Consider the following 46,643-nt stretch of genomic DNA (forward strand, 5'->3'; position numbering starts at 1 on the left):
CCCCCCCCCCCCCCCCCCCCCCCCCCCCCCCCCCCCCCCCCCCCCCCCCCCCCCCCCCCCCCCCCCCCCCCCCCCCCCCCCCCCCCCCCCCGCCGGGTGGGGTCAGCTGCCGCTCTTCGCCGGGTCCTTGAGCCCGATCGTTGCGTAGTCGAGCTGGCCGCCGAAGGACGTGTGGCCGAAGGCGCCGGCGATGTTGGTGCCGACCAGCAGCGGCATGCGCTCGATGACGGCGGGCGCCGTCGGGGCCTTGGCCAGGATCTCCCCGTCCAGCTGCCGCCACGCCGCGTTGGCCTGCGCGGCGTCGGTCATGCCCGCGATCTCGTCCATCCGCTTCATCGTCGCCTCGTCGCGGAAGAGCGAGTGGTTCCCGGAGTTCCCCTTCTCCTTGATGTAGCGGCCGTCGAAGAGGAAGGGCAGGAAGGTGGAGCCGGAGGGGTAGTCGGGGCACCATCCGGTGTAGACGAGGTCGGTGCGGCTCTTGGTGTCACCGATGGTGTCGTAGAAGGCCGACGGATCGACGGCGTCGATCGTGACCTTGATCCCCGCCCGGCCCAGGGACTGCTGGACCGCCTCGGCAACCCCCTTGTCCCCGTTGGAGACGGTGAGGGTGGTCGGGAAGCCGTCCGGCCTGCCCGCCTCCTTCAGGAGTCGCTTCGCCTTCTCCACGTCACCCGTGGCCGGGACCCCCAGCGTGTCCGGCTGTGTGCCGCCGAAGAGCGAGCCGGGCATGAGCGCGGTGGCGGTGTCGTTGAGGGCCGGGCCGCCCGAGGCGGTCAGCACCGCTTCGCGGTCCAGGGCGTACTGCACGGCCTGCCGGACCTTGACGTCGTCGAAGGGGGCGCGGCCGGTGTGCATCTGCACCATCTCGGTGCAGTTGGTGGACTCGGCCAGCAGCCGCGCCCTGACGTCGGCCCTGGTGAGCACCTTGGGGGTGCTCTCGGGTCGCAGCTTGCCCCAGGAGACCGCGGAGGCGTCCAAGGCCTCCGAGGCGACGAGCCGGTCGTCGATCTGGTTGGCCCTCAGTCCCATCACCACGACCAGCTTGTCCGGGTACGCCTTGCGCACGGTGTCCGTCGCCGGGTCCCAGTGGGGGTTGCGGACCAGCACCAGCCGCTTGTCCCGGTCGTACGACTCGATCTTGTAGGGGCCCGAGGAGAACGGGCGGCTGTCGTACTGGGGGCCCTTGTCCCGGGCCGGGGGCACCGGGGCGAAAGTGGGCAGGACGGTGGCGTTGGGGAACTCCGCGAAGGGCTTGCGGAGTTCGAACACGATCGTGTGGTCGTCGGGGGTCCTGACGGAGTCGAGGTGCTGCCCCTGGCCGGGGCCCCGGTAGCCCTCGGCGCCGGCCAGGTAGCGGGCGGCGTAGTCCGGGCCGCCGGGCAGGTCGGGGGAGAAGGACCGCTCCACGTTGTACTTGACGTCCTGTGCGGTGATCGGGGTGCCGTCCTCGTACGTCAGGCCCCTCTTGAGCTTGAAGGTCCAGGTCCTGGCGCCGTTGGAGGAGACGCCGAGGTCCTCGGCGAGGTCGGGGACCAGCTCTCCGCCCTTCGCGCCCGGTTCCGCCTTGTACGTCACCAGCGTGCGGTAGAGCAGCCGGGTGCCGAAGTCCATGTCGCCGATCACCCAGTTGCGGGCCGGGTCGAGGTGGGTGAAGTCCTGGTTGGACAGGACGGTCAGCGTGCCGCCCTTCTGCGGAGTGCCGCCGACCGCGGCCCCCGCGTTGGCGAGTGCGGGGTTCTTCGCGTCCTTGTCCTGCCGACTGCCGCCGGAATGGCCGCTGTTGGAACAGCCGGCCATGGCGAGCGTGACGGTCGCCGCCAGGGCGGTGGCGACGGCGTGGAGAGTGCGCTTGTCCATCAGTGGTCACTCCGTGAACAGTCGGGCAGCCTGAGGCTGAGGAGGCTGGAATGTGACCGATAACATAGTTATGTGAAATGGCACTCACAATTGTCGTGCCTCCATAACGCCGAGTTATGGGTAACCGGGGGCTCCGCAGCCGCCGTTGGCCACGCCATGCTGTTGCGCAATGTCACACGTCACTATGTGGCCCCTGATGCCAGGCGGCCGCGAAAGGGACCCATGAACCCCGCGTACGCGACCGTCGACCACGTCTTCACCGTCCCCCTGGACCACGCGGCCCCGCACGGTCCGACCATCCGGCTCTTCGCCCGGGAGGTCACGCAGGCGCACCAAGCACACGGGCGACTGCCCTGGCTGCTCTACCTGCAGGGCGGACCGGGCGGCAAGTCGCCCAGGCCGACCGCCGCTTCACCCGGCTGGCTGCCCCACGCCCTCAAGACCCACCGGGTCCTCCTCCTCGACCAACGCGGCACGGGCCGCTCCACCCCCCTCACCGCCCGGGCCGCCTCCCGCTTCGCCTCACCGGCCCGGCTGGCCGACCACCTCGGCCACTTCCGCGCCGACTCGATCGTCAACGACGCCGAACTGATCCGCCGGCAACTGTGCGGCGACGAGCCCTGGGAGACCCTCGGCCAGAGCTACGGCGGCTTCATCACCCTCACCTACCTCTCCCGTGCCCCCGAAGGCCTGCGGGCGTGCTACGTGACCGGAGGCCTGCCCGGCCTCACGGCCACCGCCGACGACGTCTACGCCCGCACCTACCCCCGGGTGCGGGACCGCGTCCACGACTTCTACGCCCGCTACCCCGACGACGCGGACCGGCTGCGCGAGCTCGCCCGCCTCCTGGCCGCCACCGATGTGCGCCTGCCCGACGGAGACCGGCTCACCCCCCACCGCCTGCGCACGCTCGGCCTCGCCCTCGGCATGGGCGACGGCTTCGAGCGGATCCACTGGCTCCTCGACGAATCCCTCGACGAGGAAGCGAAGCCGACCGACACCTTCCTGCACCAGGTGATGACACTGACCGGCTTCACCGACAACCCGCTCTTCGCCGTCATGCAGGAGACCCTGTACGGCCAGGGCGCCGGGCCGACGGGCTGGGCGGCGTCCAGGGCCTTGGCGGCCTTCCCCGAGTTCGCCGAGGACGCCGACCCCCTCCTGCTCACCGGAGAAATGATCTACCCCTGGATGTTCCGGGAGATCAAGGGCCTGCGCCCCTTCGCCGACGCCGCCGACCTGCTCGCCGAACGCTCCGACTGGCCGGCGCTGTACGACCCTCACCGCCTCGCCGCCAACCGGGTCCCGGTCGCCGCGCTCGTCTACCACGACGACATGTACGTGGACTCCGGCCTCTCCCTGCGCACTGCGCGCGAGGTCGGCGCCACCCGGGCGTGGGTCACCAACGAATGGGAGCACGACGGTGTCACCGCCTCCGGCGGCCGCGTGCTGTCCCGCCTGATGGACCTGGCATCGGGCCGCGCGTAGCACCCCCGCAGCAACCTCCAGCCCCGCCCCCGACGGGAGAGACATGACCACCCCGCCCCACCGCCTGAGGCCGCTCGCCGCGGCCGTCGCCCTCATCTCCAGCCTGTCCGCCCCCACCGCGTCCGCCGCCCCCGTCCCACCGCCCCCCGCCGCCGGCTGCGCCCTCCCCGGCCGGACCGGCTGGACGGACGAGGGCCACGACACCGACCGGACCCGGTTCCAGCCCGCCACCGGAACCCGCCGCGTCCTGACGCTCCACGTGGACTTCCCCGACGCCCCGGCCACCGACTCCACCGAGCCGTACGCCGCTCACCTCGCCCCGGCCGCCGACTGGTTGGGCCGCGCCGGCTACGGCCGTCTGCGCCTGGACAACACCCCACTGCACCGCTGGATCCGGATGCCGGCGGACTCCACCTCGTACGGCTTCGCGCGCGGACTCACCTTCGAGGCCCACGAGAGGTACCTCCGCGACGCGATCACGGCCGCCGACCCGTACGCGGACTTCTCCCGCTACGACATGGTCTACGTCGTCCCCACCAGGACGGCGACCGCCATCCCCTTCTCACCGACCTACCTCTACGACCCGGCCACCCCCGGCATCACCGCCGACGGCACCCGCCTGAAGTGGGCCGTCACCTTCGGACAGGACATGTGGCGCTGGGGCCACAAGGTCGCGGCCCACGAGACCGCCCATACCTTCGGGCTGCCCGACCTCTACGCCTTCACCGGCGCCACCCACCAGTACGCCGGCGGCTGGGACGTCATGGGCGACATCGCCGGCCACGCCCCGCAGTACCTCGGCTGGCACTCCTGGAAGCTCGGCTGGACCCGCGACGACCAGGTCGCCTGCCTGCCCTCGTCCGGCCGCCGGACCGTACGGCTGACCCCCGTGGAACGGCCCGGCGGAACGAAGATCGCCGTACTGCGCACCGGTGAGACGACGGCGTACGTCGCGGAGTCCCGCCGCGCCCAGGGCAACGACAAGGCCGCCTGCTCCGCCGGCGTCCTCATCTACAAGGTCGACTCCGCCGCCCCGACCGGCGAGGGCCCGGTCCGGATCACGAACGCGAACCCGACCACGCCCCCTCCTCCCGGATGCAGCCCGCTGGACCTGGCCGCGTACACACCGGGACAGAGCTTCACCGACCCCGCGACCGGCGTGCGCGTCGACGTCCTCACGGGCGGACGGACCGGAGACACGGTGCGGCTGACCGCGGCCGCCCCCGCCGCATGACGTCGCTGTCGTGAAGCCGATTCCCAGTGGAAGGCACTTTCTGCGTGGGCCGGGCCCGCCGATCTGGCCGGTTCAGGCGGTCGGGGCGGGCGGGGCGGGCGGCCAGTCCGGGGCGGGGTCCTCGGAGAGCAGCGGGCGCAGGGCGCCGACCGCCGCGCCGACGCAGGTGTCCCGCAACTCGGTGCGGGTGCAGGTCTCGCGCGTGAGCCAGTCCACGCACAGCACCTGGACGAACACGAGCCAGGCCTTCAGTGCCGCGGAGACCGCGGCGTGCGTGCGTGCGTCGTCGAGCGGGAGCACACCGAGCAGGCGTGAGCGCAGGGCGTCGAGTTCGTCCGTCATGATCGTCTGGATGACAGGGTCGCCCGCCAGCACCCGGTTCGCGGCCAGGACGGCGTGGCGGTTGGGGATGAAGTAGTCGAGGTGGGCGTCCAGGCCCTGGGTGAGCTGCTCGACGAGCGTGGCGCCGGGGTCGAACGTGGTCGCCTCCAGCAGCCGGTCGCTCGCCTGCTGGTAGACCGCCGCGAAGAGGGCGTGCTTGCTCGGGAAGTGCTGGTAGAGCAGGGCGCGGGACACGTCGGCCTGCCGGGCGACGTCCCCCGCCTGCTGGAGGGTACGCACCGCTGTTGCGGGTGCTACACCGTTGGGTACGCCCGTGCGGCGCAGCCCGTCGTACCAGCGCCAGGCCCACTCCTGGTCGGCGAGTAGGCAGCCTTCCAGGGACGAGGCGAGCGAGGACCACACCTGATCGCGCCGTGCCTGGGCTTCCGTCCGAGCGGCGCGGCGATCGGTGAGCGGCGGTCCGATTTCCTGGAGCACGTCCCTGAGACCGAGGTCGGCGGCCGAGGACCGCAGCCGGGTGTCGAGCCAGTCGAGCTGCACCGTCGCGGCGGCCCCCGTGATCGGCTTACCGAGCAGGAGTGACAGGTCGTTCCTCTCCTCTACTGCCAGTCCGGACAGCCGCACCGAGCCGGTGGCCTGGAGCCCGTTGCCCTCCAGGCGTTTGCGTGCAGATTCCCAGAGCCGGACGAGGCCCGGCCCGGCCAGCCAGTCACGTGTGGCGGCGGGGAGCCGGCTCATACGGACACCAGGCGCCGGTGTCGGCCGTTCCAGGTGTAGTGCAAGGCGGCGACCCCGCGTGCGTGCGGGTCGCGGAGGCACTCGTAGATGTGCAGGGAGGGCACCTCGGGCCAATTGCCCATGAGCCTCTCGCTGGTGAGGACGAAGTCGAGGTCGAGGTCGACCAGGATGCGGCCGAGCCGGCCATGGGTGGGTTCGTCGACCTTGGCGAAGGCGTCGTCCAGGAGGATCAGCCGGGGAGCGTGCGGTGCGGACTCGCCGAGGGTCGTGAAGTGGGCGGCGGCTGCGGCGAAGAGCACGAGATAGGAAAGCACGCGCTGTTCGCCCTGGCTGAGTCCGGTGCGTCCGGTGAGCTTGCGTTTGCGGCCGGGGACGGCGTCCTCGACCACGAAGGTGTGGAAGCGGAACCAGTCGCGGTAGTCCAGCGCGGTACGCAGATGGGCGGCGTACCCGGCTGACGGATCGGTCCGGCGGGCGTCCTCGATCCGCCGCTGCAACACCTCTCGCAGCAGCTCGCCCTGCTCACGGGTGCGCAGGATCGAAGGACTGCGCAGTAGCTCGACGGCTGCCCGCACGTCGGCGTCGACGTCCTCGTCCAGCTTCCACTGCAGCTCCACGCCGAGCCCGTGTGAGGTCCGCACGGTCTTGAGCGTGTCGTTCAGTGCGGAGACGAGGTTGGCGGCGGTGACGACCTGTGTTGACAAGTGGTCACCGAGTTCGCCGGTGAGGAAACGTTGGAAGACCTCACTCTCACGCTCGGTGAGGCGACCACGGGCTTCGGCGGCCCGAGCAGCGATGCGCTCTCCGACGACGGCGACGTCGTGCGGACCGTGGTCATCGACCGGGCGGCAGACCTTGATCCCGGCGAGTTCCTCGAGTTGCGCGTCGTACCCGCCGGCCAACTGGTCGCGCAGTGCCGTGTGCCCGTTGAGGAGGGTGCTGTCCGAAACTTCCTTCCTCGAACGGTCGAGACCGCCCCGCACCGCATCGGCCAGCTCGCGCAGGGACCGGATGCGGTCACGGACGTCCGCGCCGGGGTCGTCCAACAGCAGTGCGGGCAGGGAGGAACGGTCCAGCCCGGCGCCACGGATTACCTCCGGACGACCGACCGCACCGCGGAGGGTGCTTCCGGCGGTGATGACGGCCGTCTGCTGTTCCAGCAACTCTTCGAGACTTCGCTTCTCGTCCTCCTCCGCGCGGACCCTCCGGTCGCGGAGGCCGTGGTGTCCCCGTCGGGATCCCGGCAGCGCCTGGGCGGCGGCCGCGACGCGCTGCTTGGTCTCGTCTTCGCGGGCCAGGATCTCCTCTTCGGAGGAGCCGATGGCTTCTTCGCGAGTGCGGAGGTCCTGCTGGGCCGAGCGCAGTTCGCCGAGTCGGAGACCGTAGTCTTCCGCTGCCTCCAGGCGGTCGTGGTGGGCTCGTACGTACCTGGTGTGACCGGCCCGGTGCCTGTCCAGCCCGTCGGCCACGCCGCGGATGGCCCGGCACATGCGTCCGATCCCGTCGAGCAGGGTTGCGAGGGCGGTTCGTACGCGATCCAGGGCCTCGGAGTCGGTGGGGAGGCCGTGGGCTGTTGCGGTTCCCTCTGCTTTGCTACGGGCGGCCACGGCCTCCGCACGTGCCTCCTCGGCCAGGCGTGCCGCCTTCGTCGCCTTGGTGGTCAAGTTCCGCAGGTCTTTCTCCCCGGAGTCGAGCTCGTGCCAGGCGCGGGTGAGGGACTGCGGCCGGGGGAAGTCGCGTTCCGCCGATGCCAGGTCCCGGCGTATGGTGTCGAGCCCGTCGAGTTGTCCGCTGTAGTCGGACAGCCGCTTCTCCGCTTCCGCCCACCGAACTTCCAGTTCGGCGATCTTCCGGCGTCGTGTCTCGGCTCGTACGGCGGCGCCCACGTATTCGGCACCGTCCTTGGAATGCCGGCCGCGGAGGGGACCGAGGCGCCAGCTGCCGTCGTAGTACACCGCGCTGGTGGCGGCGAGTTCCTGAGCTGGGGCGAGGGCGACGGCGGACAGGAGGTGTTGGACCCGTTCGCGCGCGACGCCGCCCTCCGGTTGCGCGGCGGGGCGCAGCGCGGCGGCCAGGGTCGAGCCGTCCGGCGGTACGGTCCCAGGCTGGAACAGGACGTCTCGCGTCAGGGGATCGAGGAGCGTTCCGTCCGAGGTCACCCAAGCGTCCAGAACCCCGCTCGCTTCGAGCGCTGCCTCCAGGCCTGCCCGGTCGGCGGAGGACAGGTCGTCAGCGAAGTCCACCAGCCGGTAGAAGGGCGCTCCGGTACTTGGATCGCGCTCGGCGGTGCGGTGGTGCGGGGTTGGCGGCTCCGGATCGGTTCGCCGCTCCCACTCCTCCTTCTCCCTGGTCAGAAGGTCGCGTTCCTCGGTGAGCCCGGCGACGCGCAGCGCCAGGGCGTCCCGCTGTTGAGTCAGTTGCACACCGTACGGCTCCAGCAACGTCAGGGCGGTGCGCTTAGCCTGCCCGTCGATGTCGGGTGGCAGCACCCGCTCCGCGAAGGGGGCCTGCGACGAGGTCTCACAGGCGACCGTCGCACGGACAGGATTCAACGGAGGGCAGTCCGGGCCGGCCACGGACCGGGCGTGCTCCAGCCAAGCCTCCACCTGACGGAGGTAGCCCCCGCTCTCCTCGGCTACCTTCTCCCGATGGCCTTCGAGGCGGCCCGCAGCATCCTCCGCCTCCCCTTCGAGCCGTTCATGTTCGGCATCCGCAACAGCTGCCCGTGCCCGTGCCTCCACAACCTGTGCTACCAGGCCGACCACCTCTTGCACCGTCCGGGCTCGGTGCTTCACCACCGTGCCGGCGTCCTCCAGCTGTCCTTGCCAGGACCGCAGGGCGGATTCCGCTGCCGTGGCGTCCACGGCGATCACCTGTTGGTGCCGCACGATGTGGACTTCTGCGTCAGGCCCCGTGAGTTCCGCCGCCGAAGCTCCGGCCACAGCCGTTCGGGGCAGGCCGACGGTCTCGCCGAGATGCCCTGTGGGGAGTCCCGCCCTCTCGGGCTGCACCACGAGCTCGCGGTGATCCGTACCTAGTTCGCCAAGGCGTTCGCCCAGTTGTGCGATGCCCTCGGCCAGGCGGTCGGCCGCACCCTCTTCCGTGTCGTGCGCCTTGGCGAGCGCGGCGAAGGACGTTCCGGCCGCTGTGCCCAGGGCGCCGACCGTGGTCCGGCGCTCGGACAACTCTTCCGAGCTGCGGTATGCGCTACTCGCACGCAGGGCGTCGAGCTCGGTCCGGGCGGCTTGCTCCTCCTCGCGCAGCGCGCGCAGACGTGCTTCCGTACGTCGCGTCCTCGTCGGGTTCCCACAGCATCAGGGCCGTGAGGCCCGCCTCGGCGAAGCTCCGTCCCAGGGTGTGGAGCAGATCGTCTGGCGAGCGCCAGGAGTGCGGCTCGCCGTAGCGGCTGTTGGCCTCGGTCGGATTGAGGATGTGCCGCCAGCTGCCCTTCGCGGCAAGCTCCATCCAAGAAGTTGCGGCATGAGCCCCGTACCGGCGAAAGAGCGGCCTGCCGGAGAAGCAGCGTTCGAGGTCGCGTCCGCTCTCGGCTGCCGGCGCGGCAAGCTCGTCGGCGAAATGGGCACGCACCTCCTGCTCCGAGGTGCCGTCCCGGAGCATTCGGCACACACGCGTGACCAGGACACAGTCACGGAAGCGTGCGAGGTCATCGGCCGCGATCTCCTCCAGGAGACCCGGCTCGACATCCCAGGGCAGCGTGCCGAGGAGGTGCGTTCGGATGACGTGGTCGGCAGGCGAGTCAGCGGCCCAACTGAGGAGTTGCCGATGGCGGGACGTGTGCTGGGACACCACTTCTGCCCACATGGTTTCCCACGCCCTCTGCGCGGCGACGTAGGCCTCGTACGAAGAGCCGGCATCTTCCTGCTCGCCGCTCTTCTGCAGGCGGGGGAACACCGGCAGCAGATCGAGGGCGACGGCGAAGACATCCTCGTGCAGGTCGGGCTGCTGAAGACGACGTACAGGCGGGAGCTCTCGCACTACTTCCGCAGAGTTGCGCTTCAGGTGTCCGAATCAGCGGTCTCCGGTACGAGCACGGTGACGATCTTGGCCGCGATCCATCTGCCCGAGGCGATCTGCGTCTCCCCGACACTGACAGGGTGGAGCAGCATTTCCGTGGCCGCCAGTACGGACAGCACGGCGCTGCGGACGCCGAGGGCCGGCGCCAGGCGTCGGTAGAGATCCAGCAGTTTGGCCGCTTCCTTGGCCAGAATCCTTCCTTCGAACCAGTCCCCGTCGTTGCGTGCCTGCCTGAGGCCGTCGAGGACCTCTAGGACATCCTTGGGGTTCCAGCTGTCAGCCGTCGACAGCCACACAATCAGCTCCGCGAGCGGGTCATCGGCAGCCGCCCGAAGGGCGGGGGGTCCACGCCCTGGGCGGACACCTCACGACGGGGTTGCGGCAAGTTCGCTTCCAGCTCGACCAAGCTCGTCTCGACGGGATGCACGTCCAGTACGTTGTAGAAGAGCGTTCGGGTCATCGCCGCGAGGCCGAGCCCTTGGACCTCGCTGAAGGGCTTGATCTCCCAGCCCGGCTCGTCAACCGCCCGCTGGACATGTCCTTCGAACTGGTTGAGGGCGTGGGTGCTTAGGTTGGCCCGCGGTGCTTGCGGGTTTTTCTGCGCAGCTTCTGCCGCGCCACGAGTCACCCGCCAGACGAGGTTGTAGATCTCCCCCAGGGGACGGCACTCGGCTACTTTGCCCATCGCCGTCCTGAGTCGTGCCACGTGATTGTCCGGTACTGCCGGCAGTCGTACTTCCTCAAGCCGGTATTGGAAGTAGCGCAGCCCTTCGGCAACCAGCAGCTCGTGGGCAACTGCCAAAAGCTCGCCCTGCTCGTCCGCCGTCATGTCTCTGGGCACCAGCGCAGCGGCGAGATGCTCGTCGAGCCCCTCCACGGCCTTGCCCATGCTCGTTCCGATGGGCGCGAAGTAGTGAGCGACTGTGGGATAGAACTGGTGCGTCAGTTCGGGCCGTGGAATGGCGCCGAGGTCACCCCCGGCCTCACGAACGGCATCCTCGAAGGAAGCCGGCTCCCATACCACCGCACTTGCAGGGCTCGACGGATGGATGGCGATGAGGGATGCCCGCACCAACGACCCGAGGAGCTTGGAGATCTCTCCATTGTCCGGATGCAGTGGTACTGGCCAGGAGCCCACGCTCCTGAACGGATCCGATGCGGGCGCGTAACGCAGGAGCGCGAAAGCCCCGACCATCTCCCGGATGCCAGCCACCGGCAGCTCCTGCGAAATGGAAGGGAACGCGACGGGATACCCGGCGGCCATCTCGTCCAACTGCTGCTGATGCCACCGGGACCGAGCCTCAGCAATGACCCGCTGAGCCGCCTCTGCCTCCTTCTGCTCTTCCCGCTTTGCCTTGCGCGCTGGATTCAGCACCACCTTCACTGCCGCCAGCAAGGACTCCTTGCAGTCGACACAGACCTGCTGCTCGCCGTCGCGCAACCGCTGGAAAGCAGTACGCGAAGTAAGGCTCAGCTGCCCTCCACACTTCGCGCAGGCCACTCCCTCCACCACGGCCCGCACCCCGGCGGCGGCGACGGCATAGATCTGCCGGCCCCAACCAGATGTGTCGATCTGTGCCGTCTTCTCACACCACACCGCCGTCCCGAGCTCAGAGTGGAACCCGGCCAAGGCCCAGTAGCGCTCTCCAATGGAGACGAGCTCAGCGTCCGCACCCGCCACCGGCACCAAGGTGGGGATGAGGGCGGCATGCGCGTCGGTGGCCGAACGCACGTCGGGGGAATCAGTCACGACGCTCACCCTATGCAGCCGTGGGTCAGCCCGCCTCCGAATCAGCCGTCCGGGCCGGGCTCCGCTGACAGTTGTCAATCGATCGCAGGGGAGCCGGCACGCCGCAACGCATGCAGGTGCACTGCCTGTCGTGATGGGCCTGGCCCGCTCGGTGTTCGCCGGTGCCTGGCCAATCCAGGGTGTGAATGTGCTGGTTACAGCCAATCGCGCTTCTTGAAGATGACGTACAGGCTGACGCAGACCACTGCCATCAGCAGGATTGCGAAGGGGTAGCCGCCTGCCCACTTGAGCTCGGGCATGTCCTCGAAGTTCATGCCGTAGATCGTTCCCACCAATGTGGGGGCGAAGAGGATGGCGGCCCAGGAGGAGATCTTCTTGAAGTCGTCACCCTCAGGTCGCTGACCTGCGGAAACCGGCTGGATGGGTGCCCTGACCTGCGACGATCCCTCTTTCCGGCCCTTTCGGCGTGCTGCCCATCGATGCGGCCGATCCTCCCCAGCCGCTCCCCAACCGGGCTTCATTCTCCCCAGATTCTCCCCAGCCGAGGATGGTTCCGAGGGCGGAGTGCCGCTGGCCAGGGGGTGGACCGCGCTCCGGGATGGGGTAGGCCACGTAATGGAGGCCGGGGTGGGCGAATGACCGTCATGAGCCGCTGGAGATATCCATGGGTGCGCCGCAGGACACGGCCGATCCTGCTCTCGATGCACCCGCCGCGATTGAGATGCCCAGGGCAGGGCCGACACCTGTTGCCTCCCGAGCCTTGGGGCTGACACATGACAGGCAACGTCATGCCCGCTGGCCCGCCATGTAAGACCTCGGCAGGTGCCGATCGAAGAGCTTCTGTGTCATACCCGATGGTTCGGTATCCGCCCGCCTCGCCCATGTCACCCGGGGCATGCGCGGCCGCCTCTTTACTGGACTCACCGGCCCGAGGAAGGTGGACTTTGCTGCTCATCGCGCGACGAGCCCACGTTCCCCTGTTGCCGCTCTCGACCGTCTGCCGTCGGCAACGGGGTGGGCGACAGCGGCCTTTCTTGGAGACGGAGGGCTCCCAGCAGAGATGCGAGGCATCAGGGAGACGGCGGTGGAGCATCATTACGGTGCCGTCGGGATACACGGAGCCGGGCAGTCCCTCCGTGTGAAGGAGGAGGATTGTTTCCCACGGCGGATGGTTGCTGCTGGACGCCCTGGTACCGCTAGGCCACTCGTTGTCTAGCACGGCATTCATCGCCAACTCGAAGCCCTCGGACCGTGATGAGACCCTCGCAAGCTACGGCGGCTGAACTGTGCCCCGCGATGGCTCGAGATCCGCTAGGTTTGGTCCTTAAGGGGAGAGAGGCGACGGTGGAGCAACCAGGAGAACTTCCTTTGCTGCGGCAGTTTCGGGCCTGGCTGGGGGGTGAGTCCGACAGTCGGCGTGCCGACTTCTTCACCCATGGACTCATCGTCCTGGACTCGAATGCGCTGCTGAGTCTCTACGAGTACACCCCAAGGGCTCGGGATGAGGTCCTGGCGGCCTTGAAGCGTGTCAAGCCACGTTTGTGGTTGCCGCACCAGGTGGGCTTGGAGTTCGTACGAGGCCGTCACCGCGTCCTCGACAATCGAGCCAAGGCGCTCAAGGCGGCACCAGGCGCAGTGAATCAGAAGATCGGCGAAGCGCGGCAAGCTGTCCTCATGGCCAGGCGCCAGGTTCAGGATCTGCTGATGCGCTATGGCCGGGATCAGGCTGCGGCGGATGCTCTGGGTGCGGGTATTAGCGACAAGGCCATTGATGACCTCCTCGCGTCCTGGCGCGAGGAACTGCTTACCCACATCCAGGGCCTCAAGGCCCACGATCTGAAGCTGTCCACTCTCGGTGTAGATGACCCGGTTCTCCAGAGCGTTGCGGAACTCTTCGGTGACCGAATCGCGCCACACCCCGGGCCTGAGACCATTCGCCGACGGGTCGAGGAAGCGGCATCGTATAGATATCCGAATCATATACCGCCAGGTTTTTCAGACAGGGGCAAAGAGACTCCATTGCGATCGGCAGGCGACTACCTCCTCTGGGAGGAGGTGATCGAGCATGCTGCGACCGTCGGTACCCATTTTCAAGTCCTCTTCGTCTCGGCAGATACGAAGGACGACTGGTATGAGCCGGCAGAGCCTGGGCGGGGACCGCGTCCATGGCCTTTGCTTGCCGAAGAGCTGCACATGCGCAGCGGGGCTGAACTCCGAGTCGAGACCCCCCAGCAGTTTTTCGCGGGCATTGAGGATTTTCTGGGCGCTAACCTGGATGAAACTACCTTCCAGGAAATCAACAGAGTGGTTGAGGTGCCAACGCGGCTGCGGCTCCTGCAGGAGGCGATCGAGTACGGCCATACGGATCTCAGGGGATTTCTGGAAGCCACCGCCCATCCGCTTGGGGACATATATAGAACCGGCTCCTCCTGGACCCAGATTCTGGGTCGAGCTGGCCTCACTGAGGGACCGGTGTCCGAGGGTGAGGCGGCTCTACTCCGACGTGTTCCATCGTTCCTTCACGTGGATGATCCTGCACGTGTGGCCGCATACCGGACCCTGCTAGGCGATGACCTACCGCCGTACGCGCGACTCGAACCCGAAATGCAGGCGTACGCCCGGATGCTGCTCTTCAACCTATGGCCCTTGGCGAAGTTTGACACCTATCAAGAGGGACTCGACGCGCTGCGGCCCCTACAGGCAGTGCGCCACGAGCTTAGGGACATACTGGCCCTGGGCCGACCCTCGCGCATCGTTGGAGCACAGCTGCGCCTACCAGAAGCGGGGTCGCTGCCCCTGCATATCCATGCCTCGTACACGCGCGAGGAGATCCTTACCGGACTGGGTGAATCTGAGCTGAAGGGATACCTTCCTGGTCACTTCCGTGAGGGCGTCAAGCGGTGCGGGAACCTCAACGCGGACGCACTCCTGATCACCGTGGATAAGGACCCAGTCGACGCTTCCTTCCTTACTGACGAAGTTTGTTCCGCTGACAGATCGCGTGGCGACTTCGCTCTCAGTACGTCGTTGTTCCGCTGGGAGTCGCAGACGCAGACAACGGCAGAGTCGCCAGCCGGGACTCGCTATCGGTCCCCCGCCTCACACGTCCTGCTGTTTGTTCGAGGTCATCGGCGCTCGACCACCGGGGCTGCAGAACCCTGGGTGCTTCTTGGTCCGGCTGACTACGTCGAGCATCAAGGAGACCGGCCCATGAGCGTGTTGTGGAAACTGCATCACGAGCTGCCTGAAGATGTCTGGGCGTACGCGGCTCGCGAGTGAGTAGAAGAAGGCCATGAGCACCGAGCCGACACAAAGCTACTCGTACGCGGGGCAGCCGCTGGTGGGGCCGTCGTCCAGGGGAACGTCGGCTATGTAGCGTTCGGAGGCCGAGCGGGCACCTTTGGGCTCGGCGCGCCCGGTCGGCTTCGCAGGGCCCAGGGCGGAGGTGACTGCGATCTCGAGTCGCAGGCAGCATTCTGGCCTCACTGCGCTGCCCGGCACCACCACCGGACCGTGCATGGGACCGGTCCCCTGGAGATGTCCAGCTCGTCGGCACCGATCACGCCGCGCCCGCATGGATCGTGTCTCGCAGCAGGCAACACTGTCCCGTGATCAAGGAAGTGCGTCGCCAGGATCGTCGGGGCGGTGGCCGTGAACGCGGTACACGAGCTCGTCCGGGTGACGCATGACCCTGGCCAGCCGCCACGCTGCGTCGTATGGCCTGCGGCCGCGCTCCCGGGACCACAGGTAGAGGGCGAGCAGACTGGTGAGCGGGTCGAGCAGCCAGCGCAGTATGGAGGTCTTCACTGCTCGTCCTCCGTTGTGAAGGGGATGGTTGCGGGGGACGGCGCCACGGGCTCCAGGTCGTCGGACGGCGACGGCCAGGGGAACCCGTCGGCCCAACCCATCTGCTCGAAGAGCGTGCGGGCGGTGGCCATGAACCGCGCCTGCCGCCCGGGCGCGGAGTCCAACTGCTCCCAGACGTAGAGGAGGGTGTGCGCGAGCCGCTCGGCTTGCGTGCGCTCGGCGACCGACGTCCCCACCAAGGGCAGGATCGTGTTCTTGAACGACGTCCAGTCGAGGGCCGACAGGTCGTCCAGATGTCGCTCCAGCCACCACAGGCGGGCGGTGTCCCGGTCCGCGCACACGGTCCGAGCCAACTCCTGCCGGCACAACTGTTCCTGCGCGAGCCGGAGTTCCACGTCGCGCAGGGCGTTCTGGTGCCTCTGAGCCCGGTCGGCATCCTGCTGGGGAAGCAGCAGGGTGAGTCGTGCCCTAACCCAGATGTCGGGACGGCTGTCGGGGCTGTGCCACGGCGAGACCGCCAGGGTGAGCCTCTGCCGAGCGCACTCCAGCTCCTCGGGACTGTGCTTCCCGGCGATACTGCGGCCGAGTTCGTCCAAGGCCAGGCGGGCCGCCGCTCGCGCGGCGGTCCCGTGGTGGCTCCCGGCCGCCCGGGGAGGGGCCAGATAGGTGAGAGTGCCGTGCGCGAGAAAGCGGACGCCCGGTAGGCAGGTGGGCCAGTACGCAGTGAACCGGCCGACCCGCTGTCTCCACCAAGGACCGGGACGATCGGTCACGCCTCCGACGCCTTCCGGACGAGGCTGTAGTGCTGCATGGCAGAGCCGAGGATGTCCCGCCAGAACGGCCGGACCACCGCGCCCTCGGCCACCAGGAGCCGGTCGAGACGCAACCGCAGCCGCGGCGGGGCGAAGACCTCCGCGAGCAGGGCAATCACCGCGTCCCTGTGGTCGGAGTCGTGCTCGAACCGCTCCTGCCACCGAGTGAGCTGGCCGAGCACGGCGTCCACGGCTTCGTTGGTGGACAGCAGCGCCTGCCAGGCATGGACGAAGTGCTCCCTGCTGGACGCGTCGCGAGCCGAGGCGAGGACCAGGTCCGTACCCGCGTCACTGGAGACGAGTGCCATGAAGGACCCCAACGCTTGGCGGTGTGCCTTTTCGCCGGTCTCGGTCCCGTGCTTCCTCAGCCACTGCACGACGGTCTTGTCCACGAGGCCGGGGGCCTGGCGGAGGAGCTCCCGGAAGGCGTCGATCAGCTTCTCGGCGCCGAACTCCTTCCCGCCCGCCGCTTTGCCCAGGCGGGTCAGGGCGAGCGCCGGCTGCTCCGAGCCCCATGGCCCGCCACAGATGTCGACGACCAGATCGAGCTTCTCCGCATTGTTGGACTCCGCCCAGTTGAGGAGCCGGTCCCGTACGTAGCGGCCGAGTTCGGCGTCGGTCGCGGCCTTGGTGAGCGCCTCGACGGCCAAGATCCGCCGAGGGCCGGTGAGTCCCATTGCGAGGTCGTCGAGCACCTTCCTGTCGTGCCGACGCACCGCCAGGCGTAGGAGGGCCTCGCTAGCCAGGCGAGCGTCGTCTTCCGGGATGGATCGATTCGCGGCGACGCCGATCGCCCACTTGGTCAGCAGGTCGTGTTGGGTGGGGAACTCGTCCCACAGATGGCGCAGGATGGCTGCGGGCAGACCCTGACGGCTCTGGTCATGGTGGGCGCGGTCGCCGACGGGAACGATCTCGGCAGCTTGGAGCCGGCGGGACGAGGTCGCGTCGGTAAGCACATCGGCCGGTCCGCGCGCCTGGCCCAGCGAGGCGAGCAGGTCGTCGGACGCGCGGACGATGGAACCGCGCCGCCCTCCGTCGAGCAGTGCTCCCGTCCACACAGTGACCCGAGTGGACAGCAACGATGGACTCCCGTCCACCGAACCGCGCTTGTTAAGCAGCTTCTCTACCGTGGTGTGCCAGTCCCCGAAGCGGTCCAAGGCTTCCTTGAGCTGTTCCCTGCCAGTGACCGCAGCGAGGAGTCCGGCCAGGCGGCACGCCTCACGGGCGGAGGGATCAGTTGTCCAGATCGGGGAGAAATTCTCGTCCGTCAGCCAGGCCACCCGGTCCGCGTGACCGTGCGCGTCGAGTTCGGCCTCAACCAGGCGCCGCGCGCTGGGGGACTCCAGCCGTACGGTGACGTCGCCGGTGGCGTCGGCCCACGCGCCCTGCCAGTCGCCTGGGGTGGCGAGCACGACCAGGAAGGACCCTCGTTTGCGCAGCGTCGCTCCATGACGGAGCAGGTCCTGCCCGAAGCGGGCGGGCGGCTCGTCCGGGAGGTCGGAGAGGTCGAGTACGAAGCCCGTCGCCGACCGCACGGGCAGGCACTGGGTGCTGGGCTTGGCCCACTCCGGTTCGAGGTCGAACAGCCCCGGCTCCTGCAGTGCCGCCGCACGGCGCAGCAGCCGTACGGCTGCGGTCCGCCGACCGCTGCCGGCGGGCGCGCAGAGCACCACGACACCGTGTTCTTCGAGGATCTTGGCGGCGTCTGGTAGACGGTTCGGCTCCCGGGGCTCGACGAAGCGCTGGTCCTCGCTCGCCCGGTAGGCGGAGTCGCGGCCGTCGATGGGCAGGTCCTGGACGTAGTCACCGTTCAGGTGCACGGCGTAGTTGTACGCCTGGACATTGTTGTCGCCGTATTGGTGGTACTCCGTGTTCGACGGCGGCGAGTCGGCCGGTGCTTCCTGCGTCGGCGGTTTCGCCGGGTCCGTACTGCGGTGGGTCGCGTCGGGAAGCTCGCTGCTCTGGTCGCTCATCGCTGCCCCCGCTCGCCGTAGAGGTTGTACGCCTGAGTGTTCTTTTCGCCGTACTGGTGGAAGTTCGCCGCGCCGGGACCCGCCGGAGCCGCGGGAGCCGGCGCCACGCGCGCCGCGGCTCCCGGGTCCGAGTCGTCCCCGGCCGCAGCGGACGGCTCGAAGATGTCCGGATCCGCGAGCCCCCAGTCGAAACCCGGAAGGTGCAGATAGGCCGGCTGCTCGAACTTCTTCACCCTCACCAGATGCCGGTGGAAGTGCGCCGGCAGTACGTCGTCGTTGACGCAGCCGCTGTCGAAGACGTCCTCGTACACCCGCTGGGAGACGATCACGGCGGTGTTGGTGATCTCGGGATGCCCACGCTCGAGCACCGCCCGCAGCGCCTTGTCGTCCAGGAGCCGGTGGGTGTGCACCATGGGCACCCCGAGACCGCTCTGAGGCAACGGCCCGACGTGGATGCTGACCCGCAGCTGTAGCGGCTTGAGGTGCGGGTTGTCGGCCCGCCGACGGCCGAGCGCCTGGCGAAGCGCGTCGGGGAAGTGCCCCACCAGCGCGGGCAGGACCTCGGGGTCCATGCCTGCGACGTAACCGTCGCCCGTGTGCTGGCCGAACACGCGCCGTTCCCAGTGCGCACTGACGTTGCTGGCGCTCAGCGCCTGGGCCAGCAGGGGCGGGATGTCGGCGTTGACCCGCTGCATTCCCTTGCTGTCAAGTGTTCCGAAGTCCCTGGCGTCCACGGCCAGCACGGCCCGGTAGGGCCACAAGGGCTCCCACGACGGCAACATGCGCCGCTCCTCTCGTCGCTCTCCCCACCCACGCGGTGGGGAGAGCACCACCCTGTTCGAGGAGCAGGGAGCCGACCGTCCAGCGCTGGACGGTACGAGTGTGTGGCACGTCACATCGCGGGAGCTCCGCGCGGCGGCCGGTCGCCGTCTCCCACCCCGTCGCCCTGCGCCGCGGCTCTCAGCAGGGCAGGATCCCTGACAACGAGCCGCCGACGGCCGAGCGTGACGATGCCGTCGGACTGTAGACGCGCGAGGGCGGCGAGCGCGGACGACCGGCTCATGCCCGCCATGGTGGCCAAGTCCTCCCTGGGTATGCCGAGTTCGACGACAACACTGCCGTCCCCGTCCCGGTGACCCACTTCGTCCGCGAGATGGGCGACCACCCGTGCCAGGCGCGCCAGCGGCGGCAGATGCGCAAGGTCTGCGCGCAGACGTTCCTGGCTGTTCAGTCGGTCCACGCTCAGCCGGTACACGACCGGTTCCAGGCGATGCCGGTCCACGTATCCACGGAAGGCGTGTGCGGCCATGACAACACCGGTGCAGGGACGTACCGCAGTCACGGTCGCCGAACGCGGACGGTCGAGCAGCACACCCATCTCACCGAGGACCTCGCCGGGGCCACGGAGCATCAACGTCAGACGGTCCCCGGCCCCATTGCCCTGCACCACCTTGACGAGCCCGTCGACCAGCGCGATCACACCGTCGGGCGACTCACCCTGGGCCAGCAGTACCGCCTGGCTGCGGTAGGTGCGCCGATGCCCGCGTTCGATCAAGTCACGCCACACATCTGGAGAGACCAAGGAAAGGAAGTTCACAGTGACACCTCTTGGCGCGTCACGCGAAGACGGTGGCCACGGCGAAGGAGCCGCAGCCCGCGACGGCCAGGACGAGAGAACACTGCACCCGGCGGTGTTTGGCCCAGGCGATCTCGCTCATCACCACCACTTGCCGGGTGAGAGAAGGCAGCGGGTCCGTGTTCCGCAGCGCCCGCTCCAGCACGGCTGGTTCCATGAGCCGGAGGTGTCCGAAGTACAGGAAGTCGCCATCCGGATCTGGTCCTCGCCGCTCCTTGCCGAGCCGGGGAGAAACAGCCCATGCGGCGCAAGCGGCACCCGCCATGATGAGTACGACACCCAGCCACAACAGCGTCTGCGCCGCGACGGACTCGAACCCGCCCGCCGCCCGCCGTGAACTCGCCAGCAGACTCAGTACGGCCAGCGTGGTGGACTGCAGGGTCAAGGCGAGTGCGGCTTTCGAGTCCGCCTTGGCCGTAGCATCCGCGACGGCTGACTGGATCTTCCATGCTGTTTCGGTCGGCTCAGTCGACACGTTGACATCCCCCCAAGTGCAGCGAGTGTTTACTCGCTGTTGCTGCGCTGAAGGATGCGCAGGCATGGCCGTCTGAAAACGCACGGCGGACATCTTGGCCTGAACCGGGTCTGCCAATCGAACAGTGCAACGAGGGTGGCTGGGGTTACTGACGGCTGCGGAGAGGCGGCCGTCGAAGGTGTCGTCGACATTCCCACCGACAACCGTTCGCTCCGTCCGGAGGCAGAGACCATCCTGGTTCAGCTACGAACGTGAGGTCATGTGCAGACATCAGGATCCGGCGCGGTGAGTGCGGCGGCACGGAAAGCATTGCGGATCTCAGTTAGGGGTTCGCGGTCGCGGTTGAAGCGGAGTTTGTTGGCGAGGAGGACAGCCCAGCGCCCCTGGGTGGGACTGATCCACATGCCCGTGCCGGTGAAGCCGTAGTGGACCCAGACGTCCTCGGCGGGGGTGGTGCCGGGGGCGGGGTGCCAGAAGAGGCCGCGTGCGGGGGTGAGGGCGCCGGTCTGGAGGTGGAGGGAGTCCTTGATCCAGGTCGGGCCGAAGGCGGCCTGGGTGGGGGCGAGCATGTGGCGGAGGAAGCGGGTGAGGTCGTCGAGGACGGAGAAGGTGCCGGCGATGCCGCAGACGCCGCCGAGGAGACGGGCGGAGAAGTCGTGGGCGGTGCCCTTGAGGTGGGTGCCGGTGGTCTCGTCGTACTCGGTGGGGGCGCAGCGGGCCGCCTCGGTGGCGGGGAGGGGGCCGAAGCGGGTGTGGGTCATGCCCAGGGGGTGCCAGACGCGGTCGGTGGCGAGCCGGTCCAGGGGCTGGCCCGAGAGGTGTTCGGCGAGGTAGCCGAGGACGAGGGCGGCCCGGTCGGTGTACTCGACGGCCTCGCCCGGCGGGCGGTGGAGGGCTTCGTGGAGGACGCCGTCGCGGATGTCCTGGGGGTCGGTGCCGTAGAGGTTCTTCAGGTTGGCGCGCAGGGGCAGGCCCGCGGTGTGGGTCAGGAGGTGGTGGGCCGTGGCCCCGGCCAGGGGGTGGCCGGCGACCTCGTTCCAGAAGGTGCCCAGAGGGGCGTGGAGGTCGAGTTTGCCCTCTTCGGCGAGCGTGCCGATCGTGGACCAGACGGCGAGGATCTTGGTGAGGCTGGCCATGTCGAAGACTGTGTCCAGCCGCATGGGCTTGTCGGGCCGGTCGGGGTCGAGGAGGCCGATGGCTCCGCTCGCGCGGATGCCGTCGGCGTCCCCAAGCGCCCACACCGCGCCGGGGTAGACCTCCTCGCGCACGCCGGTCTGCAGGAGGTCTTCGATACGGGTGGTGGAGGGCGTGGTCATGGTTTCCCGATCGTCGTGCGGCCGCGGGTGGTCCGTCGGTCAGGTTAGTGAGGCCGCCAGGACTGTTCCGGCTCCGCCACGGGCGGAGTCAGGCGAGCTGGTGACGGAAACGATCGCGGCTCGCCTCTCCCTCCGAACTCTCAGTGGGGATCCGGGTGACGAATTCGGGTGCGGGAATCGGCGTCGGCGTACCGTGCTGGGGGTGACGGATACGACTCGAGAAGATGCTCTGACGGCAGTGCTGCCTAGCCTGTCCGACGCGTTCGGGCTGGGCGCGGTGAGTGATCGGCGGTTCCTTGCCCACGGCCTGATGAACCGCAACTGGCGGCTCGTGACCGCTGCCGGGGTGTTCGCGCTCAAGGAAATCACCGACGTTCCTCTGCCAAAGGTCCGCAGGAACCTTGCGGTCCTCGTGGACCTGGCTCGCGAGGGCATCCCCGTGCCGGCGCCGCTGAGCGCGGCCAACGGCGACCTCGTGGCGGAAGTCGGTGGTCACGGCTACTGCGTCCTGCCGTGGGTGGAGGGCGAGCACCTTCAAGGGACGGATCTCCCGCTCGACCAGGTCCGCGATCTCGGTGCTCTTCTGGGCCGCCTGCACGAGGGCTTGCGGCGGCATGGGCCCGGCCCGGTTCCGGAGCAGGCACCGGTGGCGAAGGTCCGCGACGTAGCCGAGGCAGACCGGGCCGCTGCTGGTCTCCTGAGCCGCTTGCCTTCCATTCCGGTGACGGACTTCGACAAGGCCGCCGCCGAGGCCCTGCACGACCGCCGCGGCCTTCTCGCGAGGTACGCCGATGCCCGGCCGGACGGCGAGGTGCCGGCCGGGCCCTGCGGGTGGACGCACGGTGATTTCCAGTACCGCAACCTGCTGCGCCGCGACGGCCGAGTGGTGGCGGTCCTGGACTGGGACCGGCTCGGGGTCCGTCCGTACGGGGAGGAGGTCGCACGGACCGCGCAGGTGCAGTTCGGGGTCGGTGGTGCCTTCGACCTCGACCGTGTCGCCGCGTTCTGTTCCGGATACCGGTCCGTGATCGATCTGTCCGAGGGTGACCTCGCCGACGCGGTGAAGCGGCTGTGGTGGAAGCGGCTGACCGACTTCTGGCAGCTGGAGTTCTACCTCGACCGCCAGGACCCCACCTTCGGCGAGATGTTCCTGACGGACGAGGCACTGCTGAACTGGTGGACCGACCGCGCCGACCAGGTGCAGGCCGCCTACGCCGCCCGTTAGCCGGCGGCTGCTGCCGCCGGGATGAGCCCGGCGGCAGCCAGCTCGGGCAGGCACGGCCGGACCAGCGGCGCTGCCCCGGCGCGGGCCTTCGCGCCGAGGCCGGTCCGGTCGGCCGACTCGATCGCCTGCACCCAGCCGTCCACGTCGTCGGGGTGGAGGATCACTCCGCCGTCACCGACCGCCTCGGGAATGCCGCCGCGGGACGAGCCGATCGTGGGGACGCCGTGGAGCCCGGCTTCCACGATCACCCGGGGGAAGGCGTCCTCGACCTGGGAGGGCACGAGCAGCAGGTCGTTCGCGGCGTAGATCGGGCCCATGGCGTAGGTGCGGGGGACCCAGTGGACGTTCGGGTACGCCGTGAACTCGCGGGCCGTGTCCCACCAACCCTCGACGAGGGTGAACCGGAGGGCGGGCAACCTGCGGATCAGCTGGTGCAGGAGGGCCGCGCCCTTGGCGGGGATGGGGTTGACCATCAGCACGCCGCCGGGGACGCGACCGGCTGTGCCGGGCCCCGCGGCGAGGAGGTGCCCGGCGCCTTCGGCCGGCGCGAAGGGCGGGTAGAAGGCGACGGTCTTCGTGTCGGAGTGGGCATGGGTGCGTCCGGCGACGAACTTCGACGTGGCGAGGGCGACGTGCGGTCGGCCGTGAAGGACGCCCATGCTGTTGGCCGAGACCGAGTGCAGCCATCCGGCGACCCGCGAGGACCGGCGGGCAAGGTCGGCGAGGTCGGCAGCCCGCTCCTGCGATGTCACCACCAGTTCCGGCCGGGCCTCGGCCAGGAGGCCCTTCAACGTCGCTTCCACTCTGTCCTGCGGCACGGCCCGGCACGAGACACCATTCCACTGGTAGCGGACCTCCCCGCCGACCTCCTTCCACACGGTTCCGTGGGCCCGGAGGTGGGCACGCAGATGCCCGATCTGCGCGGACCCGTTCCAGGGCGCCTCGTGGCTGCCGAGGTAGATGACCCGCCAGCCGGCCCGGACGAACTCTTCCGCCAGGAGCTGCTGGGAGACCTCCGCGCCCCCGATCAGCAGCGGTGGTGGGGTCCGCCGCCATACGAACACCACCGTTGGGCCGGTCACCGGACACCCGCCCAGTACGTGAAGAGGGCTTGCACGACGGCGGCCGTCTCCTGCCGGTCGCCGTCCCCGGTGGCGATGGCCAACTCCGCAGTCGCCGGGCGGCGGACCGGGCGGCAGAAGTAGTCGCGGAAGTGCGTGAGGAAGGCGGGGTCGTGGAGGAAGTAGTCCGGCTCGACCTCGTGGTGTCCGACCGCCTTGCGCCGCAGGTGTAAGAGCTCGGGCGTCACGTCCAGGTACAGGGTGCGGTCCGGCCTCAGGTGCGGCATCTCCTCGGCCCGACAGGTCAGTTCGGGCAGGACGTTGAAGCCGTAGATCTCGTCCATAGCGTGAGCGTGGGCGAGGAGGGTGTCGACGGTCCGGTCCAGGACGACCAGCCCGCCGTGGCGGCGAGCTGCGTCCACGCGGTTGCCCTCGATCTCCATGAACGTCATGAACGCCTTCACCTGCTCGTCTGCCGACCGGGTGGAGGGGGTGGGGATGTCCTCGCGGCGCGCGAACGACTTCACGTAGCAGGAGAAGAAGAGCGCGTCCCGCATCGCCGGCACCCGGCGCAGCCGCCCCAGGGCGGAGGTCTTGCCCCCGTACGAGGGGCCTTCCAGGCCGAGGATCACCACGACCCCCCGAGCCGGTAGAAGCGTTCCGCGAACTGGCCCCGCGGACGGCTGTCCGGGTCGGGCAGCAGGTTGGCGGCGACGGTGTGGGCGTGCCGGATCGGACGGTACATCTTGCGCGCGGGGTGCATCTGCGAGCCGTGCATGTGCAGCAGGGTCACCTTGTCCAGGACGGTGGCCGTGATGTCCTCCAGCTCCGGTTCGAAGACGTCGCGTACCCGCTGTCGGAACAGGTGCCGGTCGCATCCAGACAGCCCGTAGGTGGACCAGAAGGCGGCGTCCTCCCAGAACCACTGGCAGCCCAGGCGCCGCGCCGCCTCGTGAACGGCGAGGTGGTCCGGGTGGCGCGTAACGGCGGCCGGTGCGAGCAACTCCGCGTCGTCCATCCCGTCCAGCACCTCGGCGAGTTCGGAGGTGATCCGGTCCACCTGGGCGGGCTCGGGTGCCCGATAAGGCTTCTCGGCGTCCTTGTGCTCCAGGCCGACCCGGGCCGCCCCGAGGGGCAACAGGGACTGGGCGGCTTCGCGGTCGCGGAGTCCGGAGACCGTCTCCACGCTGTTGTAGGTGTTTTCGAGGGAGGGGTGGACGCTGCGGGAGCGGGTGAAGACGGTCACCACGGTCAGCGGCCGGGGACGGGCGAGGAAAGTTCCGGAGGCGGACAGGACGAAGTCGTCGTGGTGGGGTTCGATGACGACCACCGGCCGCCCGGACGGCTTGCGCGGCTCGATCCAGTACGGCGCGAGGGTCAGCGGCGCCGTCAGCGTCATGATCTCCTTCGCCCCGGCCAGGGAGTCCATCCAGGCCCGGTGCGCGGTCAGGAGGTCGGTGGGGAAGGTGTAGATGCCGTCGGCGTCCGGCAGGGGAAGGCGGGTCACCTGGGGTTCTCCGATCATCGGACGGTGGTGGCGTACCAGTTGCGCCAGAAGCGGGGCGAGGTCAGGCCGAGGCGGACGATCACGGGGTTCTGCCACCAGAGCATCCGGGCCGTGGACCAGGCGTCGTAGCGGCGGGTGGAGGGCCGCACGCGGAGGTCTTCGAGGACCGCGACCGGCCCGCCCATGCGGTGGCCGTAGGCGGTCAGGCGGGCGAAGAACTCCATGTCCTCGCTCATGAAGTAGTCGGGGCGGTAGCCGTGCACTGCTTTGAAGGCGTCCCGGGTGCAGAACTGGTTGACGCCCTGGGCGCCCCCGTGGCGGGAGCGGTGGTGGTCCCAGTAGGCGCAGAGCAGGCGGGCCCCGAACCGGACGGGGGTGTAGAGCGGTGGGATCGCCCCGCCGACGGCCCCGGCGTCCATCGCGGCGACGGCGGCCGTGATCCCCTCCAGCGGCAGGGCCACGTCGGCATCGACGAAGAACAGCATCCGGCCCTCGGCCTCGCGGGCTCCGGTGTTCCGGGCCAGGCCGATGCTGCGGACCAGCTCCGTCACCACCCTGGCCCCCAGTGCCTTGGCGGTGGTCGTGGTGTCGTCGGTGGAGGCGTTGTCCACGACGATCACTTCTCCGCGCCGGCCGGAGCCTGCCTCCCAGGCGCGCATGGACGCGAAGACGGTGGGCAGATAGCGGGGCAGGTACTTGGCCTCGTTGTACGCGGGAATGATCACCGACAGATCGGGATCGGTCACGGGTCGGTCCTTCCTGGTTGCGGGGGCAGAGCAAGATGCAGGCGGGCCGCCCAGGCGTCGCGGTCGCGGCCTTCCCGGTGGGCGGCGTAGGTCCAGCCGCGTACGGCCTGGAAGGCCACGTAGGCGTCCAGGAGCCGGGTGTCGACAGGTCGTCCGTAGGCGGCCATGAACACCCGGTCGGACGGCTCCAGGGCGTCGCAGGTCACGAGGGTCTGGGCGAGGTCGTACTCGGGGACCTCCACGGTCGCGGCCTCGAAGTCCACGAGGTAGTCGGGGAGGCGGGGCCGGCCGTGTTCGCCGACGGTGAGGCGTCGGTCGCCTCCGCAGATCACGTTCTCCAGGTGGAGGTCTCCGTGGCACCACACCAGCCGTTCCATGCGAGCCCCGGCTGCGATGACCTCCAGAGCGGGCGCGAGCCGGACGAAGACCTGCCTGGGGCAGTGGGCGGCCAGGGCGCTGACCTGCTGGCCGATGCCCGGCGCCAGGGGGACCCCGGCCGGGGCCTTGGTGCTGTGGAAGGCCGCCATCAGCAGGGCGAGCCTCAGCAGGGCCGCCGGACGCGGCATCTGCCCGGCTCGGACGGCATCCCCCAAGGTGCTCGTTCCGGCATCGGTGGTGACCAGGGCAGAGACGGTCAGGCCGGGAACTGGCCCGTGCCCGATCACGGTCGGCACCCGCACCCGCCCGGCGTCGGTTACAGCGGCCAGGAGGCGGGCCTCGTCGGCCGCGACGTGGGAGCCGTCGGCCTCGAACAGTTTGACCACCACCGGGCGGCCATCGGCGAGCCGGACCCGGTAGACGGCCGTCTTCGGTCCGCTGCGGACGCGGACCGTCTCGGCCGGAGCCGACCCGGCCAGTTCCGTGCAGGCCCGCTCTATCGCCAGGACCGTGCCGCCAGTCACCGTGCGCCTGCCCCGGCCACGTGCCGCAGCGTGCGGTGCATCTGCTGCCGGTAGGCACGCACGTCCTCCGTGCTGGGGCACGAGCGCATCCACGGCTTCTGGCCCCCGACGAAGAGCACCACGTGGCCGTCCCGGCGGGTGACCGGGCGGCGGAGGACCCGGCGGACCCAGTCCCCCCGCTCGAGGAACCGCTCCACCTCGAACCGGTTGAACACCGGCCTGACCGGGTGCGCGGCCCCGGAGGACAGCAGCCACAGGTTCAGGGCGCACTGGTCGTTGTGCTTGATGTACTGCCGCCCGCCGACCAGGGCCCGCTGGACCCCGGCCCGCATGGGGGCGAGCATCGGCGCGGGGAGCCACAGCATCCCGGCGTTGAAGTAGGTGCGCCCGACCAGGTGGGGCCAGCGCGCGGCGACGCCGGGCAGTGCCGGGCACTGGCCGACGGCCGGGTTGAACTCGTCCTGCACGGCGCCGATCCGGTCCGTCGGCAGTCCGTCCAGGGGCGCGGAGAGGTCGCCGCGCACGTGTACGTCGGCGTCCACGTAGATCAGGAACGGCCGGTCGAGGAAGCCGGGGGTGAACCCGAACCTCAGGTAGGTGGCGACCGAGATGTAGGCGGTGTCCGCCATGACGCTCTCGGGCGGCGGGGCCTGCCAGCGCAGGTCGAAGGAGCCGAATCCGCAGCGGCGGGCGAAGGATTCCATCACGGCGGCCTGCCCCGGGGACAGGCCGTTGGTCAGTACCCGTACCGCGCTCTCGCGGCGTTCGGCCACCGGCAGGTGGTCGGCGACCGACCCGAGCGTGACCAGGGCGGGCAAGAGGTAGCGGGCATCGACGCACATGCCGATCGCGTACACGCGGGTGCCTCCAGGGCGAGGTTCGACGGGACTGGCCGGCAGGGCCGGGGCATGGTGGCCGACTCCTCGCCCGCATTTGGGGGGAGCCGACCGCCTCACCGGTGTCGGCGAGGTGCTGCAGTCACCTGCCGCGGCCGGGCAGGTGGAGGGCTTCCGGCTCCGACGCCCCAGGCAGACCGGCGCCGGAAGCGGTTCAGACAAGCCGCAGGAGGTCCGTGTTCCGGGCGAGGTGGGCCACCGACTTGGCCAGCAGCCGCAGCGCTATCGCCGGATCGCTCCCGCAATCCCGGGCGACCTTGCGGGCGAACCGCACGGTGCTGGCCGCGATGGCCTTGTCCCGGCTCTCCGGCAGCAGGGCCGCGTACCGTTCGGCGGGCACCGCGAGGGTGTGGATGTGCTCGCGCAGCCGCTCCCGCAGCCGTACGGACGCCTCCCCGGCCGGGTGGTGGTCGGCGAGGGTGAGGGCGGCCTCGACGTCCCCGGCGACGGCGGCAGCCGCGGAGGCGATCACGGTCTTCTGGTTGGCGGAGGTGACCGTGGGCACCTCGACCGGGGCTGTCGCCACTTCGTGCGCGAGTACGGTCACGATTCCGCTCCCATCCGCCTGCTGCCGGTTCGGCTGTGTGGACAAGTAACCCGTGTCCGAGCCGTGTTGGACATGACGAATCCGCTCGCAGCTACTCGCGTGACCACTGACGAAAAGTCCCGACCTGCGCTACCTCGGATGGCGGCCCCACCTCTACCGTGACTGCATGGTGCGGAAGCAGAACGCGGAACTAGAGACCTGGATGAAGGAACACGGGCTCAGTGCGGGCGCTCTTGCCGAGCAGGTCAACGACGCGATGGCGGACCTCACCGGCCACCGCGGCGCCGTCACCGAACGGACGGTCTACCGGTGGCTGTCGGGAGAGAACCGCTCACCCCAGGACCGCCAGTGGCAGGCCCTGGAGGCCGTCTCCGGGCTTTCTGGGACCGACCTGGGGTTCGTGCCCCGAGCCCGTCCCCGCCCCGCAACGCCCTCAGCACGACTGGAGGACCCTGTGCTTGGCCGTCGAAGCTTCATCTCCGTAGCCACCGGCGCCGCCGTCGCCGTGTCCACCGGCACCGCGACCGCAGCCACCCGACCCACGGTCGGGCACTCCGACGTCGACCGCCTGCGCGGTCTGTTGGCCGAACTGTGGCTCCTGGACGACCAGAACGGCGGCGGTCCCGTCCTGGAGAAGCGCGCCGCCGACCTCGCCGCCCGCACCATCAGCCTCCAGCAGCACGGCTCCGCCAGTCAGCGCGTCCGCTCCCGCCTCTACGCCGTCGCCGCGTCCTTCACGGCCTTCGCCATGTTCTCCGCCATCGACGCCCGCCGGCTGGGGGAGGCCCAGCGCTACCTGGAGCAGTCCGTCACCCTCGCAGGGCTTTCCGGAGACGGTCAGGTCCAGCACCAGACCTGGCGGTACGCCGCCATGCTCGCCGGACAGCGCGGCCGGTACGCCGACGCCCTCGCCGCGGCCGAAGCCTGCACGGGCACTCGGGTGCACCGCACCGACCCCCTCTACGCCTCGCTGACCCACTCCCGCATCGCCCTGACCGCCGCCAGCCTCGGTGACAAGACCCGGGCCCTCCGCGCCCTGGACCGGGCCCACGATGCCTACGATCGAGCCGACCCCGCCGAGGCCCGTCCGTCCTCCGTCGCCTTTTACACCCGGGGCGAGCTCCACGGCCTGACCGGCATCACCCACTACCGGCTCGGCGAGGCGGAGAAGGCCGAGTTCCACGCCCACCGGTGCATCGCCGACCTCCGCGACGACCAGCACCGCAACCGCGCCTACTACCTGTCCCAAGCGGCCCTCGCGCAGGTCGCGCAGGGGGACGTGGAGCAGGCCGTGGCCACCGCCACCCGCGTCATCGCCCCGACCGGTGCCGACGCCGGCCGGGTTCCCCACCTCCTGGGCAGCTTCACCTCCGCACTCAACCAGGCGGCCCCCAAGGCCGCCGTCACCCGCCAGTGGAACGACCGCACCCGCACTGCCTGAACCCGCACGCGACAAGGAGCACCATGCCCACGCCGGAGATCACCCTCCACCGCTACGGCACCGACCAGCTGCCCACCATCCGCCCCACCCTGGTCGGCGTGTACGCCGAGGTGTACGAGAAGGAGATCGGCGAGGACCCGTTCTTCTCCGTCGACCGCTTCGAGGGTCGTCTCACCGGCCACTCCTCCCGCCCGTCCTGGGAGGCCGTGGTCGCCTACGACGGTGGCGAGGCCGCTGGCTACGCCTACGCCGCGGCCCTGCCCCAGAACACCGGCTGGTGGGCCCACATGCTCCAGCCGCTTCCAGAGGCGGACACGACCGAGGACGGCAGTCGAACCCTCGCCCTCTTCGAGATCATGGTCCGGGCTCCCTGGAGGGGCACGGGTCTGGCCCACCGAATCCACGAGGAACTGCTGGTCGGCCGGACCGAGGAACGCGTCACGCTGCTTGTCGAGCCCGGACACCCGAAGGTGAAGGCTCTCTACGAGAGTTGGGGGTACCAGCACATCGGTGACCAGCAGCCCTTCGCCGACGCGCCGGTGTACACCACCATGCTCCGCGCGCTCAGGTGTGATGGCAGTACATCTGCAGGGCGATCCTGAGGCCGGGGACCGCCTTGTGGGTCGCTCGGGCGAAGAAGCTGGCGACGCCGACGGCCCTGGCGGCGGTCGCGACGAGCGCGTGCTCGTCGTCGGGCAGACAGACGCTGCATACCTTGGAGCGCTGGTCGTCCCTGTGGTGCGTCGTCGTGCACGCGCTTTGGCGGGGTAGCGGAGGTGACGCGGCTTCGCACGCAGGCTGGTGCTCTTCCCTCGGCTGCGATCCGTCCTCGGTCGCTGCCTGGTGGACCGGTGCCCCCTGGCTCCGGTCCGCTCCCGCCACTCCAGGGGCGGGACCGGCCAAGACGCTCTCCCCCGACGGGGAAGAGCGTCTTGGCCGATAACTTGCTCTGTCTGGGGCTTGGGTAGGCGTCGCCTGCTTGGAGGTTGTGGGGATGCGTGGCAGTGGGTTCGTCCTGTAAGAGCGTGCCTCCTGTTGGTCGGGCTGGAACGGCACCGGCGTTGAGGGGATGGGGCGCACGAACGCCAGCTCGCCCCGCGACGGATGCGCGGGGGAACAATGTGACTTTCGGACGAGGCCTACGCGGCGTCCGCTCGGCCGCTGTCGAGTGCATCCTGGACCTGCCGGGTGATCTTGTTCCGGCGGTCCCTGCCGATGGGGAGGCCGCGAGTGCGGACAGCCGTCTCGATGTGGCGGCTTGACGCGCGTCCATCGCGTCCGAGCGGGGCGGTGAGGGCGATGGTGAAGAGCTCGTCGTCGGTGGCGGCGGGCTTGCGACCGGTGCGCTTCTTCGGCGGGACGCGGGCTTCCGCCACTTGGTCGGTCTCTTCCGCCACATCGACTGATGCGCCCTGTACGGCGTCAGTCGGAGTGGGGCGGTCACCCTCCCGGCCCTCGGGCCATTCCGGGTCCGGGAGCGGCGCTGTGGCGGAGTGCGCGTGGGGACGATCCAGGTCCGCGGGATGCACTGCGGTCTCTCCTGCCGGAAGGCAATGGTGGCGGGAGTCGTCGGAGGCGACGTGGCGGTGGATCTGCCGCATGAGGACGCCGAAGGCGAAGAGCGCGGCTGCTGGTGGGACAGCGGCGACGACGTAGTCGAGGGCCGGGGCCAGGACGCCGTTGGTGCTGCTGACGCCGGCGACGTTGAGGGCGATGGAGCCCAGTGATCCGGCAGCGGTGAGGGCGATCGCCCACCCGTCGGTTTCCCGGCGGAGGCTGGCCCGGAGCATGAGTACTTCCCCGGCGACGATGAAGGCGTCGAGCGTGGCGGGCCACGCCCACTGGCGGGCTGGGGAAGCGCTGAGACCGTGCTGCCCCGCGACTTCGGCGAGATGGGCGTAGGAGAGCCAGAATCCTGCTGCGGTGAGCGCGACGATGACGCAGCCTGCGACGGCCAGGGCGTACCGCTCAGCCGTCTGCGTGCGGTGGTAGGTGGTGGTCAAGCGGGTGGTGCTCCAAGGGGTTGGCGCGTTCAAGCGGCAGGGGGGGTGCGGCGGCGGTCGGCGCCGTCGAGGACGACCCGGTGGGTCATTTCGGAGAGGCGGGAAGCGACGCGGTCGCCGAGGGCGGTGCGGAGCTCGGGGATGGGGAGGTTGGTCGTGAGCAGGGTGGGGCGCAGGTACTCGTACCGGTGGTTGATCAGCCGGTAGGTCAGCTCCTCCGTCCACTCGCTGCCCTTGGCGGCGCCGAGGTCGTCCATGAGCAGCAGCGGGCAGCGGGCCAAGGTGTGCAGCTCACGTTCCGCGTCGAGGCCGGGGCGGGGCCTCAGGCGGGCGTACAGGTCGGCGGCTGTGACTGCCTCCCAGCGCAGGCGGACGCCGGCAGCGAGCAGTACGCGGACTGCCCCGTAGGCCTGGTGGGTCTTGCCGGTGCTGGTGGGACCAGCGATGAGGAGCGACGGGCCCTCTGCTATGCCCCGCGTACCGCTCGGGCCAGGGCCCCCGGCACACGCGATCTCGTCCACCCAAGCGGTGACTTGGGGGTGATCGGCGAGGGCATGCCGGTATCGCGGGGGGATCCGGGCGTCGGCCAGTTCCAGTGTGCTGACAGGCTCGGGCGTGGGCTCCGGTTCCTCCGAGCCGATGACGGGGTCCATGCCTCGGCGGGCCAGGATGCCCGCCACGGCCCGGACGCCCTGACCGGAGGGCTGGGGCAGGGTGGTGGCGGTCAGAGCGCACCCCCGTAGGCAGCGGCGACGTCGGTGGGGTTGGTCCAGGGACGGTGGGTGACGGCGGTCGTGGGCGTCCCCGCGTTCATGACCTCGTGCACGACACTGGCCAGGGTCTTCGGGTGAAGGCCCTTGGCCCGGTGGCGGTCCAGACCGGCTCGTACGTGGGCGGGGTCGATGCCCTCGGTGAGGAGCTTGGCAGCTTCCCGTCCGAGTTGACCGAGCACGCTCGCGGGCGGACGGTGTTCGCAGGCCGCGGCGTACTCGGTGACGAGGTCCTTCGCCGAGACGGTCTGGGGCGCGGGGGCGCTCGCGCCCCCCAACGGGGTAGTTCCTAGTTCCCTGTTCCTAGGTCCTAGATCCGGACGCTGAGGGTTCACCGCGGCCTTTACGAGCCCTCCCTGAGCACGCGCTGACGACTCACTGAATCGCCCCTGACCTGCAGAGTCTCGGCTCACGGTGGGCTCCGTGTCTTCTCCCGGACCTTTCACGGAAGCCTCAGCGACTGCTCCGCGCATAGGCAGTGAGGTCTCACGAGGAAGGCCGAGGTCGTGGTGCGGGCAGTCCGAGATCCTGCTGGCGCTGGGGCGGTTGATCTTCTGGTGGCGGCCGAAGGCGACGATGTGCAGGTACTGCCTTCCGTCCTCGCCCTCGTAGCGGCAGATCAGGCCGGCAGCGTCGAGCTGCGTCAGGTCGTCCTCGACCTCCACCGGGCCGTGCTCGCGGCGCAGCGACCACAGCTGTCCGGCGATGACGGCGGCCTGGTCGCGGATGCGGCCTTTGTCGTCGGCTTGGGTGAGCAGGCCGAAGAAGGTCCGCTCGGCCGTCAGCGACACGGCCGCCAGGGACTCGGAAGCGAAGGCCTCGGGCTTGATGGTGCGGATACGGGCGATGAGGATCGACCGCCTTTCGGAATTGGGGGCGTGGAGACAGTGGGGCAGTGGTGCGTGGACAACACAGCCACACCCCTGCCCCAGAAGTCCAGAGTTGGTTCTAGGACTGCTGAAAGGTTTTCCGGCTGCAGGGTAGACCTGAAATCCCGGTCGCCGAAATCTCCCCTGAAATCTGTTGGCATCGCTCACAGCAGACAGGAAAGCCTTCCGAAGGCTCGGGCGCGCAAGCTACAACACGGCAATGCCGCCACGCCCCCTTGAAATCGGACCCGCCGGACGGGCCGCCGCCCACGCCATCGAACGCACCCGCGTCGCCCGTGGCTACTCCCAGCGCCAGCTCGCTGCCCGCGTCACCGCACTCGGTCGCCCCATGACCTTCACCGCGCTCTCACGTATCGAACGCACGGTCCGGCGCTGCGACATCGACGACCTCGTCCCCATCGCTGCCGCCCTCGGAACCCCTCCGCAGATCTTGCTGGCGACGGTGCCGATCCACCCGGCTCCCGCCGGGGTGGGCGAAATATAGCCGACGATCCCCGGTTTCCGAAACCGGGGATTCTCCGGACCATTGGTGGTCCTGGACGTCTTCGTCACCCATGGGTGCCAGGCTTTCATTCCCTTCCTCTGCCTTAAGGATTCTCGCTTGTCTTCTATCGACCCGGTCTCCTCCGTTACCGCTGCCGGATTCCGTCACCGTCCGGCCATCGGTCGCGCGTTTCTCGGGGTGCAGGACGCGGCTGAATATCTCGGCATTTCACCCAAGACGCTTTACGTCTGGCGTCACCGGCGGCAGGGTCCGCCGAGTTTCCGCATGGGTGCCCGCGGGCGAGTGACGTACCGGATGGATGCGCTCGATGCCTGGATACGGGAGCAGGAGCAGGCGGACTCCCGCTCCAACCCCGTCCTCAACCCCGTGAGCGCCGCACAGAGGCGGCGTGCCGCCTACTCAGCGACCATCTGACGCCACCCGGCCGACCGTCCCGAACCCCCAGCTGCAAGGAAACACTTGGCCGGCTACATCGAAGACCGCTGGATCAACAAGAAGAAGGACCCCGTCACCGGCAAGCGCGAGCGCACCGCCCGGTACGGCTAGGGCAGCCGGTACCGGGTCGCGGGCATCCCGGGCGTCCGGGGCATGTCTTTCGACACCCTGGAGGACGCAAAGGCGTGGCTCCGGACAGCGAGCGGGGCGAGTTCGTCGATCCGCGCGACGGCTCCATCACCATCGCCGACTACGTCAGGCACCACTGGCAGGCGGGCGTCCGTGGAGCACCGGGCACGGTCAAGCGGGTCGACGAGCGCGTGCGCCTCCACGTCCTTCCGCACATCGGCGACGTAGCGCTGCGGGACGTCTCCGCGGCCGTCCTGCGCGGCTACATCGCCACGCTCGAAGGCGAGTGCGCACCTCGCTACGCCCGGCAGATCCTCACCACCCTCTCGAACGTCTTCGAGACGGCGATCGACGACAAGCGTCTGGTCCGCAACCCGATGCGCGCCAAGTCGGTGCGCTGGCCCAAGGCTCCCGAGGACCAGCGGGAGGCGTGGCTGCTGGAGACGGCGCAGCGGGTGCGGGACGTTATCAACCAGCGGTACCGGATCGCCGTCGTCGTCGCCCTCGGGTGTGGGCTGCGCCAGGGGGAGGTCTTCGGGCTGTCCCCGGCGGACGTCGACTTCGAGCGCGGCCTCATCCGGGTCCGCCGCCAGGTCCAGCTCCTGTACGGGCGCCTGTACCTCACTCTCCCCAAGGGTGGGAAGACCCGCACGGTCGACATGCCGCCGTCGGTGGCCGCAGAGCTGCGCGCACACTTCCTGCAGCACCCGGCCGTCGAGGTCGAGTTGCCGTGGGGCGGCCCGGAACCGGATCGGGAGAGACAAGCCTTTCCGCTGGTCCTGACCACGACCTACGGCAACGCCATCCGCGCCAACATCTTCAACGACGAGGTATGGAAGCCCGCCCTCGCGAAGGCCGAAGTGATCCCCGTGCGGGAGAAGGGCCAGCGCTGGAAGGCGTCCCGCAAGGACGGCTTCCACGTCCTCCGGCACACCTACGCCTCCGTGATCCTCGAGGCGGGTGAATCCGTCGTCACCCTCGCCCGATGGCTCGGCCACTCCAGCCCGACTATCACCCTCGACCACTATGCCCACTTCATGCCCGACGCCGGCGGCAAGGGCCGCGCGGCAGTCGATGCGCTGCTCGGAGTGGCCCCTCAGTAGGTCCCTGAAGACCTTGCCCTTGCCTGAGAACGGGTGGCACAGCACATGCTGTGCCACCCGTTCTGGTTGGTGGGTCAGGCGCTGCGTCTCATGCCGCTCGACGCCAAGGCAGGCGGGCGCACCTTGCGGGCAGGCCGAGGAGTTCGTGCAGCGCCTTGCCCTCGTGGGCCCAGCGGTTCAGTCGGTCGGCGGTCGACCCACCGCACCCCGTGACGGTCGCCCCAGGCCATGGCGTTGCGGGTGAACGCGCCGTTGGTGACGACGAACGCGGGGTCCGCCCTGGGTGCAGGACCCGCCGTTCCGCATACCTGGTACATCACCGAGGTCACTTGATGAGCCGTCATAATCGCGCGGACGTCAAGGGTGCAAGTCGGCCATGTCTTCGGGAATGCCTGGCCGACTGGCTTGCGTCGAAGCTTCCCGGCCGTCTGTAGCGCTGCGAAAATGCGTCTCCCTGTGGAGCGCGGTCGGTGGCGACTGCGTTCGTGAACCGCAGCGATCGCGCCGCACAAGTTGTGATTTCCAGTCAACTAATGTGAAACGGTGGGCTGTTACTGACGGATGCCCTGTCATTGAGTTCCTGTGACAGGGAGGCCGGTCCCGCACGGGCACTTGCAGCTGTTCGCAACCAACTCGGGTGATCCACGTCCGCGTCAAAGGGTAGGGGGAACATGACGGGCGCTGATCCGGAGCCGCATCGTCAGAACTTCGAGCAGCACAACCATGGCGATGGTGCCTTCGTTGGTGGTGACAACCATGGGGAAATCCGTATCGAGGCCGTCGATGCCAAGACCAAGGCGCTGCTCAGGAAGATTTCCAAGGATTCGCCCGCCTTGGCTAGGCTTCTCGAAGAGGCCATGGATGACGGGGTGATCTCTTCCGATGCAGCAGGATTGCTTGCGCTGGCGGCTCGCAGCATCAACGAAGACGTCGCCACGATGCTTACGCACGCGAGCCGCAGCATTAACGAAGACGTTGCTGGGACGCTGATGCATGCAAGCTTCAGCATCAACGAAGACGTGGCAGGACAGGTATCCCATGCTGCGGATACCTTCGACAAGGCGACCCAACGGCTCGACCTCAACGAGTTCAACAGGATTGTCGGCCGCATCGAGGGGCTCGTTAGCTCGGGGAGCGCTGCGGTAGATCTTGAAAGCTTGGTCGCACGTCTTGAGGGGAGTCTGAGCTCTCTGGACCGGCTCGTTAGGGACATGGAGAGGTTGCAGAACGGGGACAAGCCTCTTGGCCGGATCGAGTCGATTGCGAACGCACTTAATGGTGCGGCTGGGCGGATCGAGGCCACAGTCACTCCGCCTCCCCCGGAGGTCCTTCCAGACCACAAGGCGCGAGCCGTTGCATTCCTTTGGGGGCTCGGAATCGGCGCATTCTTCATCTTCTATCTTGCCAACCGATGATCTGCTGCGGTCGCTGCGTGCACCTGAGCACGTCATGAGCGAGGGCTCGTAATACCGCTGCTAGCCGGCCCCGACGAATGTGAGTTGGTCAGTGAGCGGTTGCCGTAGCGGAAGATGAAGGCGCGGAGCGAGCTTTTCGGTGCGTCCGTCAGCCCTTCCGGGTCGCTGCGCTCGCCCGTGAGGCGTTCACGGCCGCGTTGTCGCGTGCGATGTATGCCCTCTCCTGCACACTGGCGCCGAAGCCCGACCACCCGTAGAAGACGGCCACAAGGGCAGCCGTCGTTGCCACCCCGGACGCAGTGGTTGCCAAAGCTCGAGCCATACATGCGGGTAGGTGTGCAGCTATACCGCCCCTGGTTTGGACGGCGATGTCGGCGCATCTTCCTGCCCATACTTCGAGGCCCTGCGCGGCCCTCGCGAGGAACGCTGCGGCGCAGGCGAAGAAGGCGTATGTGAACAGGATCCCAACCACGATCCGTTCTGCTATGCCGGGAGTTGGTCCTGCGCCGGAGAAAGGCAAGCCTCGGATGCAGTAGATGATTGCGGTCCCGGAGGTGGCCGCCAAGAAGACGGCCTCGACGAGCGACCAGCTGATGTCTTCGTAGTCGTCCTCGGGTGCGTCAGTGTGGGTGGTCGATGTAGGGCGGCTCTGCCGTTGAGCGGGTACGAAGAGGTTCACGATACTGCCGAGAACGTTGCCGGCTACGAAGGTGCCCGAACCTTGGTTCGTCTGGTTTACGACCTTCTGCTCGGTCTCAGGCGGCTGGTCAGTCACGCTCGCGATCACCATGGTTGATCGTCAGGCTGCCGTGGTTGTCACCGCCGATGAACAAGCCGTTGCCGGTGTTGTGCTGGTTGTAGGTGGTGGGTCCGGTGACGGTCAGCGTCTTGAAATCGGGGATCGCCTCCGGATGCGAGTCGAGGTGCGCTCGAATCAGCGGGGTCAGGCGGGCTACGAGTTCCTCCGAGGTGGCCCCTCGATCGTTGAGAACCGTGATCAGAGCATCCCGCTCAGCAGGGGTGCCTCGATGTACGAGCTCGCGGATCTTCAGCGCAACCCAAGCCGCGCCGCCTGTGACCGCTCCGCTGACCAGCGCGACGGCCGATCCGGTTGCAACCTCTCCAACAACATCGGGCAGGCTCAAGGTCGTTGACCCCTCATGAAGAGACGAAGTGAAGCCCAACGTACTGCCACGGGTGCGATCGGGAGGCATCTTTCGCTGTTGTGTCCATCACCTGCACGGCTGTGATTTCCAGTAGCCCCGCGAAGCGGCGCGCCTCGCAGAATGAGCTGTCCGCCCATGACCTCAACGCACTCACGGAGTGGCAGCGAACCCGATCAGCGATGCGTCGGGCGATCGCTGGCAGGTCTGGTACTGGCGGGCAAGGTTCACATGCTGGGAGGGGTGCACTCTGGGGCAGTCCGTCCTCGTTCGCTGAGTGGCGTCCTTGGGGCGGCGCGTCGCATTCTGGGCGCCGCCCCTCGATGGGCGGAGGTGCCGCGCCCGGTCGGCCTTCTACCGCGCATTCTCCCCAGATTCTCCCCACGGGGCCCTGAGGGCTTGATCCGTGGTTCGCTTGCGCTAAGTCGATCAAGCTCGTGCGGTGGATCGCTACAGCCAGTCCCGCTTCTTGAAGATGACGTACAGGCTGACGCAGACGACCGCCATCAGCAGGATCGCGAAGGGGTAGCCGCCGGCCCACTTCAGCTCCGGCATGTCCTCGAAGTTCATCCCGTAGATGGTTCCCACGAGTGTGGGGGCGAAGAGGATGGCGGCCCAGGAGGAGATCTTCTTGATCTCCTCGTTCTGTTCGAAGCCCGCCTCCGCCAAGGCGCGCATCTCGGCGTTCTGTTGTTGGGAGACCAGGGTGGCGTTCACCGTGAGGATTTCGGTGAGGGCCTGGCGGAAGCCGTCGACGCGTTCGCTGGTGTGGGTCACGTGGTCCGCCACGTCGCGGAGGTAGCGCTGGAGTTCCTCGTCCGTGCCGTACTTGGCGAAGCCCGCCATCAGGCCGTGGAGCATGCCGACCAGGGGGCGGGTGGCGCGTTGGAACTCGACCATCTCGCGGGAGAGTTCGTAGATGCGGCGGGAGACCTCGGGGTCGCCGCGGAAGACCTCCGTCTCGATCTCGTCCATGTCCGTCTGGACGCCCGCCACGACCGGGGCGTAGCCGTCCACCACCGCGTCGAGGATCGCGTACAGGACGGCCTCCGGGCCGAGGGAGAGGAGGTCCGGGGTCTCCTCCATACGGTGGCGGACGGAGGTGAGGTCCGGGGCGGCGCTGTGGCGGACCGTGATCAGGAAGTCCGGGCCGACGAAGATGTGGAGCTCGCCGAAGTCGACCTCCTCCAGGGCGTCCAGGTAGCGGGCCGCGCGCAGGACCACGAAGAGGGTGTCGCCGTAGCGCTCCAGCTTGGGGCGCTGATGGGCCTCCAGGGCGTCTTCGATCGAGAGCGGGTGGAGGTTGAACTCGGCTGCCAGGGAATGGAGTTCGGATTCCGTGGGGCGGTGGAGGCCGATCCAGGCCATGCCGTCCGGTTGTTCGCGCAGCAGTCGGAAGGTGTCCGCGAGGGTGGTGGGGGAGGCGACCCGGCGGCCGTCGCGGTAGACGGCGGAGTCGATCACGCTCTCGCGGTCCGGGGGTGCCGGGCTGGGGGCCGCCGACGGGGGCGTGGCGGCGGGGCCGGGCGGGCGGAGCCAGCCCGAGCGCCTCGCGGACGGGGAGGGGCGGCGGTTCGGGCGCTCCGACATCGCAGGTCAGCCTCCGGGTGGGTTGCCGGGTGGGTTGAGGGGTGGGTTGCCGTGTGGGTTGCGGACAGGGGGTGTCCGCAACGGGGGATAGGTTGCCGATATGGCTTCCACGACGAACCCCGTACTCGGCACCCGCGCTCTGAACCGTGCCACGCTCGCCCGCCAGCTGCTGCTGAGCCGCGCCGAGATGTCCCCGCAGGACGCCGTCGCGCACCTGCTCGGGCTCCAGGCGCAGAACGTGAAGCCCCCGTACTTCCAGCTGCACGCCAGGCTCGCCGGGTTCCGCCCCGAGCAGCTGGCGCGGCTGATGGAGGAGCGGAAGGTGGTCCGGATGGTGACCATGCGGTCCACCATCCACACCCACACCGTGCCGGACGCGCTCGGGCTGAGGCCGCTCGTGCAGGGGGCCCGGGACCGGGAGGTGAACTACTTCCGGAAAGGGCTGGTGGGAGTGGACCTGGAGCGCCTCGCCCGGCGCGCGCGGGACTTCGTCGAGGCCGAGCCGCGCACGATGGGGGAGATCCGCGAGGACCTGCTGCGGGAGTGGCCCTCCGCCGACCCGCAGTCGCTGTCCGTCGCCGCCCGCTGCCTGCTGCCGCTCGTGCAGGTCACCCCGCGCGGGGTGTGGGGCCGTAGTGGGCAGGTGCGGTTGACGACCCTGGAGGCGTGGGTGGGGGAGACCGCCCAAGAGGGTGAGGGGGAGGCCATGGACGCCGTCGTGCTGCGCTATCTGGGTGCCTTCGGGCCCGCCTCCGTCAAGGACATGCAGACCTGGGCCGGGCTCACCCGGCTGCGCGAGGCCTTCGAGCGGCTGCGCCCGCGTCTGGTCGCCTTCCGCGACGAGAACGGCGTCGAGCTCTTCGACCTGCCGGACGCGCCCCGCCCCGACGCCGACACGCCGGCGCCGCCCCGCTTCCTCCCCGAGTTCGACAACCTGCTGCTCTCGCACGCCGACCGCTCCCGCGTGATCCCCCCGGAGACCAAGGGCCGCACCTGGACCGGCAACCAGGCCCACCGCACCCTCCTCGTCGACGGGTTCCTCGCCGGACTCTGGCAGATGGAGGACGAGGGCGGCCGCCCGCGGCTGACCGTCGAGCTCTTCGGTACGCAGACACGCGCGCGGAAGGACGAGATCGCCGCCGAGGGCGAAGCCCTGCTCGCCGCGATGGGCGGCGCGCCCGGACCCGTGCGCTTCGGGTCAATCCACGGCTGACGCCGCCCTGGTGGAGGCCCCGCCCGGCGCGGCACGATGCCTGTCATGACGGAGAACAGCGCCACCGACAGCTTCCAGGCCGCGCGGGACTTCCTGCTCGAACACCGAGGGAAGTACGACGCCGCCCACGCCGGCTTCACCTGGCCCCGCCCCGAGCGCTTCAACTGGGCCCTCGACTGGTTCGACCACATCGCGCACGGCAACGGCGCCGACGCCCTGCGCATCGTGGAGGAGGACGGCACCAGCCGCTCCGTCTCCTTCGGCGAGATGAGCGTACGTTCCGACTCCGCGGCCAACTGGCTCCGCGCCCAGGGCGTCGCCGCCGGCGACCGGATCCTCGTCATGCTCGGCAACCAGAGAGAGCTGTGGGAGGTGATGCTCGGCGCGATGAAGCTGCGCGCCGTCGTCATCCCCGCCACCCCGCTGCTCGGCCCGGCCGACCTGCGCGACCGGGTCGACCGCGGTCACGTACGCCACGTCATCGCGCGCGCCGAGGACACCCACAAGTTCGACGAGGTCCCCGGCACCTACACCCGCATCGCCGCCGGGACCGAGGTCCCCACCGGGTGGCGGCGGCTGGAGGACCTGTACGCGACCGACTGCGACTTCACCCCGGACGGCGTCACCCTCGCCACCGACCCCCTGATGCTCTACTTCACCTCGGGCACCACCGCCAGCCCCAAGCTGGTCGAGCACACGCACGCCTCGTACCCCATCGGGCACCTCTCCACCATGTACTGGCTCGGCCTGCGCCCCGGCGACGTCCACCTCAACATCGCCTCGCCCGGCTGGGCCAAGCACGCCTGGTCCAACATCTTCGCCCCCTGGAACGCGGGCGCGACCGTCTTCGTCCACAACTACACCCGCTTCGACGCCGAGCGCCTCATGGCAGAGATGGACCGCGGCGGCGTCACCACCTTCTGCGCCCCGCCCACCGTCTGGCGGATGCTGATCCAGTCCGACCTCACCAAGCTGCGCAAGCCCCCGCGCGAGGCCGTCGCCGCCGGCGAGCCGCTGAACCCGGAGGTCATCGAGCGGGTCCGGGACGCCTGGGGGATCACCGTCCGCGACGGCTTCGGCCAGACCGAGACCACCCTCCAGGTGGGCAATTTCCCCGGGGCCGAGGTGAAGCCCGGGTCCATGGGCCGCCCCGCCCCCGGGTACGAGATCGTCCTGCTGGACACCGTCACCGGCAAGGAGTCCCCCGTCGAGGGCGAGCTCTGCGTGGACCTGCGCCGCGCCCCCGCCGGGGTGATGACCGGCTACCGCGACGACCCCGGGCGCACCGCCGAGGCCATGGCCGACGGGCTCTACCGCACCGGGGACATCGCCTCCCGCGACGCCGACGGGTACCTCACCTACGTGGGCCGGGCCGACGACGTGTTCAAGGCCTCCGACTACAAGATCAGCCCCTTCGAGCTGGAAAGCGCCCTCCTGGAACACGAGGCCGTGGCCGAGGCGGCCGTCGTCCCCGCCCCCGACGAGCTGCGCCTGGCGGTGCCGAAGGCCTACATCACCCTCGCGGCCGGCTGGGAGCCCGGGAAGGAGACCGCCCGGGCGCTCTTCGAGCACTCCCGGGCGGTCCTCTCCCCGTACAAGCGGATCCGCCGCATCGAGTTCGCCGAGCTCCCCAAGACCGTCTCCGGCAAGATCCGCCGGGTCGAGCTGAGGGAGCTCACCGCGGCCGGCTCGGCGGGGGAGTACGACGAGGCCGACCTGGGCTGAGCACGGCGTACGGGCTTCAGCCCGGCAGCTGCGCCTCGATCGCGGCGATGACCTCGGGGGCCTCGGGCTCGGTGCGCGGGCGGAAGCGCGCGACGACCTCGCCGGCGGGGGAGATCAGGAACTTCTCGAAGTTCCACTGGATGTCCCCCGCCGCACCCTCGGCGTCCGGGGTCTTCACCAGCTCCTGGTACAGCGGGTGCCGGTTCTCGCCGTTCACCTCGGACTTCTCCAGCATCGGGAAGGTCACGCCGAAGCCGGCCGCGCAGAAGGTCTGGATGTCCTCCGCGGTGCCCGGCTCCTGGCCGCCGAACTGGTTGCAGGGCACGCCTATGACGGTGAAGCCCTTCTCCTCGTACTTGAACTGCAGCCGGGCGAGCCCCGAGTACTGGGGGGTGAGCCCGCACTGGGAAGCGGTGTTCACCAGCAGAATGGCCTTGCCCCGGTGGGCCGCCAGGCTGGTGGGCTCGTCGTCCAGGGTGGTCAGCGGGATGTCGTACAGGCTCATCGGGCTCTCCTCGGCAGGAAGGGGCGTCGGGACGATATTCATACGGATATCAACAGCCCCTGAGCCTAGGCCCCCATTCCCACCAGCCGGTCCGCCGGGTCGTTGACCGGCTGCGGCATGCCCGTCAGGTCCATCACGAACAGCGGTATCCCCAGGTCGTCCGCCCGGCCCCGGGCCTCCTCGGTGTACCCGGCCAGGGAGAAGTAGACGCTGGTCGCCGAGGCGGTCAGGCCGTTCAGCCACACGCACTCCACCGCCCGCAGCCCGGCCGGTGCCGTGGTCGGGTCCACCTGCGCCACCACCCCGGGGGCCCGCAGGTCCACCACCGCCGAGGGGATCGGCACCGCGTCGGGCTGGCGTACGTCCTGGAAGCCGAGCCAGCGCAGGTACAGCGCGGCCGTGACCACCGCGTCCCGGGCGGTACGGATGGTCACGGGCCGGAACGCCGGCCGTGACATCGGGGGCCGCCCGGGCGCCGGGCCCGTACGCGGCCCCGACCCGCCCGCGCCGCCCGCCGCCACGGCGTCCGTCCCCGCCCCCGCCCCGTCCGCGAGGCCGCCGGACCCCGCCGGGCCGGGCTCCGCCCGCGCCGGGTCCTGCCGTACGCCGTCCCGCGCGCCCGCCTCCGCGGCGGGCCCGGCCGACCGCTCCACCGGGTGCACGGGCACCCGGACGACCATCCCGCAGGAGCCGCAGCCCACCTCCGGGTGCGGCCACTCGCTCTCCCGCCCGCAGGCCCCGCAGCGCACCGTCACCCAGGTCTCCGACCAGTTGCGGTGCGTGAGGGGAACGGGCGGCGCCGCCAGGTCCAGCGGAGGCGCGACCGGGCTCCCGCAGGCGCAGGGATAGACCGGGACGGTGTAGCCGTTCTCGCGCCGGCACGAAGGACAGCGCACCGGTACCGCTTCCGCCATGAGACCTGGACCCCCTCCGTCGCTGTGCGTGGGTCCATGCTCCACCACCGGCGACCGCCGGGGGACGCGGACCGGTCGATTCACGCCGATCCGGCTCCGGGCCCCGGTCATTTGTACAACTCGCCGAACGCAATGCGGCTTTTGGTGGGTTCCGGGGTGCCTTACCGCCTTGACGTGCGCGAAGTCGCGCCTTAGCTTGTTCCGTATAGCAGAACAAAAATTCCGGATGACGGAAAAGTCTGACCGCCAGACCCGCAGGAGAACCTGATGCCTCGTATGACAGCCGCCGCTGCCGCAGTTGAGATCCTCAAGCTCGAGGGTGTCGAACAAGCGTTCGGCGTGCCCGGTGCTGCGATCAACCCGTTCTACCGCGAGCTCAAGAACGTGGGCGGCATCGCGCACACGCTGGCCCGCCACGTCGAGGGCGCCTCGCACATGGCCGAGGGCTACACCCGTGCCAAGGCGGGCAACATCGGCGTCTGCATCGGTACCTCGGGCCCGGCCGGCACCGACATGATCACCGGCCTGTACTCCGCCATCGCGGACTCGATCCCGATCCTGTGCATCACCGGTCAGGCTCCGGTCTCGAAGCTCCACAAGGAGGACTTCCAGGCCGTCGACATCGCCTCGATCGCCAAGCCCGTCACCAAGGCCGCCACCACGGTCCTGGAGGCCGCGCAGGTCCCCGGCGTCTTCCAGCAGGCCTTCCACCTGATGCGCTCCGGCCGTCCGGGCCCGGTCCTGATCGACCTGCCGATCGACGTCCAGCTGACCGAGATCGAGTTCGACCCCGAGACCTACACCCCGCTGCCGGTCTACAAGCCGCAGGCCAGCCGCGCCCAGGCCGTGAAGGCCATCCAGTTCCTGCTGGAGTCGGAGCGCCCGCTGATCGTCGCCGGTGGCGGCATCATCAACGCCGACGCCTCCGACCTGCTGGTCGAGTTCGCCGAGCTGATCAACGTCCCGGTCATCTCCACCCTCATGGGCTGGGGCACCATCCCGGACGACCACGAGCTGGCCGCCGGCATGGTCGGTGTGCAGACCGCCCACCGCTACGGCAACGCGACGTTCCTGGAGTCGGACTTCGTCCTGGGCATCGGCAACCGCTGGGCCAACCGTCACACCGGTTACAACATGGACGCCTACACCAAGGGCCGCAAGTTCGTCCACGTCGACATCGAGCCCACCCAGATCGGCAAGATCTTCGCCCCGGACTTCGGCATCGCCTCCGACGCCAAGGTCGCCCTGGAGCTCTTCATCGAGGTCGCCAAGGAGCTCAAGGCCGAGGGCAAGCTGCCCGACTTCTCCGCCTGGACCGCCTCCGCACAGGAGCGCAAGGCCACCCTCCAGCGCCGTACGCACTTCGACAACATCCCCCTGAAGCCGCAGCGCGTCTACGAGGAGATGAACAAGGCGTTCGGTCCGGAGACCCGCTACGTCACCACCATCGGCCTCTCCCAGATCGCGGCCGCGCAGTTCCTGCACGTCTACAAGCCGCGCCACTGGGTCAACTGCGGCCAGGCCGGCCCGCTCGGCTGGACCATCCCGGCCGCCATCGGTGCCGCCACCGCGGAGCCCGAGACCCCGGTCGTCGCCCTCTCCGGCGACTACGACTTCCAGTTCATGATCGAAGAGCTGGCCGTCGCCGCGCAGCACAAGGTCCCCTACGTCCACGTCCTCGTGAACAACGCCTACCTGGGTCTGATCCGCCAGGCGCAGGGCAACCTGGGCATCAACTTCGAGGTCAACCTCGAGTTCGAGAACATCAACACCCCGGAGATCGGCGTCTACGGCGTCGACCACGTCAAGGTCGCCGAGGGCCTGGGCGTCAAGGCCATCCGCGTCACCAACCCGGACAAGCTGGGCGAGGCCTTCGAGGAGGCCAAGAAGCTGGCGCAGGAGTTCCAGGTCCCGGTCGTCGTCGAGGCCATCCTGGAGCGCATCACCAACATCGCGATGAGCAAGACGGTCGACATGAGCGACGTCACCGAGTTCGAAGAGCTCGCGACCGAGCCGGGCCACGCCCCGACCGCGATCAAGGCCCTCCAGGTCTGATCGACGCCGTACGCACCCTGCGGCCCCTGCTCCTCCTCCGGGAGGGGCGGGGGCCGCTGGGCGTTTGCGGGCGGTGCGGGCGCGCCTTCGAGGGGGTGGGGGCCGGGCGGTGGCTGCCCACCCGCCTCCCCGGGTGCGGGTGGGTGCGTACGCGGCTCCGTGCGGCGGGGGCCGACGCCTCAGCGGAGTGAGCCCGGGGCGTACCGCCGCCCGCGGACCGGGGCACGCGGGGCTCGCGCGGTATCACGGCGGGGGCATGCCGTGTGGCCCCGAGAGGGGGAGGCTTCGGCTGTGTGGGAGGGCCCGGGGGGCCCGGGCCCCCTTGGGCGGCCTCACAGCCGGTTTGGGGGTTTCCCGTCAGTCCCATCGTCCTTCCGTGTCGGGCCGGCCCGTCAAGGGCGCTCCCTTCGGTCGCGTCACTTCGTGATCGCCTTCGGCGA

Annotated in this window: 41 protein-coding genes and 2 pseudogenes; 13 read left to right on the forward strand and 30 right to left on the reverse strand. The window is 69.4% G+C overall.

Annotated elements, in window-relative coordinates; translation table 11 throughout:
- Positions 1-102 precede the first annotated feature (102 nt).
- Positions 103-1,857, reverse strand: coding sequence for an ABC transporter substrate-binding protein (locus ACZ7IF_RS35200; protein WP_470980247.1), 1,755 nt, complete (start codon positions 1,855-1,857; stop codon positions 103-105).
- A gap of 222 nt (positions 1,858-2,079) precedes the next feature.
- On the opposite strand from ACZ7IF_RS35200, the gene ACZ7IF_RS35205 reads away from it, so the two are divergent.
- Positions 2,080-3,345, forward strand: a complete 1,266-nt coding sequence (locus ACZ7IF_RS35205) for an alpha/beta fold hydrolase (protein WP_470980249.1) — start codon at positions 2,080-2,082, stop codon at positions 3,343-3,345.
- Positions 3,346-3,388: 43 nt separating this feature from the next.
- Entirely contained in the window at positions 3,389-4,579 is a 1,191-nt protein-coding gene (locus ACZ7IF_RS35210) for a M6 family metalloprotease domain-containing protein (RefSeq protein WP_470980252.1), read from the forward strand.
- A gap of 72 nt (positions 4,580-4,651) precedes the next feature.
- Here the strand turns inward: ACZ7IF_RS35210 and ACZ7IF_RS35215 are convergent, their stop codons facing one another.
- The 6 genes and pseudogenes from ACZ7IF_RS35215 to ACZ7IF_RS35240 all read right to left on the reverse strand — a co-directional run.
- Complete coding sequence (locus tag ACZ7IF_RS35215) at positions 4,652-5,659, reverse strand: TIGR02679 domain-containing protein (protein WP_470980255.1); 1,008 nt, start codon at positions 5,657-5,659, stop codon at positions 4,652-4,654.
- Positions 5,656-8,931, reverse strand: coding sequence for a TIGR02680 family protein (locus tag ACZ7IF_RS35220; RefSeq protein ID WP_470980344.1), 3,276 nt, complete (start codon positions 8,929-8,931; stop codon positions 5,656-5,658). Before ACZ7IF_RS35220 ends, ACZ7IF_RS35215 begins: the two co-directional genes overlap by 4 nt.
- Positions 8,867-9,655 (reverse strand): hypothetical protein, encoded by a 789-nt coding sequence (locus ACZ7IF_RS35225; protein ID WP_470980257.1) that lies wholly within the window; start codon positions 9,653-9,655, stop codon positions 8,867-8,869. Before ACZ7IF_RS35225 ends, ACZ7IF_RS35220 begins: the two co-directional genes overlap by 65 nt.
- Positions 9,656-9,675: 20 nt before the next feature.
- Entirely contained in the window at positions 9,676-9,990 is a 315-nt protein-coding gene (locus ACZ7IF_RS35230) for a hypothetical protein (RefSeq protein WP_470980260.1), read from the reverse strand.
- 2 nt (positions 9,991-9,992) lie between these two features.
- Positions 9,993-11,444 (reverse strand): hypothetical protein, encoded by a 1,452-nt coding sequence (locus tag ACZ7IF_RS35235; RefSeq protein ID WP_470980263.1) that lies wholly within the window; start codon positions 11,442-11,444, stop codon positions 9,993-9,995.
- A gap of 194 nt (positions 11,445-11,638) precedes the next feature.
- Positions 11,639-11,824: pseudogene (locus ACZ7IF_RS35240) on the reverse strand (CorA family divalent cation transporter); the annotation flags it as partial.
- A 988-nt stretch (positions 11,825-12,812) separates the two neighbouring features.
- On the opposite strand from ACZ7IF_RS35240, the gene ACZ7IF_RS35245 reads away from it, so the two are divergent.
- Positions 12,813-14,723 carry a PIN-like domain-containing protein gene (locus ACZ7IF_RS35245; protein ID WP_470980266.1) on the forward strand — a complete coding sequence of 637 codons (1,911 nt, stop codon included), beginning with the start codon at positions 12,813-12,815 and terminating at the stop codon, positions 14,721-14,723.
- 333 nt (positions 14,724-15,056) lie between these two features.
- On the opposite strand, the gene ACZ7IF_RS35250 is transcribed toward ACZ7IF_RS35245, so the two are convergent.
- From ACZ7IF_RS35250 to ACZ7IF_RS35280, 7 genes are all read right to left on the reverse strand, one after another.
- Positions 15,057-15,251, reverse strand: a complete 195-nt coding sequence (locus tag ACZ7IF_RS35250; protein ID WP_468886141.1) for a hypothetical protein — start codon at positions 15,249-15,251, stop codon at positions 15,057-15,059.
- Positions 15,248-16,024, reverse strand: a complete 777-nt coding sequence (locus ACZ7IF_RS35255) for a hypothetical protein (protein ID WP_470980270.1) — start codon at positions 16,022-16,024, stop codon at positions 15,248-15,250. Before ACZ7IF_RS35255 ends, ACZ7IF_RS35250 begins: the two co-directional genes overlap by 4 nt.
- Complete coding sequence (locus ACZ7IF_RS35260; protein WP_470980273.1) at positions 16,021-18,036, reverse strand: hypothetical protein; 2,016 nt, start codon at positions 18,034-18,036, stop codon at positions 16,021-16,023. The genes ACZ7IF_RS35255 and ACZ7IF_RS35260 overlap by 4 nt, the downstream gene beginning before the upstream one ends.
- Positions 18,033-18,818, reverse strand: coding sequence for a hypothetical protein (locus ACZ7IF_RS35265; RefSeq protein ID WP_470980276.1), 786 nt, complete (start codon positions 18,816-18,818; stop codon positions 18,033-18,035). Before ACZ7IF_RS35265 ends, ACZ7IF_RS35260 begins: the two co-directional genes overlap by 4 nt.
- A 110-nt stretch (positions 18,819-18,928) precedes the next feature.
- Positions 18,929-19,633: a Crp/Fnr family transcriptional regulator gene (locus tag ACZ7IF_RS35270; RefSeq protein ID WP_470980279.1), complete on the reverse strand. Its 705-nt coding sequence runs from the start codon at positions 19,631-19,633 to the stop codon at positions 18,929-18,931.
- Positions 19,634-19,652: 19 nt separating this feature from the next.
- The gene (locus ACZ7IF_RS35275) at positions 19,653-20,147 is read right to left on the reverse strand and encodes a Pycsar system effector family protein (RefSeq protein ID WP_468886151.1); all 495 of its coding nucleotides are present in this window, start codon (positions 20,145-20,147) and stop codon (positions 19,653-19,655) included.
- A gap of 257 nt (positions 20,148-20,404) precedes the next feature.
- On the reverse strand, positions 20,405-21,463 hold the full coding sequence (locus ACZ7IF_RS35280; RefSeq protein ID WP_470980282.1) for a serine hydrolase domain-containing protein: 1,059 nt from the start codon (positions 21,461-21,463) through the stop codon (positions 20,405-20,407).
- Between the two features lie 193 nt (positions 21,464-21,656).
- Between ACZ7IF_RS35280 and ACZ7IF_RS35285 the strand changes: the two genes are divergently transcribed.
- Positions 21,657-22,688, forward strand: a complete 1,032-nt coding sequence (locus tag ACZ7IF_RS35285) for a phosphotransferase (protein WP_470980285.1) — start codon at positions 21,657-21,659, stop codon at positions 22,686-22,688.
- On the opposite strand, the gene ACZ7IF_RS35290 is transcribed toward ACZ7IF_RS35285, so the two are convergent.
- The 7 genes from ACZ7IF_RS35290 to ACZ7IF_RS35320 form a co-directional block, all read right to left on the reverse strand.
- Entirely contained in the window at positions 22,685-23,770 is a 1,086-nt protein-coding gene (locus ACZ7IF_RS35290) for a glycosyltransferase (RefSeq protein ID WP_470980288.1), read from the reverse strand. The two genes, ACZ7IF_RS35285 and ACZ7IF_RS35290, sit on opposite strands and share 4 nt — an antisense overlap.
- Positions 23,767-24,381 carry a hypothetical protein gene (locus ACZ7IF_RS35295; protein ID WP_470980290.1) on the reverse strand — a complete coding sequence of 205 codons (615 nt, stop codon included), beginning with the start codon at positions 24,379-24,381 and terminating at the stop codon, positions 23,767-23,769. The genes ACZ7IF_RS35290 and ACZ7IF_RS35295 overlap by 4 nt, the downstream gene beginning before the upstream one ends.
- Positions 24,378-25,274 carry a PIG-L deacetylase family protein gene (locus ACZ7IF_RS35300; protein ID WP_470980292.1) on the reverse strand — a complete coding sequence of 299 codons (897 nt, stop codon included), beginning with the start codon at positions 25,272-25,274 and terminating at the stop codon, positions 24,378-24,380. Before ACZ7IF_RS35300 ends, ACZ7IF_RS35295 begins: the two co-directional genes overlap by 4 nt.
- Positions 25,271-26,002 (reverse strand): glycosyltransferase, encoded by a 732-nt coding sequence (locus tag ACZ7IF_RS35305; protein WP_470980295.1) that lies wholly within the window; start codon positions 26,000-26,002, stop codon positions 25,271-25,273. Before ACZ7IF_RS35305 ends, ACZ7IF_RS35300 begins: the two co-directional genes overlap by 4 nt.
- Positions 25,999-26,904 (reverse strand): phosphotransferase, encoded by a 906-nt coding sequence (locus ACZ7IF_RS35310; RefSeq protein WP_470980298.1) that lies wholly within the window; start codon positions 26,902-26,904, stop codon positions 25,999-26,001. Before ACZ7IF_RS35310 ends, ACZ7IF_RS35305 begins: the two co-directional genes overlap by 4 nt.
- Positions 26,901-27,761 carry a glycosyltransferase gene (locus ACZ7IF_RS35315; RefSeq protein ID WP_470980301.1) on the reverse strand — a complete coding sequence of 287 codons (861 nt, stop codon included), beginning with the start codon at positions 27,759-27,761 and terminating at the stop codon, positions 26,901-26,903. The genes ACZ7IF_RS35310 and ACZ7IF_RS35315 overlap by 4 nt, the downstream gene beginning before the upstream one ends.
- A gap of 193 nt (positions 27,762-27,954) precedes the next feature.
- Entirely contained in the window at positions 27,955-28,347 is a 393-nt protein-coding gene (locus tag ACZ7IF_RS35320) for a hypothetical protein (RefSeq protein WP_470980302.1), read from the reverse strand.
- Positions 28,348-28,513: 166 nt separating this feature from the next.
- Between ACZ7IF_RS35320 and ACZ7IF_RS35325 the strand changes: the two genes are divergently transcribed.
- Together ACZ7IF_RS35325 and ACZ7IF_RS35330 are read left to right on the forward strand one after the other, a co-directional pair.
- Positions 28,514-29,788 carry a Tat pathway signal protein gene (locus ACZ7IF_RS35325; RefSeq protein ID WP_470980304.1) on the forward strand — a complete coding sequence of 425 codons (1,275 nt, stop codon included), beginning with the start codon at positions 28,514-28,516 and terminating at the stop codon, positions 29,786-29,788.
- Positions 29,789-29,811: 23 nt separating this feature from the next.
- Positions 29,812-30,390: a GNAT family N-acetyltransferase gene (locus ACZ7IF_RS35330; protein WP_470980307.1), complete on the forward strand. Its 579-nt coding sequence runs from the start codon at positions 29,812-29,814 to the stop codon at positions 30,388-30,390.
- A 537-nt stretch (positions 30,391-30,927) separates the two neighbouring features.
- Here the strand turns inward: ACZ7IF_RS35330 and ACZ7IF_RS35335 are convergent.
- From ACZ7IF_RS35335 to ACZ7IF_RS35345, 3 genes are all read right to left on the reverse strand, one after another.
- Positions 30,928-31,791 carry a DUF2637 domain-containing protein gene (locus ACZ7IF_RS35335; RefSeq protein WP_470980310.1) on the reverse strand — a complete coding sequence of 288 codons (864 nt, stop codon included), beginning with the start codon at positions 31,789-31,791 and terminating at the stop codon, positions 30,928-30,930.
- Between the two features lie 29 nt (positions 31,792-31,820).
- Entirely contained in the window at positions 31,821-32,444 is a 624-nt protein-coding gene (locus ACZ7IF_RS35340) for an ATP-binding protein (RefSeq protein ID WP_470980347.1), read from the reverse strand.
- A 71-nt stretch (positions 32,445-32,515) separates the two neighbouring features.
- Positions 32,516-33,409, reverse strand: coding sequence for a hypothetical protein (locus tag ACZ7IF_RS35345; RefSeq protein ID WP_470980349.1), 894 nt, complete (start codon positions 33,407-33,409; stop codon positions 32,516-32,518).
- Between the two features lie 241 nt (positions 33,410-33,650).
- Here ACZ7IF_RS35345 and ACZ7IF_RS35350 point away from each other — a divergent pair, with 241 nt between their 5' ends.
- The 3 genes from ACZ7IF_RS35350 (at position 33,651) to ACZ7IF_RS35360 (ending at position 35,623) form a co-directional block, all read left to right on the forward strand.
- Positions 33,651-33,935 (forward strand): helix-turn-helix domain-containing protein, encoded by a 285-nt coding sequence (locus tag ACZ7IF_RS35350; protein ID WP_470980313.1) that lies wholly within the window; start codon positions 33,651-33,653, stop codon positions 33,933-33,935.
- A gap of 117 nt (positions 33,936-34,052) precedes the next feature.
- Positions 34,053-34,370, forward strand: coding sequence for a helix-turn-helix transcriptional regulator (locus ACZ7IF_RS35355; RefSeq protein WP_470980315.1), 318 nt, complete (start codon positions 34,053-34,055; stop codon positions 34,368-34,370).
- 206 nt (positions 34,371-34,576) lie between these two features.
- The gene (locus ACZ7IF_RS35360; protein ID WP_470980318.1) at positions 34,577-35,623 is read left to right on the forward strand and encodes a tyrosine-type recombinase/integrase; all 1,047 of its coding nucleotides are present in this window, start codon (positions 34,577-34,579) and stop codon (positions 35,621-35,623) included.
- 88 nt (positions 35,624-35,711) lie between these two features.
- Here the strand turns inward: ACZ7IF_RS35360 and ACZ7IF_RS35365 are convergent.
- Positions 35,712-35,949 (reverse strand): annotated as a pseudogene (locus ACZ7IF_RS35365) (restriction endonuclease); the annotation flags it as partial.
- Between the two features lie 345 nt (positions 35,950-36,294).
- Here ACZ7IF_RS35365 and ACZ7IF_RS35370 point away from each other — a divergent pair.
- Positions 36,295-37,038 carry a hypothetical protein gene (locus tag ACZ7IF_RS35370; protein ID WP_470980320.1) on the forward strand — a complete coding sequence of 248 codons (744 nt, stop codon included), beginning with the start codon at positions 36,295-36,297 and terminating at the stop codon, positions 37,036-37,038.
- A gap of 148 nt (positions 37,039-37,186) precedes the next feature.
- On the opposite strand, the gene ACZ7IF_RS35375 is transcribed toward ACZ7IF_RS35370, so the two are convergent.
- From ACZ7IF_RS35375 to ACZ7IF_RS35385, 3 genes are all read right to left on the reverse strand, one after another.
- Complete coding sequence (locus ACZ7IF_RS35375) at positions 37,187-37,828, reverse strand: hypothetical protein (protein ID WP_470980323.1); 642 nt, start codon at positions 37,826-37,828, stop codon at positions 37,187-37,189.
- Entirely contained in the window at positions 37,806-38,183 is a 378-nt protein-coding gene (locus ACZ7IF_RS35380) for a hypothetical protein (RefSeq protein ID WP_470980326.1), read from the reverse strand. The genes ACZ7IF_RS35375 and ACZ7IF_RS35380 overlap by 23 nt, the downstream gene beginning before the upstream one ends.
- A gap of 468 nt (positions 38,184-38,651) precedes the next feature.
- A complete protein-coding gene (locus tag ACZ7IF_RS35385; protein WP_470980329.1) occupies positions 38,652-39,791 on the reverse strand; it encodes a magnesium and cobalt transport protein CorA in 1,140 nt (379 codons plus the stop codon).
- Between the two features lie 100 nt (positions 39,792-39,891).
- Here ACZ7IF_RS35385 and ACZ7IF_RS35390 point away from each other — a divergent pair, with 100 nt between their 5' ends.
- A complete protein-coding gene (locus tag ACZ7IF_RS35390) occupies positions 39,892-41,004 on the forward strand; it encodes a winged helix DNA-binding domain-containing protein (protein ID WP_470980331.1) in 1,113 nt (370 codons plus the stop codon).
- A 45-nt stretch (positions 41,005-41,049) separates the two neighbouring features.
- Complete coding sequence (locus ACZ7IF_RS35395) at positions 41,050-42,729, forward strand: AMP-binding protein (RefSeq protein WP_470980333.1); 1,680 nt, start codon at positions 41,050-41,052, stop codon at positions 42,727-42,729.
- Positions 42,730-42,745: 16 nt separating this feature from the next.
- Here ACZ7IF_RS35395 and ACZ7IF_RS35400 read toward each other — a convergent pair whose 3' ends face one another.
- Positions 42,746-43,234 carry a glutathione peroxidase gene (locus ACZ7IF_RS35400; RefSeq protein ID WP_470980336.1) on the reverse strand — a complete coding sequence of 163 codons (489 nt, stop codon included), beginning with the start codon at positions 43,232-43,234 and terminating at the stop codon, positions 42,746-42,748.
- Positions 43,235-43,299: 65 nt separating this feature from the next.
- A complete protein-coding gene (locus ACZ7IF_RS35405) occupies positions 43,300-44,148 on the reverse strand; it encodes a hypothetical protein (RefSeq protein ID WP_470980338.1) in 849 nt (282 codons plus the stop codon).
- 267 nt (positions 44,149-44,415) lie between these two features.
- Here ACZ7IF_RS35405 and gcl point away from each other — a divergent pair, with 267 nt between their 5' ends.
- Entirely contained in the window at positions 44,416-46,203 is a 1,788-nt protein-coding gene (gene gcl / locus ACZ7IF_RS35410) for a glyoxylate carboligase (protein WP_470980341.1), read from the forward strand.
- The last annotated feature ends 440 nt before the right edge of the window (positions 46,204-46,643 follow it).

This window comes from Streptomyces sp. NPDC037421 (assembly GCF_055602105.1).

Excerpts from the sequence above, each read along its gene's own strand:
- ACZ7IF_RS35200 (WP_470980247.1), bottom strand. The coding sequence starts at position 1,857 with ATGGACAAGCGCACTCTCCACGCCGTCGCCACCGCCCTGGCGGCGACC.
- ACZ7IF_RS35205 (WP_470980249.1), top strand. The coding sequence starts at position 2,080 with ATGAACCCCGCGTACGCGACCGTCGACCACGTCTTCACCGTCCCCCTG.
- ACZ7IF_RS35210 (WP_470980252.1), top strand. The coding sequence starts at position 3,389 with ATGACCACCCCGCCCCACCGCCTGAGGCCGCTCGCCGCGGCCGTCGCC.
- ACZ7IF_RS35215 (WP_470980255.1), bottom strand. The coding sequence starts at position 5,659 with ATGAGCCGGCTCCCCGCCGCCACACGTGACTGGCTGGCCGGGCCGGGC.
- ACZ7IF_RS35260 (WP_470980273.1), bottom strand. The coding sequence starts at position 18,036 with ATGAGCGACCAGAGCAGCGAGCTTCCCGACGCGACCCACCGCAGTACG.
- ACZ7IF_RS35265 (WP_470980276.1), bottom strand. The coding sequence starts at position 18,818 with ATGTTGCCGTCGTGGGAGCCCTTGTGGCCCTACCGGGCCGTGCTGGCC.
- ACZ7IF_RS35280 (WP_470980282.1), bottom strand. The coding sequence starts at position 21,463 with ATGACCACGCCCTCCACCACCCGTATCGAAGACCTCCTGCAGACCGGC.
- ACZ7IF_RS35300 (WP_470980292.1), bottom strand. The coding sequence starts at position 25,274 with ATGATCGGAGAACCCCAGGTGACCCGCCTTCCCCTGCCGGACGCCGAC.
- ACZ7IF_RS35325 (WP_470980304.1), top strand. The coding sequence starts at position 28,514 with ATGGTGCGGAAGCAGAACGCGGAACTAGAGACCTGGATGAAGGAACAC.
- ACZ7IF_RS35330 (WP_470980307.1), top strand. The coding sequence starts at position 29,812 with ATGCCCACGCCGGAGATCACCCTCCACCGCTACGGCACCGACCAGCTG.
- ACZ7IF_RS35340 (WP_470980347.1), bottom strand. The coding sequence starts at position 32,444 with ATGGACCCCGTCATCGGCTCGGAGGAACCGGAGCCCACGCCCGAGCCT.
- ACZ7IF_RS35350 (WP_470980313.1), top strand. The coding sequence starts at position 33,651 with ATGCCGCCACGCCCCCTTGAAATCGGACCCGCCGGACGGGCCGCCGCC.
- ACZ7IF_RS35370 (WP_470980320.1), top strand. The coding sequence starts at position 36,295 with ATGACGGGCGCTGATCCGGAGCCGCATCGTCAGAACTTCGAGCAGCAC.
- ACZ7IF_RS35375 (WP_470980323.1), bottom strand. The coding sequence starts at position 37,828 with ATGGTGATCGCGAGCGTGACTGACCAGCCGCCTGAGACCGAGCAGAAG.
- ACZ7IF_RS35385 (WP_470980329.1), bottom strand. The coding sequence starts at position 39,791 with ATGTCGGAGCGCCCGAACCGCCGCCCCTCCCCGTCCGCGAGGCGCTCG.
- ACZ7IF_RS35390 (WP_470980331.1), top strand. The coding sequence starts at position 39,892 with ATGGCTTCCACGACGAACCCCGTACTCGGCACCCGCGCTCTGAACCGT.
- ACZ7IF_RS35395 (WP_470980333.1), top strand. The coding sequence starts at position 41,050 with ATGACGGAGAACAGCGCCACCGACAGCTTCCAGGCCGCGCGGGACTTC.
- ACZ7IF_RS35400 (WP_470980336.1), bottom strand. The coding sequence starts at position 43,234 with ATGAGCCTGTACGACATCCCGCTGACCACCCTGGACGACGAGCCCACC.
- ACZ7IF_RS35405 (WP_470980338.1), bottom strand. The coding sequence starts at position 44,148 with ATGGCGGAAGCGGTACCGGTGCGCTGTCCTTCGTGCCGGCGCGAGAAC.
- gcl (WP_470980341.1), top strand. The coding sequence starts at position 44,416 with ATGCCTCGTATGACAGCCGCCGCTGCCGCAGTTGAGATCCTCAAGCTC.